The following is a 57,671-nucleotide window of genomic DNA, read 5'->3' on the forward strand; positions in this document are numbered from 1 at the left end:
CGGCCACATTGACTCATGGGATCACCTCTGCGTCGCGCATCGAAAACGCTTGAAGGCGCACCTCCAGATTCAACTGAAGCAACCGCCGACACCGGCAAGCCTCAAGAAGAAGCTTGAGCCGCTGACGATCGAGGCCAAGCGGAAAATTGCAAGCTTCCTGGCCCACCTGGCACAAGCAGATGGCGAGGTGACGCCACAGGAAGTTAAGCTCCTTGAGCGCGTATACAAGTTGCTCGCCCTCGATCCGCAGTTCGTCTACAGCGACCTCCACAGTGCAGCTGTTCGTCCCTCCCATGGAGTGGAGGCACTGACTGCGAATGCCGCGCTGGCCACTGCGACACAGACATCAGAAAGCACTGGCTCTGGCTTTGCACTGGACATGGACAAGGTCGCTCGCTTGCAACAAGAAACGGCGGAAGTGTCGGCGCTCCTGGCCAGCGTCTTCAATGAAGAATCGCTGACTGGGACGCCTAGCGCCTTGGAGCCCGAGGCGCCCCACCGGCAGGAAGAAAGTACCGCCGAACAGCTTGCTACCGTGCATGGTTTGGACGTCGAGCATTCAGCGTTCCTCCGACTGCTGGTTTCACGGCCTGAGTGGAGCCGTGCCGAATTGGAAGACGCGGCAAGTGATATGGAACTGATGTTGGATGGCGCCCTGGAGCGGATCAACGATACGGCGTTTGAGCTGTTCGACATGCCTGTGACCGAAGGCGATGATCCCATCGAAATCAACCCCGACATTCTGGATGAGTTAGCCCTATGAGTAAGATACGAGCCAAGGATCGCGATGCGGTCATTCAATCGCTGCGTGCGGGCGTTGTGCCCCGGGTTGGGCAGCATCTCATCCAGGTAGGTCGAGCCGGTGAACTTGATTCGCTGCTCAAAGATGTGGATCGTCTCGCGGATGGTGGCTCGGCATTCCGCGTTGTCGTTGGCGAATACGGCGCGGGGAAAACCTTCTTCCTGAACCTGGTGCGCGGCATCGCCATGGAGCGCAAGCTCGTCACCATGCACGCCGATTTGAATCCAGACCGCCGACTTCACGCTTCGGGTGGACAAGCGCGCTCACTTTACTCCGAGCTGGCCAAAAACATGGCCACTCGTACCAAGCCCGACGGCGGCGCACTCCAGGGTATCGTTGAGAAATTCATCTCCCAGGCTAAAACGGAAGCCAAGACCAAAGATGTCGAGAGCGAAGTGGTCATTCGTGAGTACCTGGCAGAGCTCACCGAGATGGTCAATGGGTATGATTTTGCCGACGTCATTGCCGCCTACTGCCGCGGCTTCGAGGAAGGTAACGAGCAGCTCAAGGCTGACGCCATTCGTTGGCTACGGGGGGAATTCTCCACCAAGACTGACGCCCGCGCTGCGCTGGGCGTGCGGACGATCGTCGATGATGTTTCTGTCTACGACCAGCTGAAATTGTTGTCACGATTCGTACGCCTGGCTGGTTTCGGCGGCTTGATGGTCTGCCTGGATGAACTGGTCAACCTGTACAAACTGGCAAACACCCAGGCCCGTAACGCCAATTACGAACAGATTCTGCGCATCCTCAACGATTCGTTGCAGGGTTCCGCTGAAGGCCTGGGTTTTGTATTGGGCGGCACACCAGAGTTTCTGATGGACACTCGTCGGGGGCTCTACAGCTACCCTGCCCTGCAATCCCGCCTCGCTGAAAACAGCTTTGCTAAGTCTGGCCTGGTCGACCTTTCTGGGCCTGTCATTCGACTCAGCAGCCTGACACCTGAAGACTTCTACGTGCTTCTGCAGAAGCTGCGTAGTGTCTACGCCTACGGTGAGCCTGAGAAGTTTTTGCTGCCAGATGAAGCCGTCCCCGCTTTCATGGCGCACTGCAACCAGCGCTTGGGCGAGGCATATTTCCGGACGCCGCGCACGACCATTACGGCTTTCATCAACTTGCTCGCGGTGATCGAGCAGAACCCTACCGCCGATTGGCGAACTTTGCTGGGCGCCGTGGAGCTGACCAAAGATGAGGCCGGGCAGCAAGATCTTGAAGTTGAGGCCGACGATGAGCTCGCCAGCTTCAAGCTCTGACTCTTCTTCGTTCGAGCGTTTACACCCGGAGGTTCAGCAATGGATCTGGTCACAGGGGTGGACGTCTCTGCGTGATGCGCAGGAGTGGGCGGTACCGGCATTGGTGGGCGCCGATCGCGATGTGATCATTGCAGCGTCCACTGCCGCAGGTAAAACAGAGGCCGCATTCCTGCCGATCCTGACCAACCTGCTCAACAACAGTGAGCCAGCCGGCGCGGTGCTGTATATCAGCCCGCTCAAGGCGTTGATCAACGATCAGTGGGACAGGCTTAGCCGGCTATGTGAGAAGCTCGAACTGCCCGTCGTTGCTTGGCATGGCGATGTGGCAGCAAGCAAGAAACAACGGTTTTTGAAAACGCCTGAGGGCATCTTGCTGATCACTCCGGAGTCCCTAGAAGCCCTGTTCGTAAACAGAGGCTCAGGCTTACCTGGGGCTTTTCAGAACCTTCGCTACATCGTCGTCGATGAGCTTCATGCCTTCATCGGAAGTGAGCGTGGAAAGCAGCTGCAATCGCTCATGCAACGGGTTGAAATCGTCGTGGGTAGAACGCTGCCCCGTGTAGGGCTTTCGGCGACGCTTGGGGAGATGTCGCTGGCCCGCAAGTTCCTGAGGCCAGCGTGCCCGGATGGCATCACGGTTATTGAGTCAAAGTCCTCTGGCCAAGAGCTCCAGGTACAGGTGCGGGGCTACATTGAGCAGCCCATGCAACAGCTGGTGGTGGAACACCCGGGGAATGCGTCAACAGATGAAGGCGCAGAGAAGGAAGACACCTCAGGTACCAAAGTGGCTATCGCAGGTCACCTGTACAAGGTGCTGAGGGGGCATAACAACCTGATCTTCCCCAACAGGCGCCAAGAGGTTGAATGGTTTGCCGACCGTCTGCGCTCACTGTGCGAGAACGATGGTGTTCCGAACGAGTTCTGGCCGCATCACGGTAGCTTGTCCAAGGAGCTACGCCAGGATGCCGAGCGGGCGTTGAAAGCGGGAGATCCTCCAGCTTCTGCCGTATGCACTACCACCCTGGAACTGGGTATAGACATCGGTAGCATCAGGACGGTCGCACAGATCGGCTGTCCACCCTCTGTGGCAAGTCTAAGGCAAAGGCTTGGCCGCTCGGGTCGCCGCGCCGGTGAGCCTGCGATGCTCAGGACGTACTGCCGGGAGCGCCCTATAACAGATAAGTCGGATCTCTCCGATCAGTTACGTGAGGGCCTTGTCCAAACGGTCGCCATGATCAGATTGCTAATCAGTGGATGGTTTGAGCCGCCTCGATCGGGAGGCCTACACGCCTCGACGCTGGTGCAACAGTGTCTATCCTCAATTGCTCAGCTCGGCGGTGCTTCTGCGGCGCAATTATGGGGAAATCTCATCGCAAGCGGCAGTTTTGCGAGCGTCACCCAGCCTGATTTCCTGGCTTTGCTCAAGGGTATGGGTGAGAAGGAATTGATCGTCCAGGACAGCTCAGGACTTCTGCTACCAGGCGAACTCGGGGAGCGGTTGATCAACCACTATGAGTTCTACACCGCCTTCACAAGCGATGAAGAGTTTCGTTTGCTCCGGGATGGGAAGCCACTTGGCTCGCTGCCCGTCAGCAAACCCCTGACCAAGGGACAGCGCATCATCTTCGGCGGAAGGCGTTGGCAGGTTCAGGATGTCGACCTCGAAGCAAAGGTGATCGTGGTCACACCGGCGCGGGGCGGCGAGCCCCCTCAGTTTGATGGGCTTGGTGCCCAGGTGGATGATCGTGTCAGGCTTGAAATGCGGAACGTGTTGATGGACACCACATCCTGCCCCTTCCTGGACAAACACGCTCAAGCGCTCCTAGACGAGGCTCGGAGTAACTTCCGCGCTCTCGGGTTGGGTGACGCGGCGATTATTGGCTCTGCCAGCGTAAGCCATGTGGCAACCTGGCGAGGGGATTACACCAACGATGCGCTGGCCTTGTTGCTCAGGCATGTGGGCATTCAGTGTGAAAACGCCGGGCTATTCCTGGAAGTTGCATTCGGCGCGGAGGACACATTGCGAGCGTTGCGCGTGGTCGGTAAAATGGACATCTCGAACGTAGAGCCGATCTTGGAAAATGTCGAAAACATGATCCGAGAGAAATGGGATTGGGCCCTTCCCCGCGCGCTCCTCATGAAGTCGTTCGCCTCAAGCCATCTTGATCTCCAAGCCGCGGTAACCACAGCTCAACTCCTTACACTGGAGTCGCAGGGAGAGGAATAGCAATAGCAATAGCACTACTCTCCTACATCCCGTCGCCCATTTTTCGAGACCGGCATCGACATCGGAAAGCTTCTGCATCAACTCAGCTTCCCTCTACTTCCTCGCGGCGACCTCGGACAGGGCATAACTAGCCTCTGCGTTGGCCTGCTCGGACAAGTTGGCATCACACGCAATTTCCGGCTTCGTGCTCCCCCGGTTGACTCCTTGGTCACCCCAAGTGAAGAGGTGTACTCCAAAGGCTGCTTTTTCACGAAGAACATGTGGAGTTTCAGGCGACCGCGGCCCAATCATGACTTTGCATGTGTGGTGTCGGTTTCATTCAGCGCGTTCGATCCATTTGATTCCCCGCCGAACCAGGATGACCCCAGCCAGGGGATGAGATATCGATATGTAGGCCTGAAGCACAGGGTGCTAGCCGCCGAGGGAGTGAATGTTTGTGGGCTAAAGATAGTGCGCGCTATCGTTGGCGTTCTGAGCAGTGTGGAGCGTACAGATGCGGCTCTTCAGCGAGCTCATCTTCAATCAGGAGTTTGGTATGGGACACCTCAGCCTGGAGGACGTCTACCCCGATGACGTTGATAAATATGGCCATATGCGTGTGGGGATGACCGACCTCTATGTCAAAGATAACCACGCCATCTATGGTGCGGTTACGCGTGGGGAATGTCGCGAGCTGACCAGCATGTTGCTGCGTGACGCAGCGGTGCAGATGATCATAAGCGCTAAGCTTTCAGCGTTGCCCGAGGATTACGATCCGTGGATCAGCAGGATTGAGCGCAATCGCGCCTTACGGGCAAGGTATGGGGACAAATTCGATCCTTGGGACGATGACTAACAGTCCCTTGTCCGATCACAAATGCAACGACTCAGTCGCCCCTTGCGGATACCGACCGTCAAACGAGTTGATGGTGAGATTCGATTGCAAGCGCTTAACCTCCTGGTCACTCAGTTTGCAGCCTTCAATACAGTGGGGGAATCAATGCTCTCGATTGTTGCAACTCGGCGGAGCGCAGATGGACGCTTCGCTGCAGATGCCGAACGCACGCAGGTACTATTAAGCCTGAAGGTAGAGGGTATGGCAGGCGCTGGTTCGCATGAGGACTACCTGGCTCGGATCGCGAGCTGCGAATTCTGGAAGGAGTACAAATGTACGCAGCGATGTGCTAATGGGTTCAAGGTTCTCTGAATTACGCCTGCGAGTCATCCGCCGCACTCGATACGCGCAAAGCCGTGAGCTCAGCCTCTGCGGTGGTGAGTTTGTGTGCCAGAGCCACCTCCCTTAGCTTCGCGGCTGCGAATTGCGACTGAGACTCACCAGCCTCTTTAGCCTTCGCTTCCAACTGTTGAGCTAGCAGTTCCTTCGCACCTTCCGCACGCGCAGTAATAGCATTGGCAATGCTCAAGTCGCCCCGCAGGGTTTCGACAGCCTCGCGATGTTGCGAGGCTTCCCTGGCATGCTGGCGATTTTCGGCAATGAAGCGCTCGTTATCCCGGATTAATCGGGAGATATCCTCCTGCTTGACCATGAGCGTCTGCTGAAGGACGGTCAGCTCCTGTTGCAATTGATAGACTTGGGACTCGTGGCGGTTTAGATCTTGGTCTCGCTGTTCCTTGATCGAAGCCCGGTAGTGTTCCAGGGCTTCCCGGGCATGGATATGCTTTTGCTCCAGGGACTGGATCTGCCCATCCTTCTCTTGAATCCGGACTTCGAGATCACTATTGCTCTGGGTGAGCCTTGCGGTGCGCGTGATCTCAGTCTGCAGTGTGCACTGAGTGGTCTTGAGCTCTTCAGTTTGAGCTGCCAAGACATCTTCTTGCGCCCTGAAATGGAGCTTGACTTCATCTAGCTCGCTCTCAAGTGCCTCGGCTCGAGAGACCAATAGCTTGCGCTCGTGCTCGAACTCCGCACGTGCCTCCAGAAAGGCCTGACTGCCCTCCTCCTGGACTTGATCCAACAAACTTTCGACGACTCCGCGCAGCGCGCCGCTCATGCGTTCACGAGGGTTCGCTTCTGATCCTGGTGATTCCAGTTGTTTTAGATACCGAGCGATCGTGGTCTTTGAACCTGTATTTCCAACCTCCACCCGGACTGCATCAATGCTGGGATACACACCACGCATCAGCAGGCTGTTCCGCGCCTTTTGCACTACCGCTAGGTTAACGCCGCCTCGCGCCATACACCCTCCAGACGATTTCGTGTCATGTTACATGTCATGCCATTACATGATACGAAAATGCCAAACCTTGCTGGAAAATTGCCGACAACTGGCAAGATATAATCGAGGGTTATGGCTTGCTAGCCTAAGTAGCGGGGGTAAAATGGCCTGAAAGGCGGTACTAATGGCCAGGGTGAGCCACCGAAGGTTGGGATGGGTAAATAAGGTGGTTGAATTGGTCAGCAAGGCAGACAGATACTTGGAGGCGAGCGTTCGTCAGAACACGTCGAAGAGCTACGCTGCCGCCCTCTCCCATTTCGAAGTCACCTGGGGCGGGTTCCTGCCCACCACCACTGAGTCCGTGGTGCGATACATCGCTGAATACGCCGACCAGCTGGCGCTGAGCACGCTGAAGCAACGCTTGGCTGCGCTCGCAAACTGGCATCAAAGCAACGGCTTCCCCGACCCCACTAAAGCGCCTAAGGTCAGGCAGTTGCTGAAAGGCATCCGGGCGGTATACCCCGTGCAGCAGAAGCAAGCAGCTCCTCTGGCGTTACTGCACCTCGAAAAAGCAGTGGCGCACCTGGAGGATGAGGTTGCTCAGGCAAGAGCAGCCGGCAACATGGCCGCCCTTCTCAAAGCGACCCGAGACATCGCCTTGCTCACCATTGGTTTTTGGAGGGGGTTCCGCGGAGACGAGCTGGCTAGGCTCACGATCGAGAACACCCATGCTGAGCGCTATGTGGGCATTACGTTCTATCTGGGTTCCAGTAAAGGGGATCGGCAGAACATTGGCCGCGAGTACAAGACTCCTTCGCTGAGCAAACTCTGCCCGGTCGAGGCGTATCTGAACTGGATTGAAGCAGCCGGCCTAACCCGCGGTGGTATCTTCAGGAGGATTGATCGCTGGGGCAACATCAGTGATCGCCCGATTGCGGCCCATAGTCTTATTCCCCTGCTTCGCGACACACTGGATAGGTGCGGCTTGCCGTCCGGAATCTACAGTGCTCATTCAATCCGACGCGGGTTTGCCACTTGGGCCGCGAGCTCTGGCTGGGACATAAAAACGCTCATGGAGTACGTTGGCTGGAGCGACATGAAGTCCGCGCTGCGCTATGTGGAGCCGGCTCAACAGTTTGGTGGGCTCATCAGAAAACTGGAGGGATGAGATTCTTGATCCTGCGCGTAGGTTGCCCCTGAAATTCCCATAGGGTTATGAGCGTACCTAAATGGAATCCTGCTTTACCGCAATGACTAATATAGATAATAGGAAAGCCTTATGATCGACCAAGATGGTTACCTCACTTTCCCCCTCTATCACGGGACGTCGACACTTTACCGAGATTCCATTGAAAAGCAGGGGCTTGGTGCGGTACGCGACCCCTCGTTGTTCGACTTCGAAATTCTGGAGCAGCTTGCAAAACTGCTTGATGCACAGAAGAGTAAGAGTACCTGGTGGCAAATGAATGATTTTATCGTCAAGGCGATGATTGATCAGAACGTAACAGGTGGTGGGTTCAACTTCAGGTATGGCGGAATTTACCTTTCTGCTTCTCGCCAGACGGCCCAAATGTACGCAAGAAGCCCTAAAGGCTCTGAGATAATCTCGCATATTTTTTGGGCATATGAAGAACTTAAATCGGTGGATCCTGATGCCGCAAGCCAATTGCTCCATTGCGCGCACCCGCTAACAAAACTTTTCGAAAAACCTTCAATGCCAATGCTAATCACAATAAGTAAAGTCAAGGCCAACTTACTCACAACTGAGCACGGCAAGGCTATCGACGAGCAGCTAGCAGAAATGAAAACCCTTCGAGAAGCGAGAGATCCTCATCTCATCGACGTTATCTGGCAGCAGCGAAATTTTACCTTCGATGGGACACTCGAACCGCATACATTGATGTTCGAGGAGCTGTGACCTAAGGCTAGCAATGGCTAACGTGCTGAAATGCGAGCTATCGGGCATGTGCTCTTAGGTGGTGACGTACGCAGCAGGGGCGATTCACAGCGCACTCATTTCCGTGACCATCGGCGTCTTCGCCCCCAACCCTGCAAAGCTGGCTCTGAGGTTAATTGGTTCAGGCTGCCAGGAACATAATTTCTTTCGACCCGGATGCCCGCTGCAGTACGCCTGGATGCCTAGACTCCAGCGCGATGACCTCGGCTTGATAGGCCAGCGCGGGCAGCATCTGTTTTCCGTGTTGCAAGAAGTTCGTCAGGCCAGCAAATTGCTCATGGGTGATCCGGGACGCAGTGGCACGATCACTGGACAGTCCCTCAACGCGTTGCGCGTTCAACACGCGGATGTCCGATTCAAGCTGGGCGAGGGACTCGTGAGCGTATTTCACCGCACCTGACTTTGCCTGAACATGTGATAACGCAAGGCCAAGGTTGATCAAGCGATCTTGCAGTAACTTGACGTCACTCATGCGTTGAGTGGCGCTTGCAGGTATAGCGGCATGACGCTCAAGCACGAGCTTCGTGAATTGATACTCCTTGTGGAAGTCAGGAATGAGCGCTTTGAGCTGCTGAACATCACCCTCCTCACAGAACTGCCGGGCAGAAAGCAGCAAGGATCGGAACTGCGCTTCATCCGTTAGCTGACCGCGCTCATGAGCCTCACTGACCAGCCTCCAAGTCTCTGCAATGGTCTGAGATTGAGCCTGGATTTGCGCGCTGATCTTGTTCAGCTTTTGACATACGATCACGAAACCCGCAGTGGTCACCGCGAGGTTCAGGCCGGTCATGACCAGATTGGCTGTCTGCAAGCTCTGCAGCACGTTCATGCTTTGCTGAAGGTGCTCCATGCCCGTCTGGAGCGAACCCATGCCATTCGACAGGGCATCCTGGAGCTGTTGGAGCTGCGCATGCGTTTGTTGGCTATCCCCGGGAAAAAGGAGGTGCCCAACAATCTGCCCGCCCTTCTCGGTACCTTTGGCATGGCGAACTACACCCCCAAATAAATCGTACTCCCCGCTTTTGAGCTTGGCCAAGATATCAGGAAGGTTCGGAAGAGAGCGCAGCAGCTCCTCATTCATCACAGGCATGCGCGTAGTTTCCTTGTGTAATCAGCAAAATCGGCTTCATATCGGGTGCGGCGGATCTTGGCCACCTGGAGCACCGCGGGAGTGGTAATGCGAAATGCAGGAGAGGTGGCTTGGTAGATTGCAGCCCCGGCAGCGCCAATCGCCAACGGAGGGGCTGCGAGCGAAAGCAGGCGCCCACCTATAGCCCCCGCCATGCCTGCAGCTCCACCGGTAGCCGCAATACCACCAATAGCGCCCGCTGCGGAGATCAACCCTCTAACAACCTGGGCGATGTATGCCGATAGTTTTGCGACATCCCGATAGTCCACGGACACCTCATTCCCGATGTATTTCTTGACCGCCAGGCCAATAATCTGCTCTTCGATGGCATAGATGTCATCGGAGGAGCCGGGTTTTCCATCAAGTTTCTTCGCCACATCTGTCGCGAGTTCCGTGTAGTCCACTCCACTAGATCTGAATAGTGTGGCGATGCTGTTGCTGCCGAACGAGCGGATTTCGGCCTCCATCACCTCTGGAATAGATTGGAGCTTGCCCTGGCTTTTTCGGCTGATGATGGTGGTTTTGACCTTGCTGTCGAGGGCCACCCTTCCCTTGCCGTTATCTGTTATCAGGTCGGCCAAGACGTCCAGGTCGGCGCTTGACGCATTCGACAATAGGTCGACCAGAGATCTGTTCCGCGGAACAACGAACTCCATGTTACCTCCGTAGGATTTTGATCCGGCCCCGCGATGATCGCGTTGAGCCACCATAAGTTATCCAGATTCTAGCGGGTCGCTCCTACGGTGTCTTCTCTGCAGCTCAACGGTAGGGATGGAGCGATTCTGATCTGAGGTCTATGATCGAGCGATCTCAAAATGCCTGCACGGGGTCATTTTTCATGGATGAGCAACTCGGACGTCAACACGCTGCAGCGTGGTTCCACTCCGCTTCGACTTTCAACGAGCCAACCCTTCGGACAAAAGCGTATGCGAACGCTGCGATTGAGGAGTTCGTGAAGCTGCAGCTCAAGCAGCCGGAGATTCTGAGCACGCTGTTAACGGGCGGTAATCAAGGCGCAAAGCTGCTCAACACCGACCCCTACCAAGGGCTGCGAGAGGTTATTCAGAATGCCGATGATCTCAAGGCAAGCTGCGTTCAATTTGGCGTACGCACCGTTGAGAACCGCAAACAGTTGGCCATCGTTCACAACGGCCTGCCGGTTGAGCTCACCCATGTTGTACCAATGATTTACCCCTTCTACTCAACGAAACAGAAATCAGCTGAGCTCAAGGGACGGTTCGGCATCGGACTTAAAACACTGACGCAGCTGGGTGAACACCTATCTGTGCACAGTGCCCCGTTTCATTTTGGATCGCGAGATGATCATGTGGCACGAGTGGAGGAAGCCAGCCCCATAGAAGGCTTCTACGATCCACTCGACGACCAGACGCTGATTACGGTTGATCTCTACCAGGACTACAGTCTTGCCTCGCTGACGCATTGGTTTGACGACTGGGAACCCAGCGACCTGATCTTCTTGGATCACGTACGAACCATAAGCCTGGTCGATCTGGACGAGCACACTGTGCTTAAGAAGCTAGCAATACAGGTCGCCGAACAACCGCGGCAATTCTCTGTGACGCTAGGAAAGCAGCCAAGCAAGGTCACCCACTTCACATTCGTGATTGATGACGCTAGGTGGGAGCGCTTCGTTTGCAGGGTAAAAGTACCCCCTGGGAAGGAGCGGGCTGCAAAAGCTACGGGTGATTTTACCCCTATCGGTATTGCCTTACCGCTAGATGGTAATGCTCGTGGCCGCCTGCACGTAGCCCTTCCCACGAAAATCCACACCAATACTTCATTCTCTGTGGATGCTCAATTCGATCCCTCTACATCGCGAGAGGATATGATCCAAGGGCCATGGAACCACTGGCTTACGGAGGCCTCTGGCCAAATCATAGGCGCATTGGCAATCCACTTGGCACAGCAGCGTAATACTCTTGCGTGGCATGTGGTGCCTCTCGGGGCTAAGACAGATAGCAGTTCTGACTGGCTCAATAAGCTGTTCAGCGAAGAGTGGGTCAAGGCCATTGAGGCGTTCAAGACATGCCCAACACTGATTGATGGGCGCTATTCGCTGAGCCAGATTTCGTACTGCGATGCTTCGATAGATGAACTGTTAACCGATGCCGACCACGTGGAAATCTGCGAGGCGCCAATACTGCCCGTCGGGATGAGAGACCCACTGGGCCGTTGGCGAGAGGTACTAGACAACCTTTCGGTTTCGCACTCAGTGAGTCTGCAGGACGTTTTCACTCACTGCGACGCGGATGGCTTCTCCCAAAAACCTGCGCAGTGGTTTATGGAGATGGCTCTGCGCTGCTTGGAGAGCTATGACGAAGATCCGATGCTAGGCACCAAGTGGGTACCTCTGGCTAACGGCGCTCGAGCGAAAGCCATTTGGGACTCGGAGGCAGATAGCTGGCTGGTCAGCCACCTTCCAGAGAACGACCTTGCATTGCGCCACATGCTGACAGAGATCGTCCACCCATTGCTCCTCACCCCACCCTATGCGGCATTAGTTGATTGGTTATCGGAGAATGCGAACTACAAGAACGAGCTATCTGCGCAGCACACGCTGGAGGCTTTCGCCAGACGATATGCGGACGCGCCATGGGCTGCACAGCAGAATGATCTTCTAGACCTGCGCGACCTTTTCGAGCATGTCGACACTAAGTCCAGCACTCTGGGCTATGAGGTCGGCGGAGCCTTACTCATCGAATCCTTCAGCTTTGAGTCCGGCGGCCAGGTCAAACAGCAGAAATCGCTGAGGTCGCCAGTCGAGATTTATCTGCCGGCGTCTATCGCCGACTCTCAGGATGCCTGGTCAAAAGCAGCTGCATCGACTCCTGGCATCTTCTGGGCATCCGCCAGTTATTCGGAATTGTTCAAGACCAAGCGTACAAAAAACGAGGGCAACTCAGCCGATCACCTGACCACAAGCAGAAAACGTGGTGTGAAACGGTTCCTAAGTCTACTGGGGGCAGAGACCTCGCCTCGGCTCGTTGCCGCAGTTACCGGTACTCCACCCTCAATGCTGCCCTCACACAAGTCCGCGCGAACCTATCTTGGCAGAGCAAAAGGGGGCCTGAGGCGCGATTTTACTTCTCCTGATCTGGATGCTGTCTTGCAGGACATTCTGCAAAGCGCTATCCCGTCGACGGAACTGCAAAAGAGTAAGAAAAGGCGAGCGGTGAGTACGCCTCGAACCCTTCTAACTGCCGCGGATCGAGCTATTGCACTCTTCCGCTGCCTTGACGCGAGCTGGCCATCTCTGGAGTCGCAAAGTCGAACCTACGCCTACCGTGAGAACGGAAGAACCGACAGTTCTCCGGTACCCACCACCTGGCTTGCCAGACTGATTGACAGCCCATGGTTTCCCAACCTTGCGGGCTCGCTTTGCATACCCAGAACCTTGGTCGTCGAAACCAAAGTCACGTTCGCCATGTACGAAGACCATACGAACTTCGCCGATGGCTTGCATGAAGCTGACGCCAACAGTGAGTTCGCTCGCGCGCTTTACATGGAAGTCAATCCGCCCGTCTCCGGTCTGGTGGCAGCTCTAGAACGCGAGCGCCATGGCAACAGTCCTGATGAAGCGAATCTAATGCGCCTTTACAAAGCCTTGGCAGGGCACTGCCCTCAGAGCGTTGCGGCCCTGTCCCAAGCGTCAATGATTGGGGACATACCGATCGCGAGCTTGAGGGGAAAATTTGGATTATCCCGGGCACGGGGACTGATAGCGCCGTGCGTTACGACCCAGCGTGACAGCAAGCAATGGTTCAGCCCCAGAGGAGTTTTTGCAGGCAAAGACGTCTTCCATGCCAGACAACCCTTTGTGCTCCATGATCGTCAACTCATGCCACTCTGGAACGCATTGGGCATCCGCAGCCCTGATTTGGCGAGCTGCGTTCGCGAGCTGGAATCTTTGGCAAAAATGGAGTATCAGCCCCAGTTGGATGCCTTGTTGATCGACATCTACAGGCACATGGATGGGTTATTGGAGAAGGCAACCGCGGCAGATCGCCGAAGCCTCAATACCGTGCCTCTTCGCTCAAACGATACATGGTCAACCAAACGGCCTATGTATTACTGCAACTACCAAGGTGTCGACTCCACGAAGATCACATTGTGGGAGCCACCCTGCGCGCCGGACAGCATTCCTAATTTCCTACGGGCTGCAAGCGTGGAACGACTGCCATTCGCCCCATTACCTAGCTCAAACAGCACTCTGGCCGGCGATGAAATTCGTTCACGCTTTCAGTGCGCACTACGCATCTTAAAAACTGACCTCGCCCGCGAAGATGAACGTTCGTACACAGCCATGTCGCCTTGGGATCGATTTGACAATGCTGATGTGCACTTGCACCCAACAGGACAACTTATTGTGAACGCCACCCCCACAGGCATGCGCTCCGTCCCTCTGTCCGTTCACGCTCACGCGGACACCCATCGTTGTGCAGTACATTTTGACGATGTGAGGTTGATCGGAAGAGTCGATTTCGGGGGAGCAGCGATCGCCAGTTTCGGAAGTGGCGACCGGGTGCGCGCCATCGCGCTTGCGTGGGGTGCAGCCTGGTCAGCTAGCGAAGACTGCATTTTCACACCAGACATAACACTGGCAACCGAAGCGCAGGATACTGACTTGGATACCTTGATCAAAGAGCGCGAGCGGCTTGGAAGTTCAGGCAAGCGGAAGATCATCAAGCGCGACTCAGGTGCCACAGGTGGCAGCAACGGTCAACTCAATACATCCCCTACCCGTCGACTGAAACCTTTACCGGAAGAGTTTACCTTTACCACCGTGATCAAGGATGCGGATGAGTCAGTTGGTAGTGGCCCCCAGCAACGCAGTACGAAGCCTTTATTGCCCCCTCCGACGACTGGGCCGCGCCCCAATTCCAAACCGGTACCAGAGAGCGCCCATCGGCAGTATTCCTCGGCAGAGTTGCAAGCAAAGGCGTGGGCTCACATCGAGGTAGTGCTCCAGCGGGAAGACGCTGTCCTGGCTGACCTGCAGGCGTATCGCGGCATCGGGGCAGACGGTGCCTTAGACAAATCGACATTCGTTGAAATGAAATCTTTTGCCCGCGGCTCCCCCTCAGAGATCATGCTTACCGAGGCAGAATTTCGTCGTGCGCACGAGAGTACATCGACATTCTATCTGGTCATCGTGTCGGGACTGGAGGAAGGATACGAAACTGAGATTCGGATCTACATAAATCCAACGAGACACTTTCCTTGGACGCCGAAAGGTTCAGTCTCGATCGGCGGGCTGGCAAGGGGCGCAGCATTAGTTCTGAGGCAGTCGATGGATTGATTTTCCGGGGTAGTACAAGGGGGTGACCACCGTTGGCGACCAGGCGTAGAGAGTGGGCTGTAGTGGCGATGAGAGGTTCGGGTCAGTGAGGGTTGCACTGGCAGTCGCCACCAGTTGAAAAGCACTCTTGCCCTTATCTCAGTAACGTGCCGTGCGGAAGCTGGAGACGCCCTCCTACCCTAGGTGTTCGGTGAGCCAACAGGTGGAATAGAGTCCATTGATGTTGCTCACGACCGGATGATCTTCTATTTGACCTAATTGACGCACTCCGCGGCGAAATTGAGGGTTTGAAAGTGGACAAAAATATTCAAGTAAGGGTGAGCCCAACCCGATCGGGGGCCACCCTGCGGCCGCTCAGGCAATGGGCATTCTAAAGGACGCTGATACCACCTATGCGCCGCAAAATAGCTCTGATAGATGGCCTGATCGGGGTTCATCACTTCACTTCACATCCCGCACCGAGCGCTAAGGCATCCACCCCGGGAGTCATGGAATTCGCAGTCGGAGGCTTCGGCTGGGCTGAGCTACCGCGCCACCTGGTCGCAAGGTTCGGCCGAGACCTGATAGAACTCAAGGCACCTGGTTATCCGCGGGGCGTGGAGATTGGTGTTGTCTGGTCGCGCGATCGTCCACTTGGGCCCGCAGGCCAGTGGCTTATTGAGCAACTGAAAAACAAGCTTTCTTGATCCCACTTGGCAGCGCATAACCTCGGGCCGAAGATCATTGCTGCATGAAAATACGGGCGAAGCCGTGCTGAGACTATCCCGCTGTGAGACTAGAACTCTCTCACTGGTCGAGGCCTGTTGTATCGGTCATCACGTGCGCGAACCGTAGTAGATTACCAAAGCGCCCTGCCCCAGCCCTATCGAGATGAAAGCCCTCGATGCCAATCTGACGCGGGCCGTTCTGGTCGCATTTCCGAGAGTCTCCGATCATCACTACCCGCTCAGGGCTGGCACCCAAGAACTGATCAGAAGCCAAGCCAAGCATGTGACAAATGCTGAGGTAGATCCCAGCATCTGGCTTCATCAGGCCCACTTCGGAGCTAAAGCAATACGCATCCAGTCCAGGAATAAGCAACCTTACGGATTCGCAGTATGGGGCTGCTAAATTGGAGCAAATGCCGACTTTCACCCCGTGGCTGCGCAGTTGCTCAATCGCCGGCTCAGCATCCTGAAAAAGATTAAGTGATTCAAGCTCTTGATCCAGCGCATCCTTGATAGATGAAAGCTGAGCGGGTGTGAGTCGAATTCCAAAATGATCGGCAGCCTCTGCAACCTCACAGTCATTGGTCATGATCCACCGCATGTCTTCTCGCGCAGCAACTCGGCCCTGCTGGGAGCCCAAGCGCAGGAGCTGTCGGTATGGATGCTGCCGATTCCGAATCTCCACAAGCGTACCGAAGGCATCGAAAATCACCGCATTCATCATCTTGCACCTCCCCATAGATAGGTGGCTGCCGAAACAATGCTGGCCCTGAACGCTAGCGAACCACGATACCGTGGCTGGCCAGATCGCTGATCAGCGTCTTGCGTCGCAGCATTCCTGGAATTTTAAACAGACTCCGATACCCATAAAACAGGCCCACCGGGATAACTAAGAGGCCGAGACCGTACGTGGCCGTTGCGGCGATCAATCCTGCGGGAATCGCTGCGAAAGTGAATACGATACCTTTCAGTACACTCGATTTAGCGACGAGCTTCATGTGGTCAAGGTCGTACTCAACCTTCCCATTCTGCTTCTCGAAAGCAACAAGAACGATTGAGTTCTTCGCAAGATGCTTGTAGTACCAGGTTGTGGGGCTATCCGTAACTATTGCACCGTGCTTCCGCAAATAGGCGAGCATCACAACTTCTTTAAAGTGGAATGTATTCCCTTCGACGTCTTCGCATCGTACCTGACTGTATAGGGCATCCAGCTCGCCACTAGCTTTTAGATCGTAGTTTTTAACAGTAAGTACCATCTTCTTCAGATCAGACATGCTTCTTCCTTAGTACATTTAATCTTGAGGCTGCCGGTAGCTCGAGGTCATCTGAGCAAGCGGGCACGCGAAGTCATCCAGCGCTTTGTTTCAGCAGGATATATAGGGTGGCGAATCGGAGGTGCTCTGCCCCTGGCCAAGTACTACTGCTTGCAAGCGCCTTCAGCCTGGCTGGTGAGCCAGCCTGATTGGGAGGCTCAACTCGGGTCTCTTAGCTCGCTAGCAATGACGAAGTGGTCTTGGCCATTGAGGCTGCGCATTAATTTGAAGCCCTCCCTGGACTCAACCAAGACCAGTGGAGGGGTAGCAACCGTCATTCCATTCGAGCTCACGTTTGACTGATCGTTGTAAACGAGGGCCGCATAGCTCTGCCCTATCCTTGCAGCGTTGACAAGGTAAGCGTCGACCACCACTCCCCAGGAAATGCCCTGTGCCTGAATGACTTCTGCGGGAAGATCCCGCTCGAGCTCTATCGGCTCGACGGCGTGGTCAAAAAAGTGCTTCTTCGCCGAAGTGGCCATTAGATTTGGATCTCAAAGTAAGGGTCAAAACCGGTGTTCTCTGAAGGGTAGCCACGGGGGTTTGAGATCACCCGGCAGCCAGCCAGCTCAACATCTGTAGCCTCATGCGTGTGACCGAACACCCACACATCGGCCTCCTCGATTAGGTGCTGCCAGTCGTTGGTGTACGCCGCAGTAAGATGCCCTTCATGCTGCTCACCAATCACCACGGGAGATGGTGAGTGATGGGTTACCACTACCGTTTTGCCGTCAAACGGTTGAGCAAGCTCTTGGGTGAGCCAGTCCTTGGTGATGTGGTTCCGGGTAACCAGGTCATCCGGTCTCAATCTTCTGTAGTTCGAGTCTGCCCTGATGTACTTGAAGTCGTTCATGCCTTGCCTGGCAGCGTTGCTGGCCGCGACCTGGTTCCCTGTTGACGTGAAGTCAGTCCATGCTGTGCTGCCGAGGATTCTGACATCCCCCAAAATCAGCGATTCGTTGTCCAGAACATGCACGTGGCCGGCCGCGGCGTCCTTAATCTTCTGCAAGGTGCGATCAAGGTGCCCGTCGTAATATTCGTGATTCCCTGTGACGTACACGACCTGGCAGCCGAACGTCTCGTTGGCCCATTGGACGCCCCTGACCTTTTTGTTGATGTCGCCGGCGAGGATTACCAGGTCAACTCCACCATCAAGGGGCGGCGGGTCGAAACGGTGGAACTCGGCATGGAGATCTGAGTAAATTCTGATTCGCAAACGCTGGCTCTTGAGGATTTAGCTGTAAATTGAAGCGCACCGGATCTGTCAGCGCGGCGAGCGCGTGGGTATGCCGATGCGATGGATTGAGGGCTTCCCAGCGCTCCCATAAAAATCCAGGCACGGCGCCTTTATATCCACTCCACGCACTATATTGCATGGAGCGGAAGCGCGCAATATGGCTTTATCCTCAGCTTTGGATGCTCCAAATGTCGCTGAGAGAACCACTCGCCGCCGTCCTGAGGCTGTCGCGCGCAGCCCAGAATCTCTCCCAAGAGGACTTCCATGGTCGAGTAGAGCCTCGCCAACTCAGCAATATCGAACACGGCAAAAGCAGTCCTACCCTTTCCACCCTCGAGGACATATCTGCAATCCTCGACATCGACCTAGTCGCCCTCCTCGCCGCGGCCTCCTCCCATGGTCGCCGTCAGACACCCAAGGAGTTTTTGAAAGACCTGGCCGGCGAGCTTGCCAAGCTGGAAAAGCTAGGTGTCCTGGACAACCTCGACGGCGAGTTCAGTGATGGGAAGCTCCACTCGGTGCATCCCCGTATTCGATCAAAAGAGATCAACCGGGCGGCAGTACTTAAGTGCAAGGCTGAGGGGAAGACGCAGGTAGAGACCGCGGCGACGCTGGGGCTTGGCCAGTCGACGGTTAGCAGGCTGTGGAAAGACGACCACTAAGCGCTGTGCACGCTTGGTTTACGTACACGTGATCAGTTGGCCGGCATCCCGTGGGGATTCCCAAATTGCATACCTGGCGCTTAAGAAGACCGCCCGCTCCCTGACCTGCAATCTCTTCACTGGAGGGCTGATATGCAGCGACTGGGCCGCCAAGCGCAACTGCATGATATTTGATCATGCTTTGTGGGTAAGATTGAGTGTGGTAAACAGGCTGGGCTTGAATCAGCCTATTGCGCTCCAGCTATTTTCATCATTCGCCCCAGTAGTCATGGTAGGGCTCAAGGTTTTAAGAACCGGTCTCGAGCTTAAATCTCTCGCCAAGATGTGACAACGTCTGTGCCGTATTGCTCTTTCCATGCCTTTAGACGATTGTGGTTTGACCCACGAGTTTCAACGACTTCACCCGTATGTGGATTCCGATACCGTCGCATCGACTTGGCAGTTGATTTTACAGCAGGCGCATCTTTAGCAATCGACTGTAGAGCTTCGTGAACGCACTCTGCAGATGAAATGGCGGTGAAGGCGCGGCCTGGCTTGATCAAACGTACAACATCGCTCGCGCTGAAATTATAGCGATCTTTCAGCCTTATAAATTCTTCCGTAAACGCAAGGTCTTTAGCGAGACCAGGCTTTTCTTCAAGCTTGGTCAACTTACTTTTAAGGGAGAGATAGTCATTAAGGTTCGTCATTTTATAGCCCTCACCCCGGAAACAATGCGTTTGTATTGACGAGACCTAGATTCACCTGACAAGTGAATCATGCTGGTTCGGTTTTAGTGCTGCCGGTAACACTCAAATCCTCGCGACACTCACTTTTTTCGCCGATCAGTTTGCGCAGCTCCGAACCTTCTTCGGACTCGTAAAAACTCACTATCTCTATCAGCCGCAAAGCCTCATCATCACTGTAACCATAACGCTGAATCAGCTGATCAAGCTCCTTGCTGAATTCCAGATCGAGCTGATAGTTCGAGTCGCTGGCTTCGAGACGACGGGCCTCGTCAGCAAGCCTCGTCAGCAAGAACTGAAGCTCTCGAATCTCAACGTAGGTATGAGGTCGGCTCATGATTCCGCACCTGGCTTAGGACGCAATTTGAGTGTAGTCCAAGTCTTAAGGGTGTTAAAGGGGTTCAAAGGGCCTTTGGCAGGAATCGCAAAGCGCTCCGCCACGCCACTTTGCGTGATTCAGGCCAGTCCTGAGGGCTGAGGCTCTTCCGCACGCCGGGCAAGCATGGTGATTTGGGCGGACTTCATCGTTTTCGATGCATTAAATTCATTTTCTTATATTTCAATAACTTAACTCATTGATTCAGCTCCTGTAACAATGATAGAGGCCATGTTCGTTTACGAAAACCGGTGCCATCATGCGCTCATGAACCATGCCCAAAGCGACATATGTCAATTTACCTTAAACCTTCCATATCAGTTTAGAGGAGCGGCCACGAGGCTCTGAGAGCAGGGACAATATACTGATAAAACCTTGCTTGGCCTCGGCGCTCCGCGATTCCGAATTTTGAAGCAATTTTCTGCCTGGAAGGCTCTATCTCAAGCATTACAAGGCGCCACAATTTAAGCGTAAATTGGCATCGAAGGCCGTTTCGCCCACACATAATCTCCGGTGCATATTGCTGGTGACGGTGATAGCAAATGACTGATGCGCTGAAGCCGCTTCGCTCACCTCTGACGCGCGGCTTAACCTCATGCGCCATGCGCCATGCGTCATGCGTCATGCGTCAGAGCGCGGGAGGCGCACAGAGGTGTCAGCCGTCCCCGGAGGCTTTTAGGTTCAATCCAGCAATACCCTCTCTCTATAACCTCGTTCACTACAAGACGTCGCCTAAGAAATACGAGGCGAGCGATTCTGACTGCGGGATGCGCCTCCACTCGAACAAAAAATCGGCCAGTGCTTTGCGGCCACTATTTTTTTAGCAACCATTCCACATGCGCCAAATCTTCGGCAGAAAGATTACGTCGGACGCTCTCCCATACTGCAGCAATGTGATAGTTCTGGAAGCACTGCGCCAGGGCTTTTATCTCGCCACGATCACTGGGGAAGACACTATCGGTAAACGTAAGCGCTCCCTGGAGAAAGTCATGCTCAGCAGGCCTAATCAAATTAAAAGCACATCCGATAAGCAAATACGCCACTGCTATAGCCTTTGGAGGCGCCGTTTCAATGTTTGCCACCAGTTGCCGAACTGTTGGCCTATCGAACAATTTAGCATTCAGCCTTGAACCTTTATCTAATCTTATGAACCATCGCGCGATACCGCCATCACTAATTAAAGTAGGTTGGTATAGGAAAAAACCCAGTAAGAAATAGAGTGCATACTTAGAGGGCTGGCTCATTGTAGGTTTGGCCGGCGCATTGTCTACCCAGACCTGTAAGCGGCCGACAATTCCGCAGATCCTGCATTCAGATGCAATCTCCTGAAAACCACGCGCACTTCGGCTGATCAACCCGGTGCCGTGGTCAAAGGTTTCGCGCTGAGTATGCTGGGAGTAAGCAAGCCAGGATCCGGTCAGCTCACTGAGGCTGCTCCTATCAAGGCGCTGCAGCAAAACCGGGTGACGATGATAGGTGCACACAGCGGCCCCACGTTTGCGCCACGCCCTGCGCAGTGCTGGGGCTCTCATCGCTGTCACATCGTCTGCAATGCACTGAGCACAGTACTTACGGTTCTCCCGAGGATGCGTGGCATCACCTGGAAGCGAAAATTGGACGTGCATGCGATTCTGTAAGCGCGCTGGAAACACGTTGAGGAACGCCTGAGATCGATAAAGCGTGTCGTGTTCAAGGATGTCTCTTCCCAGCGCCACGCTATAGCCAGCGGAGCCAAGGAGCACGGCCGGATCCCAAGGAATCTGATCCGCATTCCCTTCATTTGACGGAGCTGTCGCCACCTCACTGGCCAACCTCGCCGGAATTGGCAGACCGTTGGAGTCTGCTACGCCGCGTGCACGTGTGAGCATTTGGCGCTTATAGGAGTCATAGGACTGCTGACAACCCTGAGTCAGCCCTGTACACCACTGCAGAAAATCATCATGAATGATCGTGATTGATGGGGAACATGCATTTCTGGACAGCCAGGAGCCCAAGGTCTCGTCAGCGACCGGTTTGAGGTACGTTTCGAATCCTCGCTCGAATACCGCCTTGAGTTTCGGTTTAGGTGTGTGAATACTCAGCACTTCAGCAGGCTGGGAGTCTTGCTGTTTTACAGAGTGAGCGGGTACCAGGCTATGGAAACTGAGTGCTTGTGCAGCTCCAGCGACCTCTGCAACCCTGGCAACCTCAGCATGGGGAAGAGCCACTTTATCCAGCGCTCCCGCCCTCCCTGCCATTGACTCGGCGTCCAGCACCATTGACGCCTTGAGTGCCCTGAGAGCGGACACGGTTTTGCCAACAAGCCCCTTTGTGTGCTTATGAAGCTCGTATAGATCGATACCGTGAGACGTCACGAATTCGGGAAATAGGAGCGGGATGGTCTTAGGCACCAGCATTCTGACGAGGTCGTTTTCGGCGTCAATCGCTCCTTGCTGGAGCGGGTCGAATACGGCCGGCGGACTTTCCAACGGAACTAGGTAAGTTGGGATTTTCGACAATGCCAGTGCTTCCATTGTCCCGGCAACGAAGTGTTGATAGGCCTCGTCGCACTCCATAGCCTTCAGATCGACGTACACGACCTCGACCCCCATACCGAGTGCGCGCAACCCCAGCTCCGTTAGCCCGTCGTACGTACCACAGAAGACAATGTCATAGCCGAACGGCGGCGATAGCAGATAGGACAGCACTTTATAAGTCAAATGGATCTTCTGCTGGTGCTTGCTGAAGAAGTCGTGCCCATCGTCAAATATGATCGTCTGATACCGCCTCAAATGAAGCGCAGAAATGTAAGGGAGGCTAATCCTGCGTGGTGGGTGGATACCAGCGGAGTAGATGGGCAGGCCTAGCGACCTGAGGAGATGGGTCATGAACACGAAATCAGCATTCATGGCCATCCTTGGCACCAATTCCGAACGCATGCCTTCGCGAGCTAGCAGCTGATGAAGACGGGAGGCGAAAGCGCTTGCTCCAGCGCCCGCCTCACCCCTCACGACAATCAACCTTCCTTCTGCCTTATGGCGGTCGCGTAGGAGAGCCAGAGCACGCTGCAAAGGCGGTTCATTGGCTGAACTGCATACCCATCCACGCCACACAGATTCAGTCATCCCCGAACGTGGGCAGCAGCATGCTACGACTCAGGCTAATCAGCTCTTGATCAATCCGCTCCTCTCCGGACTGAATCGCGAGTTTCGCAGAGGCGACCAGCACCTTCACGATCTCTCGCGTGCTCCCATTACATTCATTTACCAGATCGGCCTGAATTTCCCGGGTATCCAGAACAGAGGCTTTCCTGAGTGGCATGAATTTGACGAAAGTTTTGAGGAAGCGCGAGAACTCTAAGCTGTCAGACTCCCACGAGGGCACCTCCCACAGTCCGAAGCGCGATCGGCACTGTGAATCTACAGCTAGGTGGGATTTGAATTCCTCAGTGCCCACGACAATCACACTCAACCCCATGTCACTGTTAGCCAAGGCGCGCAGATAGGTGTAGTTGGACTGAACGAGCATGTGCTTTGCACCGATCAGCGCGTTTGCTTCGTCAAGGATGCAAACCGCTGCTTGCATTTGCTCCAGCCTTTCCTTCGTGCGCTTAACACCATTGGGATTGCTCATCGTCTTCGCATTCTCCGTGAAGCCGATTTGGCTCAGAAAGATTTCCTGGAGGTCGATGTGCCTTCCACAAGTGGCCAAGTCGATCCGGATGACACGAGTGGCGTCAGGCGTTTTAAACAGAGCCTCTGCACGCTCAACCATCGTCGATTTGCCGATGCCGCTAACGCCGATGAGTCCAATACACGATCGACTGCCGATGCGCTGAAGCTCGATCAGGCGTGCGACCGCATCAAAGAAAGACTTGGTGCTGCCGGTCTTGATCCAAACCGGCATGTCGCAGTACGCGATGCGAGCCTCGTTGTCCATGAGAGCGATCTGCTGGACTTTCGGGGCCAAATGAGACAAATCCATGGCTATTCCCCCTCGAACTCTTCGACGGTTTCCGCGAAGTTACGCTGCTGATAGGTGACTTTCTTGGCTTTCTTGGCGGGGTGCTTGAGCAGCGGATCGAACTTATCTGCAGCATTGATCTCACGCTGCTTGCGCATCGCAGGACTGGGAAGCGCGAGCGCCTTGCTGATCATTTTGGTGCGAGCGAGGAACGCCCTGACAGCCCGCTCCCCCAGCTTCCCTGCCCTTTTCCCTGCTTTGGCCAGCGACTTGAGCAGAAGATCACGGGCGGCAAGGGTTCCAGTGGTCTGCTCACGCGCAGGCACCTGAATCCACTCACCCTCTATAAGGACGAGGATGGAAGACAAGTTGACTGGGTCATACTTTACGCGTAGCCGCTTGCCGACAAAGGGTCGCAGAACGTTGCTCGAGTAACGGAAGCCGTTGACCTTGAGCCCCGTCCTGGACAGGATAGGATTCTTCTCCGGCATGACCTCGATGATGAAGTTTTTGACGTTGTGGACTTGCCGGGGAATGGTGGGCGCCCCATTCTTGTCCGTCATGGCCTCGAGCCAACGCTGACGCGGCGTCTTCCCGTCTGTTGCTATGGTGTCGTGATACTCGCAAACGGAAAGCGTGAAGTACCTGATGAACTCGTCAAGCGTCATCGCATGATCTTTCGACGGATCATAGTCCCTTTCCTTCCGAGTCCTGGAGGCCGTCCCCCCGGGCAGCATCTGGACGGCGCCGATGTTCAAAGTGCCCAAAACTCGCTCGCAGATTCCTCCATCCTGTTTTTGGCTACGGTGCCGAAGCTTGATCCCTTCCAGCGCGCACGCACCGGCTAGATTCCCCGACCTAAACTCGCGAGCGTTGTCAGTCAGCAGCTCGTCAAAGAGGCCATAAAACTCGTAATCGTGATCTTCAAGATCCAGCTTCTTCATAAACCCGTCTTTAGGCATTACTGCGTGCTTGAGCGCATGAGCAACGCTGCAGAGGCAGGGATAACGAATGGCGATATAGAAGCCGAGGATCACCTTGGTCTTGGCGCAGATCGCCAGGGTGATCCAAGGCCGGCCAATGCTCTTGTCAGGCTCTTCAGTGCTGGAAATGAAGACATCCGCAACGGTGTGATCCATCTGGACTTGCTCAAGCGCACGACTGAACCCACGGAAACCGTCCCTAAGCTGGAAATTGTCACCAGCAAAGTCTTTGCCACGCACGGGAACCGCTTTTTCGTACTCGGACAGCTTGTTCATGCGGTCGCAGATTGTTTCGTAGGAAGGCACCTCGGTGATTTTCAGCTCATGGCAGATCGCTTGAACCCCCTTCCATACCGTGCGGTAAGATGCACCTTGCCCACGATACAGCCAGAACTGGTCAGCAATGATTTTCTCAATCTCGGGTGAGAGGGTCGTTTTGCCTTGCTTACGCCCACGCTTCTTCGTAAGCAAACTGATAGGGCCAATCTCGGGATTGTAGTTGCGGCGCACCTCGTAGTAACGAGGCCGACTGAGCCCGCATTCCTTGGCGGCTTGCTCAGCGGAGATCTCTTTTTTGAGCTCTCGCTCTATGATCTTGAAACGATCGTGCGCTTGCTCCATTTGCTTCGTAGTGAAGCCATCAATCAATATGAGCGAGCGCGCCGATTCGATTTCTGCGATCTTGGTAGCAGCGGCCTCATTGAGGGTCTGGTGATCGACAGGGATCGCCTTAGCGGCTTCCACCGCACATACTTTGAGAGTGCGTAGATTCTTTAGGTATACTTTCCTGGTGGCCTCGTCGATGCCCTCGACCAACCAGAGATCATTGTCATACCTAACAATTTTACTACTACTATCTAGCGCTGAAAAAGAATTCATAACGGATACCTCTGCTCAGTGGCCATGGGCGGAACCTTCAGCAGCGCTTCTCAACGCTTACTTATCAACCTTCATGAAGATCCTTCTTTTAGGCACTAAGCTGTAGCCGTGACGAGGCACGTTCGGTGAAACCAGCGTTAGGCGCCGCCCGATTGTTTTTAGCATTGGACTAAAAGTCCTGTTATGTTGGACATAGATATCCCAAGGGTTTGAAACCCTAAGACGGTTTGTTTGCCCTGCCCGGCCATGCCTTGTTTGCGATCAGTTGGTCGGCTACTGGCCAGCCGGTTTCTGGTTGGCGGTGGGAGTCGTTCGGTCGTGGATTAGATCAGTAGCGGACTTTTCGCAGACCAAGCAGTATTGGCTTTCGAATATCTCAACTACAGCGCCAGGCCTTGCACCTCCTGACTAAGCACGACACCCCATATCAGCCCCTGCTTCTTGGCCTCCAAACTTGCGAGACTAAGCTCGTGGGTGTTCCTACGGCGGGCTTTGTAGTATCAGAAGTTGCTAGGGTCGCATTCATTCGCAGCTTCCTGAACGGTAAAATTCCCACTGAGCGTCCTGACGATAATGGTGCACCTACCCTGTGCGTCCATTATTTGCTCCGGGGTAAAACCGTTGACCAGGATCAGCGATCTCCACACCGTTTTCGCTGCGACCTTGGCGACTGCAGACTGAATTAGAGCGTGATGATCCACCGCCTTCACACTGTCAATACAAACTGAACACACCTCGTCGCTACGTGCATTCCTGAGGAGCACCTGCCTGGCCGTCGCGTTCAAACCCTCTACAACCCAGATATCACTGTTGAATTGCACGACCATGGGGTTCTCACCCGAAGCGTCGTCGAAGCTCATGATGAATCCTCCGATTAGTGGCTACTAGTGGTGTCGGACGGTACCTACTGAAAGTACCGTCCGACTTGCTTCAGCGCTGGACTATTCCAGCACTATTCTCTTAAGGCATCTTGGGTGAAGGCTTTTAGTGGTACCGAAGAACCTCTTGGGAGAACAGAACATCCAGGCGTTCGGCAGTGGCGCTATAGGATGGCGGCTTGATCTTCAAGAAAGAACACTCTTGGCAAACTACACGCCACGTGTTCTTCTTGGTCGAGGAGGCTGTTAGGAACTCGCGCCTGAACACGCCAGCGATAACACTTTCAACTTCCGCACTCAGCCGAGACTTTCGCTTTGCGCATTCTGTAATTTGAATTCGCATCTGAGGAGTGATTGCGTCAAATTTCACCTCGTGGGGCCATGGCTCCCTCAATTCAGAAACTTCCTGACTGAGTTTGCTTTGGTCGAACTCCTCAAAAGAACAAGAATCAGATCTTACGAACAGTCTCGTACGGGAGGCAGTATCATCGCTTTTTTGCTCGGTCGTGATCTTTCGAGTGGCGATACCAGTAACAAGGAAGCCAACGACCAGATCAGTAGCGCTGTCCAACATCATGACCACCGATGGGTAAGTCCTTGGAGGACTACCCGAGATCGGTTCCTTGCTCACGCGGCGTTCTGCTTTGGCGGTCTTATTTGAAGATATGTCGCGCGAAGATAGCCCTGGCGGGCGGGGTGTGTTGGGGACGACCAGTGTAGCCGGCTTTATACAGATGGGATTATGTTGGGCTGCGTCCGATTCAGGCGAACCAGGCTTGGTTGGCTTGCGCATCATTTACCTCCAATCCCGCTTTTAAAACGGTTGGGGAAATGGATAGGCTACGGGGGGCTAGCGGGATCGTCCCCATCACCACCTGCTGCAAGTCAGTCGATGAGACTCAAATTTTAACGCTCAAATTTGCCGTGCAGCTTTTGAGGTTTAGCACCGCAAATTCGTAGCGCAAGCTTGATTTTTCTTCTTTATTATTTTACCTATATAAATCAGCAAGTTGAGATGGAAAAAATTTTGTGTCATGGAATTGAAACGAAGAAAAAGCAGGTGGTTTTTTCTTCTTTCTAGCTATGCGCGGCTAGGAGGCAGGGTTTGCGGGGGCTTTTGGGGTGAAGGTTTTTAAAGGCTGGTGACAGATCCCGCTTACCCGCTTAACGTCCTCCCTCTCAACGGCCCACGCCTCGTATTCAGATAAGTCATTGTCTGAACGCCATCCCGTCCATGCTCGACCAGACCACACTCGTTACCAGAGCCTGCTTCAATTCCAGATCGCTCGTGCACTGATTCACCCGGGTACTGCGCAAAATCTGTTTGATCCGCATCAGGCGTGATCTCTTCCTTTACCTGCGGATCTCATCCTCGCGAACTAGGCCTCGCTCTAAGGGATTCAACCGTTGTCCCTGAGAGTCCCGTTTATGTCCGTAAATACCCCATCCCTCTGAACCGGACTGTTCTAGTTTCTACCAGCCTCTGACCAGCAGCCTGGTCGTCAGTGCAGGCTCGCTTCCGACGAGCCTGGCAACGCGGGGTTCTCTTTTGCACACAAAACAATAAACAGGGAGATTCAAATGAGTATCCGACTGTATCGTTCTGTTCTCGTTGTCATCACCTGCTTGTTATGTTCAACCGGCTTTGCTGGCGAACAACCTTATCGATTTGGCTTGGGCAAAGCCGATGTTACCGGCGAGGCAGCGGAAGTCGGGATGATGGGGTACTCCTCCACCGACCAGAAGACCGCCGGCATTCATACACGGCAATGGTCGAGGGCGTTCATCATTGAAGATGCGGCCACGGGCAAGCGGCTGGTGTACGTCAACACCGACCTGGGCATGATTTTCCAAGCGGTGCAGCAAGGTGTCTTGCGCAAGTTGGAGAAGAAATACCCGGGGGTCTATAACGAAAACAATGTGATGCTGGCGGCCACTCACACTCACTCAGGTCCTGGTGGCTTTTCTCATTACACGATCTACGACTTGTCGGTACTGGGCTTTCAGGAAAAGACCTTTAACGTGATTGTCGATGGCATCGTGCGTTCAATTGATCAGGCCCATCGACAGATGCAACCTGGTCGATTGTTTTATGCCAAGGGTGATCTCACCAATGCCAGCAAGAACAGGTCGCTGCTCTCTCACCAGCGCAATCCGGATGTCGCCGGCTACATAGACGGTATCGACCCGGAAATGACGGTGTTGAAGTTCGTCGACCAACAGGGCGAGCTTGCCGGAGTCATCAGCTGGTTCCCTGTGCACGGCACATCCATGACCAATAACAACCATCTGATTTCTTCTGATAACAAAGGCTATGCGTCTTACCACTGGGAACACGACATCAGTAAAAAACCAGGGTTTATCGCCGCCTTTGCCCAGACCAATGCCGGCAACTTGTCGCCCAACTTGAACTTGCGTCCAGGCTCCGGGCCGACTGAGGACGAATTCGCCAACACCAAGGAAATCGGCTTGAGGCAGTTCAACAAAGCCTATGAACTGGTGACCGGGCCGACCGAGGAAGTGACCGGTGGGCTCGACAACCGCTTTCAGTTTGTCGACTTCCACGGCCTGACCGTACGCCCTGACTACACGGATGGCACGCCGAAGACGCTGTGTATTGCCGCCTTGGGCAGCAGTCTGGCAGCCGGCAGCACGGAAGATGGCCCTGGTCCGCTGGGCATCAGTGAAAGCAATAATCCGCTGCTGTCTTTCCTCGGCGGCTTGCTGACCGGTGCGCCGTCCAAGGAGCTGAAGAAGTGCCAGGCTGAAAAACAGATACTGGCCGACACTGGCAACAAGAAACCCTTCCCCTGGACTCCCAATGTGCTGCCGATCCAGATGTTCCGCATCGGCCAGCTCGCCGTACTGGGCGCTCCGGCCGAGTTTACGGTGATGTCCGGTGTACGCATTCGCCGGGCGGTACAAGCCATAGTCGCACCCATGGGCATCAACCATGTGATCTTCAATGGTTATGCCAACGCCTACTCCAGTTATGTCACTACCCGCGAAGAATACGGTGCCCAAGAGTATGAAGGCGGCTCGACGATCTTCGGCCCCTGGACCCAGGCCGCCTATCAACAGCTGTTCACCGACATGGCCAGCGCCATGCGTGACCATCAGCCGGTCGCCAGTACCGCCCAGCCACCTGACCTGTCCTGCTGCCTGTTGAACTTCCAGACCGGTGTCGTCACCGATGCCCCGTACATCGGCACCTCGTTTGGCGATGTGCTGCAGCAACCGGAAAAGATCTACCACCGGGGGCAAACCGTGACGGTGGCCTTCGTCACCGGGCACCCGAAGAACAACCTGCATACCGAAGACACCTTCCTGAGCGTGTACTACACCTCAGCCGACCCCGCCCGTGAGAAAGCGGCCATACGTGTGGCGACCGACAACGACTGGGAAACCAAATACCGCTGGGAACGGGTCGGAGTTTCTGCATCGAAGGCGACTATTTCTTGGGATATTCCGCAGGATGCCAAACCCGGCTACTACTACATCAGCCATGGCGGTGATCAGAAAAATGTCTGGGGAACGATCAGCGCCTTTACAGGAACTACTCGAAAATTTGAAGTAGTGGCTGATTGACCCTCGGTTGGTGACAAGTTACTTCTGGCAGGGTTCGTTCTTGCTCATCAGGGATACTTCAAGTGCTGGTCGCCTGGCCTGCACTTGATATTCGCGTCGTATTTACTATCAGTAAACGTCGCTTTCAAGATGGCCCTCTGTAATATCGCCACCCAAGATAACTCCACCTTACTTGCTGGCCTCTCTTGATTCGTTGTTATTCTGACCCGGCAGTCATTATTGGTTGGTGACGGCCTTGCCCAGGAGCCTGGGTATTGATGAGTTGTTTTGTAATATTTGTACCCTACTCTACCGGCCACTGCGTATAGGGGCTTTTGGCTCAAGTTCGACAACACACGCGCTCTTTCTTCAGGGACCGACCATGATTGACATCAAAGTGCTCGTTGCCAACATCACCAGGTTTTCTCAATCTGCCAGCACGCTATCGGAGGCGGAGCGCAAGCAACGTGCGGAAAACTTGATAGAGCAAATAAAAAGCGCCGTCGCCAAAGGGGCGAACCTGAACCAGGCCTACGCCCACGTTCAGGAACTGACGCCGTACATCGAGCCTCAGCCCAACCCCCTGGAGGCCTTGAACTACAAGCTCTGGATCGAGCTCAAGGACCGCCATACCCCGCCGCTGCTGCCCTCCTCCCTTCAGCGCGAGCAGATCGGCCTCTACGCGAAAGCCTCTGAACAGGTGATTGATGAGGTGCTCGATAGCGTTGAAGACGAAGAGCAACAGCACAGCCTTATCGAAGAAAAGCTCAGCGCCCTGCGCAAGCAGATCTTTGGCATGGAAGAACCTCAGTTCCTGCTGCAATAAAGGGGCGCTAGTGGGACGTCGACTATTTAAAAATCAAATCTGTGTCTTTCAAAGTCCGCTTTTTGTCCTTTAATGCCCTGGTGGTATTTGCGGCGCAGCCCTCAGATTAGAAACGATAGGAGCCTCTTGAAAGAAAGCGCTTATTGAGCAAAAAAATAGCCATGCCCCATAAAAGTGCATCTTATCCTTTGCTGGGTCTTATGCCTTGAATAGCTGCCTGGGTGTCGTCTTTGCTATGAGTGACTGTCGCATTTGAAATATCAGGGCTTAACTTTGCAGCAGGGCATAGCCTGGCACTTGCGACTAGAGCTTCGAGAAAATAGCGCTCTATTTAATAAAAACATCAAGAAAGAACAATAAGGTCGACCTTTTATGAGGGCGTTTCCCCAACGCACCTTACAGGAAGCTTATCGATGACAGACGCCCCAAAGTTTCATCGTCGTACTTTTTTGAAAGGCAGTGCACAGGCTGCAGCGCTGGCCGGAATGTCCGGACTTTTTCCCGAAACCATACGACGCGCACTGGCCATTGAGCCGGATGTACGCAGCGGCACCCTGCAGGATGTCGACCACGTGGTCATCCTGATGCAGGAAAACCGTTCGTTTGATCATTACTTCGGCCACCTCAACGGCGTTCGTGGATTCAACGACCCCCGGGTCCTCAAGCGCGCCGATGGCAAGTCGGTGATGCATCAAACCTACAAAACCACCGAATACCTGCCCTATCACTTCGATACAAAGAACGTGCACGCCCAATGGTTAGGCTCGCAGAACCACGAGTGGTCGGCGTTTCACGGGACCTGGAACGAAGGCCGCAACGACCAATGGACGGCGATCCAGGACTACACCGCCATGGGCCATTTCAAGCGGGATGACATCCCGTACTACTATGCCCTGGCAGACGCCTTCACCCTGGGCGAGGCCTATCACCAATCGATCATGGGCCCCACCAACCCCAATCGCCTGTATCACATGACCGGGCGCACCGCGCCTACCGGCGATGGCAAAAATGTCCAATACACCAACAGCATGGGCGACGGCACCATTGGTGTAAGTGGTTCTGTGGACTGGACCACCTACCCCGAACGCCTGAGCGAAGCCAATATCAATTGGCGTATTTACCAGGAAGGCGGCTACCAGTCGTCTTCACTCTGGTGGCTCTACCTCGATCTCAAATGGAAGTGGCTCATACAGGAGGACAACAATTACGACTGCAATGCCCTGGCCTGGTTTAAACGCTTCAAGGAATCAAAACCCGACTCCGATTTGTGGCAACGAGCCATGGTCGCTCGCGGAGTGACCAAGTTGCGCGAAGACGTGCAAAACAACACCTTGCCACAAGTATCTTGGATCGTGCCGCCGTACTGTTATTCGGAACACCCTTGGTGGGGTCCCTCCTTCGGTGAATACTACGTGTCGAAGATTCTCGAAGCCCTGACCAGTAACCCCAAGGTCTGGGCCAGGACCGTATTCATCATCAACTACGATGAAGGCGACGGTTATTTCGACCACGTGTCCGCTGCCGTACCACCATGGAAACCGGGCACCGGCCTTTCGGCCGTCGACACCCAAGGCGAAATCGAAAGCGCCACCCAGTTGCCCATTGGCTTGGGCCCGCGCGTGCCGGTACTGGCGATATCGCCGTGGTCCCGGGGCGGAAAGGTCAGTGCCGAAGTCTTCGATCACACCTCTGTGCTCAGATTCCTCGAAAAACGCTTCGGCGCCACCGCAGACAATATTTCCCCCTGGCGCCGGGCGGTTTGCGGTGACTTGACCTCGCTTTTCGACTTCACCGGGAAAACCGATAGCAGCGTGCCCGCCAACCTGACCAACCTGACTGAAACCAAAGCCCGTCAGGATGACGCCTACTACAAGCAGTACTATCGCTCCTACCCTTATTACACCAACCCTACGACCTTGCCGGGCCAGGAAACCGGCCAGCGCGACGCCCTGGCAGTGCCCTACCAGCTACATGCCGAGGTCAGCGTCGCCGCCAGCGATGGCAGCCTGCTGCTCAACTTGAGAAACGAGGGCATGGTCCTGCCGGAAAACCCGTACGCACGTTCGGCTGCGGTCTTCCAGGTGCACTCCAACGAACGGGGCGCCCCGGCGTTCTATACGGTGACCAGCTACGATATCCATGCGGCAACGAACCTTAGAAGCCGCGGCCAGACGCTCATTGAAAACCTCAAGGACCGTATCGACGCGAACGGTCGCTACGGCTTTGAAGTGCGTGCACCGAATGGCTTCTATCGGGAATTTACCGGCAATAACCAGTTGGCCAAGACCCTCGCCCGGCCTGAGGTTTCAGTCAGCTACCAGGGGGCGCAGATTGTCCTGACGATCAAAAATACCGGGGTACTGGCCTGTACGGTGACGGTGAAATCCAACCCCGCGTACAAGGGCGATACGGTGCACACCCTTGAGCTCAAGCCGGGTGAAAGCCTGAGCGATTCTTGGTTGCTGCGCAGCAGTTCCGGCTGGTATGACCTGACCCTCACAGCCACCAACACCGAAAGCAACTTCTCTCGACGGCTCGCTGGGCATGTTGAAACCGGTTTGCCAAGCCGCACCGATCCACTCTTGGACATCATGCCGTCCTGATGAAAGGAACCTTCAAGATGAAAGCCATTCTTTTAGCGGTGTGTGCGGCGCTGATTGCCTACCTGGTGCTGTTTCGCCAGCCGGTGGACACCGTCGTGGAACAAGCGCCCGGGGTCGCCTCGCGCCCAGTGAGCAATACCCAGTCGGCCGTGCCTGCGCCAGCCGCTGACAGCCAAGCGCCAGCGTCGCTGGAACAGCGAATCACCGCGTTTTCGCAAACCGCCAACACCTTGTCGGCCACTGAGCGCCGGCAGACCGCCGAGCGCTTGATCAACGAGCTGAAAACCTCGGTCAGCAACGGCGAGGACTTGAAGACCGCCTATGCCCAGGTCGAACGACTGACGCCAAACATCGAGTCCGACCCCAAGTCACTGGAGCGCCTGAACTACAGCATCTGGATGGACATGAAAGACCGCTCCACACCACCGGCCCTCCCCTCGCCTGCCCAGCGCCAGCAACTGGAGACCTACCAGCAGGCCGCGAACCAGGCGATTGACGAAGTACTCAAGACCGTCGATGGCGACGAGGCACGGCGCGCCGCCATCGAGGAAAAACTCAAGGCGCTGCGCCTGGAGATCTTCGGCAGCAGTGCCCCACAGCCGCTGAGCCATTAAGGCACCTTGTCACCCCATGACGCACGGCAGTCATGGGGTGACAAGGTCTGCTCACCCACGGAATCCGCTGATGGCCATAGCCGACTCACCCACACTGACCACGCAAGCTATCGACTGGCTGGTAACACAGGGGCACTTGAAAGGGGCCGAAGTGGCACAAGCCAGGCAGCTAGAGGGCGACGCGCAACAACACGAGCTGCCCGAGCTGCTAATTCGACTCGGCCGCCTCTCGGAACAAGACCTGGCAACGGCCTGGTCGACCCTGCTCGACATTCCCTTGTTGCATGGCAGCGACGCGCCGCCGCTGGAAGGTGGTCTGCCACAGGTATCGCCACGGTTTCTGAAACACTACGGGGTGGTGCCTTTGCCGCCCTTCGACCAGCAACTGCACATACTGGTGAGCAACCCGGCCCAGCGTTATCCGATCCTGGCTCTGGAATATGCCAGCCAGCTCACGGCGCGCCTGTCGATTGGCCTGCGCAGTGAGATTGAACAATTGATCGAACGCTATTACGGCCAGGGCCGCTCGGCCATGGGCACGCTGATCGAAAACCTCGGCGAGAGCGTCGACAAGACCGACGATATCGAACACCTCAAGGACCTGGCTTCCGAAGCCCCGGTGATCCGGATCGTCAACCTGCTGTTGCAACGAGCGGTCGAGTTGGGCGTCTCGGACATTCATATCGAACCCTTCGAAAACCAGCTCAAGGTGCGTTACCGCATCGATGGAACCTTGCAGGAAGGCGAGGCGCCTCCGGTCAGTTCGTCGGCAGCGGTGATTTCCCGGATCAAGATCATGGCGCACCTGGACATTGCCGAACGACGCCTGCCCCAAGACGGACGCATGATGTTGAGGATTCAAGGCAAGGAGCTGGACCTGCGGGTCTCGACGGTACCGACCCGTCACGGCGAATCGGTGGTCATGCGGCTGCTGGACCGCGAGCAGGTGACCTTCGACTTTCCCAGCCTGGGCTTCGATGGCCAGCGGCTCCGGCAGCTCCTCGACTTGCTCGAACGCCCCCATGGCATTCTGCTGGTGACCGGCCCCACCGGCTCGGGCAAGACCACCACGCTGTACACCGCACTGACCCGGCTCAATACCAGCGAACGGAAAATCATCACCGTCGAGGACCCTGTCGAATACCAATTGCCCGGGATCAATCAGATTCAGGTAAAGCCGGCCATAGGCCTGGACTTCGCCGGCGCACTGCGCTCGATCGTCCGCCAGGACCCGGACGTGATCATGATCGGTGAAATACGCGACCTGGAAACCTGCCGGATCGCCATTCAATCGTCATTGACCGGCCACCTGGTGTTGTCGACCTTGCACACCAACAGCGCTGCGGCCAGCATTACCCGCTTGCTGGACATGGGTGTGGAGAGCTACCTGATCGCCTCGACCGTCACCGGGATCCTTGCTCAACGCCTGGTGCGACGGCTAGACCCGCAATGGCGCGAAGCCTTTGAGGCGCCGGCGCAACTAATCGCCGAGCACCAGCTGGATCGCTACACCGATGAGCGTCCGATCCGGCTGTACCGGCCCAGGGCCGATGCACCGGGAACCGGTTACAGCGGACGCAGTGCCGTCACCGAATTGTTGGTGATGAATGAAGAAATCCGCTCGCTGCTGATGCGCCACGCCGACGCTGCTACCCTGGAGCAGGCCGCTCGCGCTGCCGGTTTGCGCACCTTGCATGAAGAAGGCCTGCGCCAGGCCCTGGCGGGTATCACCTCACTGGAAGAGGTATTGCGCATCACGCGCAATGACTGACCATGGAACAGTATCAATACAAGGCATTGGACGCCGACCACAACACCGTGAACGGCCATCTTGAAGCCAGCGACCCGCAGGCCGCCGCGAGCCAGTTGCAAGAGCGTGGCCTGCTGGTCCTGCGGGTACAACGCGCCAGCGGCGCCTCGGGTTTGCCTCGCCCCTCCTGGTTGCGCCCGTCCCATTTGAGTCGCGAGGAACTCGGCCGTTTTACCCAGCAACTCGCGACGTTGCTCGGGGCTGACCAGCCGCTGGAACGGGCGCTGGGTATCCTGATCCGACAACCCGGCAAACCAGCGGCTCGGCAATTGATCGAACGCATTCGCGACCGGGTCAAGGCCGGACAGACGCTGTCAGCGGCCATGGCCGTCGAACGGCAATCCTTTACCCCGCTGTACTTGAGCCTGGTTCACGCCGGTGAAGCCGCCGGGGTGCTGGATCAAAGCCTCGGGCAACTGGCGAGCTACCTGGAACGGATGCAGGCCATCCGCACCGAAGTCATCAACGCCTTGATTTACCCGGCCTTCCTGGTGGTGGGTGTGCTCGGCTCGCTGGTGTTGCTGCTGGCCTATGTGGTCCCGCAGTTCGTGCCGATTTTCGACGGCCTGGGGGTGCCTGTCCCGCTGCTGACCCAACTGATCCTCGATCTCGGGCAGTTTCTTTCCAGCTATGGCCTGCATGCATTGGCGCTGCTTCTCGGGCTGGCTTGGGCAGCGCTGAGCTACATGGGCCGGCCCGGAAATCGCTTGAAATGGCATCGATACCTGCTGCGATCACGCCTGGCCGGCGGCTTGTTGAAACGCCTGGAAAGCGCACGGTTCGCCCGTACCCTGGGCACCTTGGTGACCCAGGGCGTACCCCTGATCAATGCCCTCGACATCAGCCGGCAAGTCGCCAATAACCTGGCGATGAACGCCGCTGTGGCAAACGCCACGGTCAAGGTCAAGGACGGTCAGCGGTTGTCGACGGCATTGGAGGCGGAACAACTGTTGCCAGACCTCGCGATCCAGATGATCGAGGTGGGTGAAGAGTCCGGGAAACTCGATGGCATGTTGTTGAAAGTGGCGAGCATTTTCGATGTAGAAGCCAAGCGCAGCATCGACCGCCTGTTGGCCGCGCTGGTCCCGAGCCTGACTGTGGTCATGGCGGCGTTGGTGGCGGTGATCATGCTGGCCATCATGCTGCCGCTGATGAGCCTGACCAGTAACCTTTGACCGGAGACGTTAATGAAAACAGCTCGTTCACTGCCCAAGCGCCAACGCGGCTTCACTTTGCTGGAGATGCTGGCGGTCATTGTCTTGCTCGGCGTTGTCGCGACCATCGTCGTTCGCCAGGTGGGCGGCAATGTCGACAAGGGCAAGTACGGTGCCGGCAAGGCGCAATTGGCCAGCCTGTCGATGAAAATCGAAAGCTATGCGCTGGACGTCGGGTCACCGCCGCGCACCCTCGATGCGCTGCTTGCCCGCCCCGCCAATGCCGCCAGTTGGAGTGGTCCGTATGCTAAGGCCAGTGATCTCAAGGACCCGTTCGGCCATGCATTCGGCTATCGCGCACCCGGCCAGCACGGTTCGTTCGACCTGATTTTCTACGGTCAGGACGGCCAGCCCGGCGGTGACGGCTACAGCAAGGACCTGGGCAGTTGGGAATAGCCATGCCTGCCATGCGGCCGGTTCAACAGGGCTTCACCCTCCTGGAAATGCTGGTGGTGCTGCTCATGGTTGCCGTGGGTTTCGGCCTGTTGGCCTCGGGTATCTCCCAAGGGCTCAAGAGCGCCCAGGAGCGTCAGGTCAAGCGTGACCTGAGCCTGGCGTTGCGCCAGGTCCGAAGCCAAGCCATCAGCGCAGGACAACCAGCCTCCCTGCGCCTGGATGTGCTGCGCAACAGCTATCAGCTGCCCGGCAAGACACCGCGCCAATTGCCGGATGGCATGACCCTGCGCCTGACGACGGCGGCCACTGCCGATAGCGATGAAGGGTCAGTCGGGCTGATCACCTTCTACCCCAACGGCGGCTCCACTGGCGGGCACCTGTACCTGGCGCGCGGCAGCCAAGCGACGCGTATCGATATCGACTGGCTCACCGGACGGGTCGACTGGCGGGATGGGCAACAGCCATGACGCCTTTGCCTCCCCGCCAGCAGCGTGGCTTTACCCTGGTCGAATTACTCGCGGCGATCGTCGTCCTGGGCATTGGGTTTGCAGTCGTACTCAACACCCTGGGTTACGCCACCCAGGCACTGGCGCGGGATGGGCAGACAACCCGAATGGCCCTGATGGCCACTTCGCTGATGGCCGAGTATGGAGAAGGCCTGGGCAGTGGCGCCCACCTGGAAGGTACCCGCGACGGTATCCAATGGCGCCTGAGCGCCACCCCGCTTCGGGATGAGGGGGCCATTGTGCTCTCCCAGCTAGAACTCATGCTGGTCAAGGGCAGCCGGCATGAACGCTTCGTCACGCTCAAGGCCATCAAGCATCCAGCGGGGACCCTGCCATGAGGCAAGGCCAGCGCGGGTTTACGCTGCTGGAAGTGCTGCTCGCCCTGAGCTTCCTCGGCTTGCTGATGGTGCTGATCGGTTCCGCCTTGGGCTCCGGTAACCACTTGCTGCTGCTCAGCGAAAGACACACCGATCGCCTGACCCAAGTGAGGACCGCGCAGAACTTTCTGCGCAGCGCACTCCAACAGGCGCTGGCCGAGGATTTTGGCCACGCGGCGGATCAGGAACGGGTGTTCGAAGGAGAACGACAACGCATGCGTTTCGCTTCTCCAATGCCCGGGCAACTCGCCGCTGGTGTCCAGGTGCATACCCTTGAAGCGGTGGCCGGCCCGGCTGGCGTCAATCGCCTGCAAATCAGTTTCAGCCACGACCGCCCGGATGGGCTACACCCCTGGGGCAATCCCCAGATACTGGTGCAGGAGGTTCAGGACTTGCGCTTGAGCTACAGAGGCCTGGACCCCAACCGCCAGCCGACCGACTGGCTGGAGCGTTGGCCCTGGCCGGACCGGCTGCCCCAGGCCGTGCGTATCGACGTCGATACTCGCGAAGCCGACCTGTGGCCCACGCAAATCGTGGCCTTGCGCCTGGATTCCGAGGTGACCCCATGAGCCGCCAGCGCGGCGCTGCATTGATCATGGTCTTGTGGGCCATCGCTCTGCTGGGACTGATGATGGGCAGCCTGGTCGAGATCCTGCGCCTGGAAAACCGCCAGAGCGCTTTTGAACTGCAACACAGCCGCGCCCTGCTGGCCGCGCAAGCGGGCCTGGCGTTGGCGGTCGAAGGGCTGTTTGCCTACCCGGCGCGCACGGTGGCTGACGGGCGTGTTTACTCATTGCCCTTTGAGCAGGCCACGCTGAGCCTCCAAGTCAGCAGCGAGCGCGGCAAGCTGGATCTGAATTTTGCCGCGCTGGACAGTTTCGCGCGCCTGGCCCATGGCCTCGGCGCAACCTCCGGGCAGGCTCGGCAATGGAGTGAAAGCCTGGGCCAACAGCGCAGTGCCGGTCCCCTCAAAGCGCTCGAACAGTTGCAGCAGTTACCCGGCATGCAGCCGCGCCTGTACGAGCGCTTGCTACCGCACCTCACGCTCTGGTCCGGCCTCACGGTGCCGGATGTGGATGCAGCCAGCCCCGAACTGCTGGCCTTGCTCAAACTGTCACGGCCAAAAGTCGCGCTGCAGCGGGGCCCCGAATCGGTGGTCAACGTGCGAGTCCTGGCGACGCTGGAGAATCAGGTTTCGGCTTCCCTGGAGGCCGTGGTTTTTCTTTCACCACAAGGAAGCGGTCAACGACCGTATCGGGTGCTGCGCTGGAAAGAATGAATCTGCTGATCCAGCCCCTGGCTGACCGGCTACAGCCGCTGATCCGCTGGCTACTGCTGCGCTGGCGAGGGTCGCCGCTGCCTGGATTCCTTGCCTGGTGGCGGGCAGAGCTCCTGGCCTGCCTGCCCGCCTCCTGGCGAGCCAGGATCAACCCCGAGAAAAAACAACCGTTGCTGTTTTCCCGGGACGACCATTTCTGGACCGGGGACGTTGAGCAACTGCAACCAGCCCTCGCGCCATCGACATCTGCTGCAGCAGTCCTGGTCCTGCTGCAGCACCAGCGCTTGCTCCATGAAGTGTCCCTGCCGGCGGCGGTGGCCCAGGACCTCAGCTCCATGCTGTCGTACGAGATGGACAAGTACACCCCGTTCAAGGCCAGTCAGGTCTATTTCGACTGTGTCCGCCTGCCCTCTGCCCACGACTCGCTGATCCGCATTCGCCTGGCCGTGGTCAGCCGTGAGCGGCTGGATACGCTGCTCGATCAGGCGCAACAGGCCGGTCATTCGATCATGGCGGTTGATGTGCTGGATGAGCACGGCACACGTTTGCACGTCGACTTGCTGGCACCCCATCGCCGCACCCGCAGACGCCGCTCGCTGATGCGGCCTGCTCCGGCCCTTGCGCTGGTCGCCCTGGTTCTGGCGCTGGCCGGCCTGCAGCTGTGGCTGCACAACCGTCAGCAGGCCCTTGAAGACATGCGGCAGCAGGTCAAGGCCCTGCAACGGCAAACGCAACAGGTCCAGGCGCTCAATCAGCAGATCGACGACACCCTCAACGCTCAACGCTATGTCGTGGAACGCCGGGCACAAACCACCTCGATGGCGGCGCTGCTCGATGAGTTGAGCCAATGCATCCCGCTGAATACCACCCTGGAGTCCCTGAATATCAATCCGGACGGCCAGGTCAGCCTGACCGGCCAAAGCAGCCAGGCCAGCGCCCTGATCAGTGCCATGAAAGCCTGCCGCAGCCTGGAAGGCATCAACTTCCAGGGCGCCATCCAGCCAGACCTTGTCACCGGCCTGGACCGCTTCAGCATGCTCGCCACCCTACGCAAAGCGGAGGCCAGCCATGCGCCTGCGACCAACCCCCGCTAGCCAGCGCGCCCTGGCCCTGGCCTTGGCCGCTTTGAGCCTGGTCGGGGGGTATTTTCTGACCTTGCATGTTTGGTTCAGCCAGCCTTTGTTGGCCATTGCCGATGAGATGGCGCTGCTACGCCACAACCAGCAACGCTACGTGGCATTGTCCGGCCAACGGCCTGCGCTGGAGAACTCGCTGGCTCAGATCAGGCACTCATCCGTGGGCAATGAAAACCTGCTGGCCGATTCCGACATGGGCACGGCCACCGCACAACTGATGCAGTTGATCGCCGCCGATTTGCAGGTATTCGCCACGGTGGGCGGTGGCTGCACACTGGCCAATCGAATTCCGGTGCCGGTCACCCAGCAAGGGCCTTATCGGCAAGTCAGTGTGCGGATCAACCTCGAATGCGCCATCGAGCCATTGGCCGGCCTGCTGCACCGCCTGGAAAACGGCAAAGTCTCGCTGTTCATCGAGTCCTTCCGGATCGAGAAAAGCCGGGGCCAGCTTGCCAGCGCAAATCGCTTGGCCGCGCAACTGCTGATCAGCGCTTATCTGCAAAACCCAACGCCAAAAGGAGCGACGCCATGACGCGCTTCCCGTCCTCGCTTCGTTGGCTGAGTGCAGCCGTACTGGGCCTGCTGGGGTTACTTCTAATCTTGCTCAACGGCTTTGGCACCGAGGTTCAGTGGCTCCCTCCACTCGATCCATCGGCTGCCCCGGTGAAAGCGGCCGGCACTGCCGAGCCCATGCCCGTAGCGTTGTCAGCGCATGAATACACCTGGAAAAAACCACTGTTCAACGCCCATAGGCAGCCTGACCCGCCACCCTCCCCAGCCACCGAGACGGCGCCGGCGTCGCTCAATGGCCTGAGCCTGACCGGCGTCATCGCTTCCGGAGCCCTGCGCAAGGCCTTCTTCAAGACGAGCGACGGGCAACAGCTGGCGGCCCTCGAACAGCAACAACTGCCCAATGGCTGGCGAGTCGAGCGGATCGAACCGACACACGTCTCGTTGACCCAGGGCGCCAACACCCAAACGTTGAAGCTGCTGCTATTGAAAGTGCCGCAGAACACACCGGCTCCCCCCTCTTTGCCTGACACTCCCAAGGACAGCGATCTGTGAGAAAACGATTCATCTACACTGGCTTGGCCGGCGCGATGGCGCTCTGTGGTTGCACAACACCGGCCACCGACAGCGCACGGGACGACAGGTTGATCAAAGAAGCCTTGTCCGGCACCGGTACTGATCGCGCGCCGCTGCCGATCCCGGCGCCGAAAGCACCGCCACTGGCCATCATCACACCGCCGACCACGACCCGGGTTGTCCAGGGCAACCAGCACTTCATCAATAAGAAACCGTCAGCGCTGCCCCAAGCCGCTACGGCATCCCAAGAGCCAGGCGTCACCTTCAACTTCGCCAATGTCTCGATCCAGGCCGTGGCCAACACCATCCTCGGTGATGTGCTGAAGGAGAACTACAGCATCGCCCCGGGTGTGGTGGGCGACGTCACCTTCTCGACCTCCAGGCCCGTCGACAAGAGCCAGGCCTTCTCGATCCTGGAAACCCTGTTGGCACTGACCAAGAACGCCATCATCCGGCAGAACGACAGCTACGTTGTGCTGCCGGCGAACACGGCGCTCGCCGGCCGGCTCGCGCCGCAGCTGGCATTGCCACAACCTGGCAGCGGCATGACGGCGCGGTTCTTTCTGCTCAACTATATTTCCGCACCGCAAATGCAAAAGCTCTTGCAACCCATGGCCCGGGAAAATGCCTTCGTGCAGGTCGACGCCGCCCGCAACCTGCTGATCATGGCGGGCACTCCCGATGAGCTGAACAACTATCAGCAGACCATCGACACCTTCGATGTCAACTGGCTCAAGGGCATGTCCGTCAGCGTCTTCGGGCTCAAGCACGCCAACGTCAGCAAGTTGATGCCCGAGCTTGAGCATTTGTTCGGAGCGCAAAGCGCGACACCGCTGGCCGGGATGTTGCGTTTCCTGCCGATCGAGCGCACCAACTCCATCGTGGTGATCTCTTCTCAGCCGCAGTACCTCAGTGATGTCGGGCGCTGGATCGAAGCCATTGACCAGGGCGGCGGCAATGAACCGCAAATGTATGTGTACGACGTGCGCAACATGAAGGCCACCGACCTTGCCAAGTACCTGCGACAGATTTACGGCAATGCGAAAATCACCGACGAGCCGGCCGCCCAGGTAGCACCCGGCCTGCGTACGGTCACCTTGTCGAGCAATGGTTATGGCACTGGCAATGACGGCAGCGGCAATGTTTCAGGCCTGCCATCGGGCATCAATGGGATCGGTGGTAACGGCAACGCTGAAGGCACCAACGCGGCACAGCCGGAAGAAGAGTTCGAGGCCAGCAGCGAGGACCAGGAGCAGGCCGAAAACGCCACGAGCAACGAGACATTCGACAATTCAGTGCGCATCACGGCCCAGAAAAGCAGCAACCAACTGTTGGTGCGCAGCCGGCCGGCGCAATGGGCTGAAATCGAGTCGGCGATACAGCGTCTGGACAATCCCCCCCTGCAAGTGCAGATCGAAACACGCATTCTCGAAGTCAGCCTGACCGGCTCTCTGGAGCAAGGCGTGCAATGGTACCTGGGGAACCTGGCGGGCAACTCGACCACTCCTGGCGTGCAGAACACCACGGGCAGCCAGGGTGCATTGGGCGGAGGCGGCGTCGAGGTGAGATCGGCTTCGCTGTTCTACTCCTTTGTCAGCAACAACTTCCAGGTGGCCTTGCGAGCGCTGGAAACCAACGGCAACACCAAGGTGCTGTCGGCGCCATCGCTGGTGGTGATGAACAACCAGCAAGCGCGGATCCAGGTGGGCAACAACATCCCGATCAGCCAGACCACCATCAATACCGGGGTCGGCGCCATCCAGACCAGCTCCGTGCAGTACGTGCAGACCGGGGTGATCCTCAATGTGGTGCCACGCATCAACCCCGGCGGCTTGGTGTACATGGACATTCAGCAACAGGTCAGCGACGCCACGACTCCCGCCAGCGGCGGAACCGGGACCACGGCGACGCCACCGGCCAACCCCACCATCTCGACCCGCGCGGTGTCTACCCAAGTCGCCGTGCAAAGCGGCCAGACTGTCCTGCTGGGAGGCCTGATCAAGCAAAACCAGGCAGAAGCCGATCGCAGCGTGCCGTATCTGGGCAAGGTGCCGGGGCTGAAGTGGTTGTTCGGTACGACCATCCGCAATGACGACCGGTCGGAACTGATCGTGCTCATCACCCCTCGCGTGATCACCGGCAACAGCGAGGCGCGCCAGGTGACGGATGAGTATCGTCAGCGCTTCCAGCTTATCCAGCCACTGCAAAAACTTTGAAAGATCATGACGCTGAAAAGCCTGTACAGCGGCTGTCCAGGCTCAATTGCAGTGGTCAACTCATCCCGGTACTGCGTTGAGTTTTTCTCGGCCTGAGCTGGGGGCATCCATCAGTGCGTGAACGATAGACAGGGCGCGCAATCTTTCAAGGAAACCGCAGCAAAAGTGGCGGCCAGAGGTTACTTACAGTCCTGGTTCAGTACTTGCAGTCTTGCCAAGGCGTGTCGGAGTGGCCGACATGATCGCCGTGATGGATGCGGTCGCAGGCAGTGAGCCGGCCATAACGCTTGTTTCACTGCTAGGCTTAGACCCGGCCGCACTCCCAGCCCGGGCATTGGGCGTCGCTCGATCCACAAGTACAGATCATGAAGGAACTCGGAATATGAGCACTGTCACGACCAAAGATGGCGTTGAGATCTACTACAAGGACTGGGGCCCGCGGGACGGCAAGGTCATCCATTTCCACCACGGTTGGCCACTCAGTTCAGACGACTGGGATGCGCAGATGTTGTTCTTTGTGAACAAGGGATTTCGCGTGGTAGCGCACGATCGACGTGGCCATGGCCGCTCCAGCCAGGTTTGGGACGGCCATGATATGGACCACTACGCGGACGATGTCGCGGCGGTCGTCGAGAAGCTCGGGACCCAAGGTGCAATGCATGTGGGGCATTCGACGGGTGGCGGGCAAGTGGTGCGCTACATCGCTCGACATGGACAGGACAAGGTGTCAAAAGCCGTGCTGATCAGCGCGGTTCCACCACTGATGGTCAAGACGGCAAGCAACCCGGGTGGAACGCCCAAAGACGTGTTTGACGGCTTCCAAGCCGCGCTCGCGGCTAACCGCGCCCAGTTCTACTACGATGTTCCCGCAGGTCCCTTCTATGGCTATAACCGCCCAGGCGCCAAGCCATCGGAAGCGGTGATCTGGAACTGGTGGCGCCAGGGAATGATGGGGAGCGCAAAAGCGCATTACGATGGCATCGTCGCGTTCTCACAAACCGATTTCACCGAGGACCTGAAGGCTATTTCCATCCCCGTCCTGGTGATTCATGGCGACGACGATCAGGTCGTGCCTTACGCGGATTCCGGCGTGCTCTCTGCCAAGTTGGTGAAGAACGGCACGCTCCACACCTACAAGGGAGCGCCGCACGGCATTCCGACTACCCACGCGGACCAGGTCAATGCCGACCTGCTGGCATTCATAAACGCCTGACGCAATAGAACGTACACCAGCCACTGCCGGCCTGCAGGATGCGGGTCGGTCGTTGCGCACGCGCAGTTTAAAGCATGGAAAGTGCGACCTCGTCCTTTGCCTGACAAACACTGAGCTGAAGGCACAATTACAGGTGGAAATCGCCAGCGGCCTCCGGTTGATAAAGCACTTTCCTGATTTCGATCCGGCGGGTCCGATCAGAAATACGCCAGTCGATGGCATCGCCCTCCTGATAGCCCAGGATGGCGGCGCCGATGTCGGAACACACGGAATGCTTGCCGGCGCTGCTGTCCGCGTCGTCTGGGTAGACCAGGGCCACTTCGATTTCTTCGTCGTCCAGGTGCAACAAGGCCCTGGAGTTCATCGTGACGACATTGCGCGCCACATGCTGCGGCTTGACGACAATGGCCCGCTCAAGCTCATGTTCGAGTTCAACCACGGCCGGGCCCTGCTCGAAGATGATCAGGCTCTCGAGCCTGGCCTTGTCGATTTCGGTGATGTAGATCCCCGTAGAGTCGCCAGCGGCCCCCTCGCGCAAGAACTGCAGATAGCGCTCCGCCGTCATGGAAAACGACTTCAATGCCGGCGTTTCGTTCTCAAGCACAAAGCCGCTGCGCACGAAGGCTTTCAGTGAGCGCGAGTTGTCCGGGTGGATCTTGGCGATGAGCTTTTCGGCTCGCATATCGAGAAAGGCCAGTTTCATGCCCTCGCGGATGGTCCGGGCGCCAAGGTTTCGGCCCCATTTGTCGCTGTCTCCGATGACCAGGACTATCTCGCAATTGGAGCCGGTCTTGACGAGTCGGACAAAACCCACCGGGGCGTCATGGCGGTCATAGGCCATGAAGAACCGGCCGTCCCGGTTGAATAGATGGGTCAGGATCGGCAGTTGGGTCCGATCGATGACGTGTTCGATGGAACGGGAAACATCACGTGAATCGCTCAGGTAACAGGTAACGCGCTCATCTTCCAACCAATCTTTCAACGTCAGCGCATGTGCCCGAGTGATTTCAGGGCACAGCGAAATGAAAGGCTTGTTCATCTTCACCACACTTGTTCGTAAAGGATGAAAGCCCTTCATGGCGGTTATGGCCATGACGGTTCTTTCGGCAACCGGGCATCTTAAGGCATAAGGCGAGCAATGCCGAAAAGATCACAACCTGCTCCCTGCCCTACCCGCCATCGATGCCCAAGCGAGTTGGCCGTCGTTACGGCTGCTGCGTCGACATCACAGTCGGCCTGACCGGAAGCTGGGAGTATTGCGGGTGCTGCTTGACGAAGGTTCGAACGGCCTGTTCCTGCCTGTCCGTTACACATATGGCAATGCTGGGACGGTCCACCGTACAGGTTCCCAGCGCAAGGAAACCGCAGCTCTTGACCCCATAGACGGCAGCTGGGTGGGCCGCGACCGGGCAGCCGTACGCCATCTCGCCCAGGTAATTGAGTTGGCCGTTGGCCACGGTAAAACGCAGGGGTTTCGAATAGGGTCCCATGAGCCCGCGGCGTGAACCCAGGTCATTCACTTCATAGGTACCTGCAGGCAGCCATGCCGAGTAATAGTCCTTGGGAGCCCAGCCGTAGGTCTTGCCGCTATTCACATTACGAAAACTGATCCAGGTGCCGTAGGGCCCGCCCTCGATCAGCGAACCGAGGACGAGGCCTGCGTTTTCGCTGGAATAGACTTTGGAATCCAGGGCCATTTCAGGCGGTAATGCCGAACAGGCACTCATCAAGGCTGTAACTCCAACTACCAACAACTGACTTGTCTTGCGCATTCGATACTCGATCCATTGAAACAAAATGTGGCTTTCCCATTATGATGCTGCCCCTTTCAAATCAAGCGTTAAGGATGACACCCCACTATGAGTAGTATTTTCACCGGCCGTGTATCGGGTGCCATGGCCTTCGCCTTGATCTTGAGCGGCTGCAGTTTATCGGGCACTTATCCAGATGCAACCGAAGCAGACGCCGCCAAGCTTCGTTTTATCAGCGACATGAGCAGCGCCACGCTGGGTGTGTTCGATGAGCAGAACTGTGACGGGCAAACCACGGGGATTCTCAATAACTTGTTCCTCGCCGATTCTCGCCGGCGAGCGAACATGTCGATCCCTCCTGTCTCCCAGAAGACGCCCTACCTGGAAATCCGCTTGGCCCCGAACAAAGAGCGAATGCTGCACCTCAATACCCAAGGCACCGGCTCGGTATGTGGCATGGCCTTCACCTTCACGCCGCAAAGTGGCGCTGAATACGAACTCACCTTCAGTCGTGCCGGCAGTCAGTGCGTGACATCGCTCAAGCGCCTGCACCAAGCGCAGGGCCAAGTGGTGCGCTCTCCTGTCCCTCTGGTGAACAAAGGCCTGGCAAGCTGCCTGGGCGCCAACGCCCTCTTCCCTGAGCCCGTAAAGGGCCTGCCGGCCACCGTCGAGCGTGACGAAATGATCGAGCAGATTGTCTCGCAGAGCATCATCAGCGAGATGAAGCCCGGGCCGGCCTTGAGCGAGAGCAGCCAGAACGAAGCCGCCGACCTGGTGGTCGACAAGCGCAAGCGGCAGATGAACCTGGACCTGCCGGATGCTTATTGGACCCAATTTCGGCAGAACGTAGCGACTTACCTGAAGCAGGCTCAAGGGGTAAAGGCCAGCGCGCTCGAACACTACAAGGCCGAGTACCGCACACGCCTCTCGCGCTTGGATACACCAGCCATCAAGGCACTGGTGCCGGACACCCAGGCAACCGATGTCACCCAGGCGCTGGCTACCAACAACGCGATGTTGCAGTACTACCATCGGCTCGATGAGCAATTGCAAAAAGAAAGGATGGCCGATCACTGGACCCGGATGGCCGACCTGGACAAGCGCTACGGGGTGTGTGAGCGCTACGCGCAGTGCTGGCAGAACTAACCTGGGCAAACCCGCTGCGCCCTTGCCTTGCTCCACCTGGCCATGGGGTTGGCCAGCGTAATCATGCAGGGGCGCCACTCTCTACATCCCCCTGGCCTCCACCGCCCTCCTCCGGCATCACCTGGTCAGCGCCTGGTAACTCACCCGGTGCGCCTCGGTCGGCAGCGGCACCTCCCATTTGAATAGCATGCGGCGGATATCCGCGTTGCGCAGCGAGGTGTCGCGCTGCTGGTTGCGCCGCATGATCTCGCTCTCCGGGCTTTCCAGGTAGACGATCTCCACCTCTGCACCGTAGCCATACAGCAAGTCCAGGGTGCGATTGCGCATCTGCGCCGACAGGTGCGTCGAGTTCCATATGAATGGCCGCTGCTCTCGCAACAAGGCCTTGGCCCGGTCGATGGCGTAGTGCGCGGCGGCGCCTTCGTTCTGCCCGTGGCGCAGGCCCAGAGCCTGGCGCGCATCGTCGAACGAGACCACCGGCAGGTCCGGATGATGTCGCGCGGCCCAGGTGTCCTTGCCGCTGGCCGGCAAGCCGGAAAGCATCACCACTTGCGAGCCTTGCGGTGCATGCAGCGGATAGTCGGGGTGCACCCGGGCGCCACGCAGGTACTGGATGCGCGTGTAGTCGTCGGCGAAGGCGCGCGGCCCCTGCAGGCAGCCCTCCTCGGCCGCCAGTTCACGCCACAGTTCGATGGCGCTCAAGACATCGGCCTTGCCAACGTAATCACGACCCTGCATGTCGGCCTCGGCCACCGCGCAGAGCATCCACACCGGCAGTTCCCAGGACAGCTTGTGGAGCAGGAACTCCGTGCTGCGCCCGCTGCGATCGCCTTGCAGGGCAAAAAACGGCACCTGGTGCACGGCGATGATGCGGCAGATCTGCTCGCGCAGCTCGAACGGCACAGCGGCGCGCCACAACAGCAGCCGGGCATCCACCGCTCCCCGACGCGAGTGGCCGGGTTGGCCGATACGCCCAGTCTCGGGGTCGATCACTGTGGTATCGGGCTTGGCGATGTCATGCAGCAAGGCGGCGAAGAACAACACGAAGCGCTGCTCGGCACTGGCTTGCTGGTACGCCGGCTGGGCCAGTAGCGCCTCCACCACCATGCAGGTGTGAATCCACACATCACCCTCGGCGTGGTAGGTCGGGTCCTGCGGGGTGTCGGCCAGGCGCGCCAGGGCCGGGATGGCCGCCAGGCAGGCGGCACTGTCCATGGCGTGCCCAGGCTCGGGCACCAGGTGTTGCAGTGGATGAATATCCATTTCGAAAGGCTCCTTCAGTAGCCACGGCAGGAGCCGTGCCAGTCCATGGACAGGCGCGGCGCGTAGAGGTCGACGCCGACGGCCAGTTGATTGGGAATGAACGGTTGATTGGCATGGTGCTGGTCGGCATCGAGGATGGCCTGGACGAAATCCTGGCGCACCCACTTCAAGCGGCCGAGGGTTTGTTGTGCGTCCTCGAGCTTCAGGTACAAGCCTTCCATGCGACTGGAGCGGTCGCACTGGCGCCAGGCCCGGGCCAGGTCGAGCCCTTCACGGCGTACCACTTGCTCGAATGCCTCGCGCCAATGGGCAGTCTTGGCCAGCGAATCGCCAACCAGCGCCATCAGCTCGGCCTGCCGGCGTGGCACCGGGCCTTCGTACAGCACCGGTACCGACAGCACGGGGCCGTCCTGGAGCAGCTTGCGGCGTGCGGCCGTAGACAAGAACAACCCCGTGCTGCGGTCCCACACGTCGAACTCGCAAAAGTAATGGGGCAAGTGGTCGTAGAACACTGAGTGCTTCTTGTGCAGCCACTCGCCGTACAGTACGAAGCGATCTTCCAGGCGTTCCAGCAGCCAGTGTTCGTGGGCCGCGGCCCACTGCTTGAACAAATTGAACTGGCGCTCGCGTCCGCCACCAGTGAGGTAGTGGCCACGGGATTGCAGGCGCAGTTCGCCGCCCTCGGTGAAGCTGATGCCGGCGTTGGCACCGTCGAGTTTTTCTTCCACCACCAGCCATTGGCCGGTCAGTGAGGCATAACGGACCTGTCCGGCGTCAGTGTCGCCATCCTGCAGGCGTGAGCTTTCCAGGTGGGGGGTACGGGGGTACTTGAGCAGTTCTAGGGAGTGCGCGTCGGCACGAATATCCATGTTCATGGGTTTCTCCTTGGGAATAGGGAAAAACCGACGACAGGATCAGGCAGGCACAGCGATGAGGCGCCGCCGCGCAAAAGCGCGGGCAGCCATCAGGCACGATGGACCGTCGTCGGTATCAGGCGTGTTGGCTGGCGTAGGGCACTGGCTTCACCACTTGGGAGAAAGGTTGCAGGGGCTTGAAGGCGCGCATTCAACAGCAGACGGCGGCACCTGGTCAAGCCCTGCGATACGTTGAGCTGGGCCAGGTCAGCGAGTTTTCGCGATCACCCCAGTCATGTACTGGTGCAAATCACGAAAGTCCTGGACCTTCCAGGCATAGGGCGCAATCTTCACGCCGTTCTCGCGCAAGGTTCTTGGGATCAGGTCGCCGTTTGGTCGCAGTATCACCGAGGAAACGATAACGCCCGGGTAATCGTTCAGGCGTTTCTTGAAGGTGGATGTCGTAAGGTCCGGGGTAGGCGGATTGCTTTTATTGGCCAATGGCCCCGTTCCCTTGATATCCGGGCCGTGGCACACGGCACATCGTTGCAGGTAGAGGTTTTTGCCGTTGGCATTATCGGCGAAGGATAACGGCACTTGGATCAACGCTAGAACAGCCAGTGAAGCGATGAATGATCTTTTCATTTTTATTTTGCATTTCCCTCGGTCAGGTATGAAGTCCTTTTCAGTTGCAGTAGCCACTTTGATTGGGGCCCCTGCAACCGCTATCGGGCAACTTGAAAAACGCTTTCGTTGACGATGAGCACGTCATCGTTCAACAGGTTCAAGACGACACAAAAGTTGTGCGTGGACTGAACGTAAACCAGGTCGCCTTCTTGCTTGATCGCCACGAATGGATTGGCTGTGGTCGAGAACAGGAACCACTCCAAATGATTGCTTGCATCGGTCCTGGCGATAAAACCTTCGTTGCCCATTTCGCCCTCGCCGCATAGAACGACCTGGCCGTTGCTCAAAGACAACTTATGGTTTACCTGGACTTGCGCCCATACATCGTCATCTTCAGCAAGCAACTCACCCGGCGCGGTCTTTGCTTCCCGAGAAAGGCTGTAGGCCCTGCCATAGGTATGGGGAAGTTCGGTGTTTTCAACCGAGTCGATCGCTATGGGCTCGATAACCCCGGGCTGGCGATAAATGATGTCCAGGCCGATCAACTGGCCGTCGCTCCATCGCTCTTGCAGTCCTTTCATATGTTCTAGTGCTCACGGCTATTTTTATCACTGCCCACCCAGGCCCGGCATGACCACGCTTTAGCGCGTCGCCTCAGTTTTTGGGCGCTCGATTTTCGCGGGGCTCGCACTTTTGGGCGCCGGATTCTACCATGCTCCGACGATATCAACTGGCCGATCCAGGGCCTCCGAGAGGGTAAAGCTCTATTTGCCCAGCCGGCAATTCGGCACCTTACCCACCACACTTTGAATGAGCTGCCTGTGCTGGATTTCTCATACTTGGCCGATAGCCAAGGCAACAAGCCCTCTTTGTCCATTCATGACCGGGACGTCAAGTTTCTGGAACCTGCCTTTCTGGACCTTGAGCAGAAAACCGGAATCTATATAGACCCCTACGGGACAACGCGGATCTACCCCGCCCATCAACAAATACTGGTTGATTATCTGCAAGGGCGCAGTGAAGACAAGATTGTCGAGTTTGTGCACTTGCTGAAGAACGCCATCAGGGAAGACGAGGTTCTAGTGGCCGATGGCGACTAAATACGATATTCACGGACGCGTGAATGACGAAGGTGACAGGGTGATTGGCCTGGATCTCGAGATAGTCCCTGGGAAGTCGATTGGCGGTATCTGTCTGGGAGACAATGCAGACGATATCGTCTGGAACATCCTGGATGAGTTCGATGTACAGGCCTTTGATTTCGATAACTTCGGAATGAAGTACACCTGCTACAGGATCGACGGCGGAGCCATCTCATTTTCCGCCAATGAGGCCGGCAATATCGTCTCCTTATGCTGCAAGCCTCCTTATACGGGTCGGTTTGATAAAAGGTTCTACCCCGGAATAACGGCAGGTGAAATCAAGGCACGATCCAAAAGACAGGAGCTTGTGGGCGGTTATCTGGTCCTGGATAGAAATTACCTTGTCTACTACGCAATGCCGGATGAGATCGACGACTTCGATCGTTTTTCCGATCTGGACGACGATGTGGTCTTCAATGAGCTGTATGTAGGGAACCTGGCTTGATGCCAGGACGATACCAAGCCCACCTATAAAGACGGGCTTGGTATGAAGCACAGGGCCTAGTTGTCCAGGAAGGCGACGGCACGGGCCGGCGCGGCGCTGGTTCCCACCAGCTTCATCGGGAAGAAACCGACCATGAACCCTGACGCCGGCAGCGCGGCCAGGTTGTGCATCTGCTGCACGATGAAGGCTTCCTTCTCCTGGATCGCGAAGTGTCCATCCCAGATGGTGCTGCCCTCGCCCGTTTCCTCGAACCGCTTGCGCATCACCGGGAATGGCCGGTCCCAGCCTGGCGCATCGGTGCCGAGCACCTTGGCCCCGGCCCGCGCCAGGAACAGCGTGCCCTCGCGGGACATGCCCGGATAGGCGAACCATTCGGCGGACAACGACTCGAAGCGCTCCTGCCCGGTACGCAGCAGCACAGCGTCTCCGGCCTGGATCGGCCGGCCCACCGCATCGATGGCAGCCTGCAGCTCTTCGATGGTGTAGGCATCGTTGCGGCGCTCGAAGGGACGCATGTCGAGCACCATCCCCGGGCAGAACAACTCCTGCAGGTCGATTTCGTGGATCTTGCGTGCGGGTTTGCCCTCGATCAGGTTCCCGCTGTGATAAGGCGCGTCCACGTGCGTGCCACAGTGGGAGCTCATGTCCGAGAGTATTTCCTCGCCCCAACCCTCGCCATGGGGCAGGTCGTGGGCTTCGCAGCAGAAGATCCCCATCATGCGTTCGCGGCCCTTGGCCTCCGGGCGGTGATAGTCGACAAGTGGAGCGATGACGCTGGCCATCGATGCCATGGCTGGCGGGATCTTCGAACGCAGCTCCGGGTCGATGGGGCGAGTCAGGCAGACCAGGCGTGTCATGTGATGCCTCCCAAGCAAGTGAGAAAGTGAAAGCGACGGTGGTGACCTCAGGTCATGACCAGGCCGCCGTCGTACAAGATCGATTGGCCGGTCATGCCGGCCGCACCCGGTGACAGCAGATAGGCCGCCAGCTCGCCGATCTCTTTGGGGCGAATCGCCCGGCGCAGGGGAATCCGCTCCTCCAGCGAAGCTTGCAAGCTGTCCTTGTCCGTACCCATTGCCTGGGCCTGGCGAGCCAGCAGTTCATGCATCATGTCGGTGGCCACCAGGCCCGGACAGATCGCATTCACCGTGACGCCGTGGGCGGCCGTCTCCAACGCCACGCAACGGGTCAGCCCGACCAGCGCGTGCTTGCTCACGTTGTAGGCGCTCTGGTTCATGGAGCCCCATTTGCCCGCGGTGGAAGCGATGTTGACGATGCGCCCTGCCCTTTGCGTGAGCAAATGCGGGAGCACCGCCTGCATCAGGTTCACGCAGCCCATCACATTGGTCTGGAACAGGTTCTCGAAGTCTTCGGCGGCGAAGTCAAGGAAGGCCGCTGATTTGTATACCCCGGCGTTGTTGACCAGACCGTCGATGCGGCCCCAGCTCGCTAGCAGCTCGGCGACGGCCGAGAATACCGCCGGGCGATCGGTGACATCGAAACTGCGTACCTCCACATCGATCCCATCACGACCCAGTTCCGCCTGGAGAGCCCGCAATTTATCCGCGCTGCGCCCGGTGACACAGACCCGGGCGCCCTTGGCCAGCAGGTTCCTGGCGATGGCCAGCCCGATGCCACTGGCCCCGCCACTGACGATGATGTTCATTCCTGCGAGTGCGTTCATTTCATACCCTCCGCTCGGCGCCGAGCCAGAACCGGTTTCTGATTTCGCGCTTGAGCACCTTGCCCGTAGCGCTGCGTGGCAGGTCGTCCCAGATCTCCACCGACTTGGGCGTCTTCACCCCGCCCAACTGCTCGCGGCAGGTGCGCAGCAGCACTTCCTGGTCGATGGACCGGCCTTTCTTCAATTGCACCACCAGCTTGACCGCCTCGCCCCATTTTTCATCGGGGACGCCAATGACCGCGCAATCCTCGACCTCGCCCAGGGAGCACACCACCGCTTCGATTTCAGAAGGATAGATGTTGAAGCCCCCGGAAATGATCATGTCCTTGCTGCGATCGACGATGTACAGATAACCGTCCTGGTCGAGGTAGCCGACATCGCCGGTACGCAGCCACTCGCCGTTCTTCGCCTCTTGGGTGGCGGCGGGATTGTTGTAGTAGCCCACCATCACCAAGGCACCGCGTACTTCTATCTCACCGGCCTGCATGGGCTCGGCCTCCTGGCCATCGCTGGTGATGATCCGCACCTGTGTCAGGATGCCCGGGCGTCCGCAACTGCGCATGCGCTGGCTGAGGCGCGGGTCATCGGGGCGGTGATCGTCCGGCGCCAGGAAGGTGCAAGCCGTGGGAGCCTCGGTCTGGCCGTAACCCTGGGTCATGACCGGCCCGAACACGCCGATGGCTTCCTCGATCTTCGCCTGGGCCGCGGGCGCGGCGCCGTACAGGAAGTATTGCAACGAGCTGTAGTCGTAGCGGCGCACATCGGGATGGGCCAGCAGCGCATACAGTGCCGTGGGCGGCAGGAACAGGTGCGTAACCCCATGTTGCTCGATACTGCGCATGACCTTCTCGGCATCGAAGCAATCGAGGATCACATGGGTGGCGCCCTGTGCAGTCAGGATCGCGGCAATGGCGCCGGCGCCGTGGGTCAGCGGCGCGACCACCAGGTGTACCACCGGGCCCTTGGGCGGCAGCGCGGTGCTCACATTGGCGACTTGGGCGATCCAGTTCAGATTGTTGTGCATCACGCCCTTGGGCTTGCCGGTGGTGCCCCCTGTGGGAATGATCGACACCACATGTTCCGGACCCGGGATCAGGTTCGGGGCCCGGGTCGCAACCTGTTGGCACAGGCTCCTGAGGGAATCACCCTCCGGGCCGTCGATGGCCACGAAGCGGATCGTCCGCCGGACCTGCTGCATGTATTGCGCGACCATCTCGGCCAGCCGCGTATCGTAGAGCACGATGTCCACCTCGAAGGACTCGAGGATATACAGGTTTTCTTCCAGTCCATTGCGGGCGTTCAGCGGCACCCAGGTGGCGCCCATGCGGTTCATGCCATAGATGCACTCCAGGACCGCGCCGCAGTTGGGGGCATAGATCGAAACCTTGCTCCCCTCGCCTGCCCCCAGTGCCAGCAAGACATTGGCGATCCGGTGGCTGCTGTCGTGGGCCTGCGCATAGCTCAGCTGGCCCTGGGCGTCGATGCAGAAAATGCGCTCCGGGTGGGTCCGGTAGCCTTTGTCCAGAAAATCAACAATTCGCACGATGCTGCCCCTTGCTCAATCGCCTACGCGTTCCAGGATGGAGACAACCGCAACACCTTCCTCGATGCCCAGGAATCCGCCGCCGTTCTCCTGCAGCGCCAGGCGTGCCCCGGCTACTTGCCGGGGACCGCACTGCCCGCGCAGTTGCTGGGTCAGCTCGAAAACCTGGGCCAGGCCGGTGGCACCGATCGGATGGCCACGGCTTTCCAGGCCGCCTGAGGGGTTGATCGGAATGCTTCCGCCAAGGGTGGTGGCACCGGACTCCGCCAGGATGCCGCCTTCACCGAATGCGCAAAAACCCAGTTGCTCGGCCACATAGAGTTCGCCAAAAGCCGTGGCGTCATGCACTTCGGCTACATCGATATCGTCTGGCCCGACCCCTGCCACCTCGTAGGCCCGGCGAGCCGCCCGGGCGCCACCGCTATTCTGGAAGTCTTCCCAGGCGCGCTCCTTGCCGGACACCAGTTCATAGGCACGTACCTTGACCCGCGACCTGCCCAGCCCCAGCCGCGCCGCGCCACGCTCGGTACAGAGGATGGCCGCCGCCGCACCATCGGCGAAGGGCGAGCACATCGGCACTGTCAGCGGATAGCTCAGGGGGCGCCCGGCCAGCACCTCCTCCACCGTGAAGGCCTTGCGGAACTGCGCTCTTGGGTTGTGTACCGAGTGGCCATGGTTCTTCGCGGCGATCACCGCCATCTGCCGCTGGGTCGAGCCGAAGCGCTTCATGTGCGCGCGGCACATGGTGGCGTACAGGTCCATGAACGCGGTCCGATGCCCTAGCTCCACTCCCACAGGTGGTGGAGCGCCCAGTTGATCCATGCGCTGCAGGGTGGCCTCTACCTCGTGCACGTCCATGCCCCCGCGAAAGGCCTCCATCATGCGCTGGTCGAGGGACTCCTGGCCGTAGGTCATCTTCTCGACGCCGATGGCCAAGGCGACATCGCCCGCGCCAGAGCGCAGGTACTGCAGGGCCAGCCAGACCGCCGTCGACGCCGAAGCGCAGGCGTTCTCCACATTGACGATGGGAATCGAGTCCAGCCCCGCCGCGCGCAGTGCGATCTGCCCGGCGATGTTGGTTTGCCCTTCCACCACGTCCTGGCAGCCATTGGAAAAGAACGCCGCTTCGATCTGCCGCAGATCGGCGCCGGCATCGGCCAGTACGTCCTGCAGCGCCTCGATCGTCATCTGCTTGATTGAGGCTGCCGGCCTCCTGGCGAAGGCGGTTTGGGCAACACCCGCGATGTAGATGGGTTCCATGTCAGACCTTTCTTGTTGTTTGCGTTCATGGGGTCCTGAGGCAGGCATGGATGGCATGCCAAGGACCTCATCCGGAGACTGCCTGTTTCGATTGATTGGCCATCTTGGTACCAAATTATCGAATACAGTTCCATTTAACGGCGCCAAAGGTACCATGTCAACATAATTGGTACCGATCCGAGCCAACGAACATCTCGACAAGCCAACCCTCGTCCGTCCTGGTCCGGCGTGGGCGCTGCTCGCTCCTATGCCCAAAGGCATGGGGGAATGTGCAAGTCTGTGCTCGACCGGTTCACCGCTATCCATGGACAGCGACGCGTTCCCACAACCCTGTTGTGTGCTAACAGCCACCTGGGGTTGTGGTACCGTCGCCACCTCGATGCACCTTCCGTCAATTAGGCGCCAACGCTGATGAAGAAAATTTTTGATGACGATGAGTTCCAGGCCGAACTCACCAGCCTGTTCCTCAGTGAGGGCATGAGCGCGCTCAGCGTGGGCGAAATCGCCGCGCGCATGCGCTGCTCGAGGCGGCGTCTCTACGAACTGGCCGGAACCAAGGAAGAACTG

51 protein-coding genes and 1 pseudogene (2 of these 52 running past the window's edge) are annotated in these 57,671 nt (G+C 57.5%); 29 read left to right on the top strand and 23 right to left on the bottom strand.

Annotated features, from left to right (window positions below):
- From GDH07_RS13095 to GDH07_RS13110, 4 genes are all read left to right on the top strand, one after another.
- Positions 1-763, top strand: the 3' end of a protein-coding gene (locus tag GDH07_RS13095; RefSeq protein WP_152897798.1) for a tellurite resistance TerB family protein. It extends 1,658 nt beyond the left edge of the window; the window shows 763 of its 2,421 coding nt (coding positions 1,659-2,421); its start codon lies off the left edge, out of view; the stop codon is at positions 761-763.
- Entirely contained in the window at positions 760-2,055 is a 1,296-nt protein-coding gene (locus GDH07_RS13100) for an ATP-binding protein (protein WP_152897799.1), read from the top strand. Before GDH07_RS13095 ends, GDH07_RS13100 begins: the two co-directional genes overlap by 4 nt.
- 43 nt (positions 2,056-2,098) lie before the next feature.
- Positions 2,099-4,282: a DEAD/DEAH box helicase gene (locus GDH07_RS13105; protein WP_343038268.1), complete on the top strand. Its 2,184-nt coding sequence runs from the start codon at positions 2,099-2,101 to the stop codon at positions 4,280-4,282.
- 493 nt (positions 4,283-4,775) lie between these two features.
- On the top strand, positions 4,776-5,117 hold the full coding sequence (locus GDH07_RS13110) for a hypothetical protein (RefSeq protein WP_236171797.1): 342 nt from the start codon (positions 4,776-4,778) through the stop codon (positions 5,115-5,117).
- Between the two features lie 352 nt (positions 5,118-5,469).
- Here GDH07_RS13110 and GDH07_RS13120 read toward each other — a convergent pair whose 3' ends face one another.
- Positions 5,470-6,459 carry a DNA-binding protein gene (locus GDH07_RS13120; protein ID WP_152897801.1) on the bottom strand — a complete coding sequence of 330 codons (990 nt, stop codon included), beginning with the start codon at positions 6,457-6,459 and terminating at the stop codon, positions 5,470-5,472.
- 205 nt (positions 6,460-6,664) lie between these two features.
- On the opposite strand from GDH07_RS13120, the gene GDH07_RS13125 reads away from it, so the two are divergent.
- The gene (locus GDH07_RS13125; RefSeq protein WP_178124052.1) at positions 6,665-7,606 is read left to right on the top strand and encodes a tyrosine-type recombinase/integrase; all 942 of its coding nucleotides are present in this window, start codon (positions 6,665-6,667) and stop codon (positions 7,604-7,606) included.
- 111 nt (positions 7,607-7,717) lie between these two features.
- Positions 7,718-8,356, top strand: a complete 639-nt coding sequence (locus tag GDH07_RS13130) for a hypothetical protein (RefSeq protein WP_152897803.1) — start codon at positions 7,718-7,720, stop codon at positions 8,354-8,356.
- A 160-nt stretch (positions 8,357-8,516) separates the two neighbouring features.
- Here GDH07_RS13130 and GDH07_RS13135 read toward each other — a convergent pair whose 3' ends face one another.
- Positions 8,517-9,485 carry a hypothetical protein gene (locus tag GDH07_RS13135; protein ID WP_152897804.1) on the bottom strand — a complete coding sequence of 323 codons (969 nt, stop codon included), beginning with the start codon at positions 9,483-9,485 and terminating at the stop codon, positions 8,517-8,519.
- The gene (locus tag GDH07_RS13140; protein WP_152897805.1) at positions 9,476-10,180 is read right to left on the bottom strand and encodes a YaaW family protein; all 705 of its coding nucleotides are present in this window, start codon (positions 10,178-10,180) and stop codon (positions 9,476-9,478) included. The genes GDH07_RS13135 and GDH07_RS13140 overlap by 10 nt, the downstream gene beginning before the upstream one ends.
- A 182-nt stretch (positions 10,181-10,362) precedes the next feature.
- Between GDH07_RS13140 and GDH07_RS13145 the strand changes: the two genes are divergently transcribed.
- Positions 10,363-14,844: a sacsin N-terminal ATP-binding-like domain-containing protein gene (locus GDH07_RS13145; RefSeq protein ID WP_152897806.1), complete on the top strand. Its 4,482-nt coding sequence runs from the start codon at positions 10,363-10,365 to the stop codon at positions 14,842-14,844.
- A 485-nt stretch (positions 14,845-15,329) separates the two neighbouring features.
- Positions 15,330-15,530, top strand: a pseudogene (locus tag GDH07_RS13150) (LysR substrate-binding domain-containing protein); the annotation flags it as partial.
- Positions 15,531-15,630: 100 nt separating this feature from the next.
- On the opposite strand, the gene GDH07_RS13155 reads toward GDH07_RS13150, so the two are convergent.
- The 4 genes from GDH07_RS13155 to GDH07_RS13170 all read right to left on the bottom strand — a co-directional run bounded on the left by GDH07_RS13155 (position 15,631) and on the right by GDH07_RS13170 (position 18,080).
- The gene (locus GDH07_RS13155; protein ID WP_246195949.1) at positions 15,631-16,272 is read right to left on the bottom strand and encodes an HAD family hydrolase; all 642 of its coding nucleotides are present in this window, start codon (positions 16,270-16,272) and stop codon (positions 15,631-15,633) included.
- Between the two features lie 55 nt (positions 16,273-16,327).
- The gene (locus GDH07_RS13160) at positions 16,328-16,825 is read right to left on the bottom strand and encodes a hypothetical protein (protein ID WP_152897809.1); all 498 of its coding nucleotides are present in this window, start codon (positions 16,823-16,825) and stop codon (positions 16,328-16,330) included.
- A 197-nt stretch (positions 16,826-17,022) separates the two neighbouring features.
- Positions 17,023-17,346, bottom strand: a complete 324-nt coding sequence (locus tag GDH07_RS13165) for a hypothetical protein (RefSeq protein WP_152897810.1) — start codon at positions 17,344-17,346, stop codon at positions 17,023-17,025.
- On the bottom strand, positions 17,346-18,080 hold the full coding sequence (locus tag GDH07_RS13170) for a metallophosphoesterase (RefSeq protein WP_152897811.1): 735 nt from the start codon (positions 18,078-18,080) through the stop codon (positions 17,346-17,348). Before GDH07_RS13170 ends, GDH07_RS13165 begins: the two co-directional genes overlap by 1 nt.
- 209 nt (positions 18,081-18,289) lie before the next feature.
- Here GDH07_RS13170 and GDH07_RS13175 point away from each other — a divergent pair, with 209 nt between their 5' ends.
- Positions 18,290-18,763, top strand: a complete 474-nt coding sequence (locus GDH07_RS13175; protein WP_246195950.1) for a helix-turn-helix domain-containing protein — start codon at positions 18,290-18,292, stop codon at positions 18,761-18,763.
- Between the two features lie 305 nt (positions 18,764-19,068).
- On the opposite strand, the gene GDH07_RS32300 is transcribed toward GDH07_RS13175, so the two are convergent.
- The 6 genes from GDH07_RS32300 to GDH07_RS13205 form a co-directional block, all read right to left on the bottom strand.
- Entirely contained in the window at positions 19,069-19,452 is a 384-nt protein-coding gene (locus GDH07_RS32300; protein WP_178124053.1) for a histone-like nucleoid-structuring protein, MvaT/MvaU family, read from the bottom strand.
- Between the two features lie 67 nt (positions 19,453-19,519).
- Complete coding sequence (locus GDH07_RS13185; RefSeq protein WP_152897813.1) at positions 19,520-19,825, bottom strand: hypothetical protein; 306 nt, start codon at positions 19,823-19,825, stop codon at positions 19,520-19,522.
- A gap of 851 nt (positions 19,826-20,676) precedes the next feature.
- Complete coding sequence (locus GDH07_RS13190) at positions 20,677-22,752, bottom strand: TniQ family protein (RefSeq protein WP_178124054.1); 2,076 nt, start codon at positions 22,750-22,752, stop codon at positions 20,677-20,679.
- A 208-nt stretch (positions 22,753-22,960) separates the two neighbouring features.
- Complete coding sequence (locus tag GDH07_RS13195; protein ID WP_152897815.1) at positions 22,961-23,827, bottom strand: TniB family NTP-binding protein; 867 nt, start codon at positions 23,825-23,827, stop codon at positions 22,961-22,963.
- Between the two features lie 2 nt (positions 23,828-23,829).
- Positions 23,830-25,668, bottom strand: a complete 1,839-nt coding sequence (locus tag GDH07_RS13200; protein WP_152897816.1) for a Mu transposase C-terminal domain-containing protein — start codon at positions 25,666-25,668, stop codon at positions 23,830-23,832.
- 500 nt (positions 25,669-26,168) lie between these two features.
- Positions 26,169-26,528 (bottom strand): hypothetical protein, encoded by a 360-nt coding sequence (locus GDH07_RS13205; protein ID WP_152897817.1) that lies wholly within the window; start codon positions 26,526-26,528, stop codon positions 26,169-26,171.
- A gap of 1,599 nt (positions 26,529-28,127) precedes the next feature.
- Here GDH07_RS13205 and GDH07_RS13210 point away from each other — a divergent pair.
- From GDH07_RS13210 to GDH07_RS13285, 16 genes are all read left to right on the top strand, one after another.
- A complete protein-coding gene (locus tag GDH07_RS13210) occupies positions 28,128-30,134 on the top strand; it encodes a neutral/alkaline ceramidase (protein WP_152897818.1) in 2,007 nt (668 codons plus the stop codon).
- Between the two features lie 361 nt (positions 30,135-30,495).
- The gene (plcR, locus tag GDH07_RS13215) at positions 30,496-30,939 is read left to right on the top strand and encodes a phospholipase C accessory protein PlcR (protein ID WP_152897819.1); all 444 of its coding nucleotides are present in this window, start codon (positions 30,496-30,498) and stop codon (positions 30,937-30,939) included.
- Between the two features lie 413 nt (positions 30,940-31,352).
- Positions 31,353-33,542, top strand: a complete 2,190-nt coding sequence (locus GDH07_RS13220) for a phosphocholine-specific phospholipase C (RefSeq protein WP_152897820.1) — start codon at positions 31,353-31,355, stop codon at positions 33,540-33,542.
- Between the two features lie 17 nt (positions 33,543-33,559).
- A complete protein-coding gene (gene plcR / locus GDH07_RS13225) occupies positions 33,560-34,156 on the top strand; it encodes a phospholipase C accessory protein PlcR (protein ID WP_178124055.1) in 597 nt (198 codons plus the stop codon).
- A 70-nt stretch (positions 34,157-34,226) separates the two neighbouring features.
- Entirely contained in the window at positions 34,227-35,927 is a 1,701-nt protein-coding gene (gene gspE, locus GDH07_RS13230) for a type II secretion system ATPase GspE (RefSeq protein ID WP_152897822.1), read from the top strand.
- A gap of 2 nt (positions 35,928-35,929) precedes the next feature.
- The gene (gene gspF / locus GDH07_RS13235; RefSeq protein ID WP_152897823.1) at positions 35,930-37,141 is read left to right on the top strand and encodes a type II secretion system inner membrane protein GspF; all 1,212 of its coding nucleotides are present in this window, start codon (positions 35,930-35,932) and stop codon (positions 37,139-37,141) included.
- Positions 37,142-37,153: 12 nt separating this feature from the next.
- Complete coding sequence (gene gspG / locus GDH07_RS13240; protein ID WP_152897824.1) at positions 37,154-37,576, top strand: type II secretion system major pseudopilin GspG; 423 nt, start codon at positions 37,154-37,156, stop codon at positions 37,574-37,576.
- Between the two features lie 2 nt (positions 37,577-37,578).
- Positions 37,579-38,043, top strand: coding sequence for a GspH/FimT family protein (locus tag GDH07_RS13245; RefSeq protein ID WP_246195951.1), 465 nt, complete (start codon positions 37,579-37,581; stop codon positions 38,041-38,043).
- Positions 38,040-38,420, top strand: a complete 381-nt coding sequence (locus GDH07_RS13250; protein WP_152897825.1) for a type II secretion system protein — start codon at positions 38,040-38,042, stop codon at positions 38,418-38,420. Before GDH07_RS13245 ends, GDH07_RS13250 begins: the two co-directional genes overlap by 4 nt.
- Positions 38,417-39,028 (top strand): prepilin-type N-terminal cleavage/methylation domain-containing protein, encoded by a 612-nt coding sequence (locus GDH07_RS13255; RefSeq protein ID WP_152897826.1) that lies wholly within the window; start codon positions 38,417-38,419, stop codon positions 39,026-39,028. The genes GDH07_RS13250 and GDH07_RS13255 overlap by 4 nt, the downstream gene beginning before the upstream one ends.
- A complete protein-coding gene (locus GDH07_RS13260; RefSeq protein ID WP_022644488.1) occupies positions 39,025-39,738 on the top strand; it encodes a type II secretion system protein GspK in 714 nt (237 codons plus the stop codon). The genes GDH07_RS13255 and GDH07_RS13260 overlap by 4 nt, the downstream gene beginning before the upstream one ends.
- On the top strand, positions 39,735-40,832 hold the full coding sequence (locus GDH07_RS13265; RefSeq protein WP_152897827.1) for a PilN domain-containing protein: 1,098 nt from the start codon (positions 39,735-39,737) through the stop codon (positions 40,830-40,832). Before GDH07_RS13260 ends, GDH07_RS13265 begins: the two co-directional genes overlap by 4 nt.
- Positions 40,807-41,406 (top strand): type II secretion system protein GspM, encoded by a 600-nt coding sequence (gene gspM / locus GDH07_RS13270; protein WP_152897828.1) that lies wholly within the window; start codon positions 40,807-40,809, stop codon positions 41,404-41,406. The genes GDH07_RS13265 and gspM overlap by 26 nt, the downstream gene beginning before the upstream one ends.
- On the top strand, positions 41,403-41,939 hold the full coding sequence (locus tag GDH07_RS13275) for a DNA utilization family protein (protein WP_152897829.1): 537 nt from the start codon (positions 41,403-41,405) through the stop codon (positions 41,937-41,939). The genes gspM and GDH07_RS13275 overlap by 4 nt, the downstream gene beginning before the upstream one ends.
- A 35-nt stretch (positions 41,940-41,974) precedes the next feature.
- Positions 41,975-44,176, top strand: a complete 2,202-nt coding sequence (gspD, locus tag GDH07_RS13280) for a type II secretion system secretin GspD (RefSeq protein WP_152898290.1) — start codon at positions 41,975-41,977, stop codon at positions 44,174-44,176.
- A 382-nt stretch (positions 44,177-44,558) separates the two neighbouring features.
- Positions 44,559-45,389: an alpha/beta fold hydrolase gene (locus GDH07_RS13285; protein ID WP_022644483.1), complete on the top strand. Its 831-nt coding sequence runs from the start codon at positions 44,559-44,561 to the stop codon at positions 45,387-45,389.
- A 127-nt stretch (positions 45,390-45,516) separates the two neighbouring features.
- Here the strand turns inward: GDH07_RS13285 and GDH07_RS13290 are convergent, their stop codons facing one another.
- Together GDH07_RS13290 and GDH07_RS13295 are read right to left on the bottom strand one after the other, a co-directional pair.
- Entirely contained in the window at positions 45,517-46,482 is a 966-nt protein-coding gene (locus GDH07_RS13290; RefSeq protein WP_152897830.1) for a bifunctional GNAT family N-acetyltransferase/nucleoside diphosphate kinase regulator, read from the bottom strand.
- 112 nt (positions 46,483-46,594) lie between these two features.
- Positions 46,595-47,161 (bottom strand): hypothetical protein, encoded by a 567-nt coding sequence (locus GDH07_RS13295; protein WP_152897831.1) that lies wholly within the window; start codon positions 47,159-47,161, stop codon positions 46,595-46,597.
- 87 nt (positions 47,162-47,248) lie between these two features.
- Here GDH07_RS13295 and GDH07_RS13300 point away from each other — a divergent pair, with 87 nt between their 5' ends.
- Complete coding sequence (locus GDH07_RS13300; RefSeq protein ID WP_152897832.1) at positions 47,249-48,286, top strand: hypothetical protein; 1,038 nt, start codon at positions 47,249-47,251, stop codon at positions 48,284-48,286.
- 117 nt (positions 48,287-48,403) lie between these two features.
- Here GDH07_RS13300 and GDH07_RS13305 read toward each other — a convergent pair whose 3' ends face one another.
- From GDH07_RS13305 to GDH07_RS13320, 4 genes are all read right to left on the bottom strand, one after another.
- Positions 48,404-49,549 (bottom strand): AAA family ATPase, encoded by a 1,146-nt coding sequence (locus tag GDH07_RS13305; RefSeq protein ID WP_152897833.1) that lies wholly within the window; start codon positions 49,547-49,549, stop codon positions 48,404-48,406.
- A 14-nt stretch (positions 49,550-49,563) separates the two neighbouring features.
- Complete coding sequence (locus tag GDH07_RS13310; RefSeq protein WP_152897834.1) at positions 49,564-50,424, bottom strand: RNA ligase family protein; 861 nt, start codon at positions 50,422-50,424, stop codon at positions 49,564-49,566.
- A 246-nt stretch (positions 50,425-50,670) separates the two neighbouring features.
- On the bottom strand, positions 50,671-51,048 hold the full coding sequence (locus tag GDH07_RS13315) for a c-type cytochrome (protein ID WP_152897835.1): 378 nt from the start codon (positions 51,046-51,048) through the stop codon (positions 50,671-50,673).
- 80 nt (positions 51,049-51,128) lie between these two features.
- Complete coding sequence (locus GDH07_RS13320) at positions 51,129-51,611, bottom strand: hypothetical protein (RefSeq protein ID WP_152897836.1); 483 nt, start codon at positions 51,609-51,611, stop codon at positions 51,129-51,131.
- 258 nt (positions 51,612-51,869) lie between these two features.
- Here GDH07_RS13320 and GDH07_RS13325 point away from each other — a divergent pair, with 258 nt between their 5' ends.
- Both GDH07_RS13325 and GDH07_RS13330 read left to right on the top strand, forming a co-directional pair.
- Complete coding sequence (locus GDH07_RS13325; protein ID WP_246195952.1) at positions 51,870-52,130, top strand: hypothetical protein; 261 nt, start codon at positions 51,870-51,872, stop codon at positions 52,128-52,130.
- A complete protein-coding gene (locus tag GDH07_RS13330) occupies positions 52,120-52,617 on the top strand; it encodes a hypothetical protein (protein ID WP_152897837.1) in 498 nt (165 codons plus the stop codon). Before GDH07_RS13325 ends, GDH07_RS13330 begins: the two co-directional genes overlap by 11 nt.
- 56 nt (positions 52,618-52,673) lie before the next feature.
- Here GDH07_RS13330 and GDH07_RS13335 read toward each other — a convergent pair whose 3' ends face one another.
- Genes GDH07_RS13335 through GDH07_RS13350 form a run of 4 tightly spaced genes read right to left on the bottom strand, consistent with a single transcriptional unit; the run spans position 52,674 to position 57,104 of the window.
- The gene (locus GDH07_RS13335) at positions 52,674-53,474 is read right to left on the bottom strand and encodes a cyclase family protein (RefSeq protein WP_053129911.1); all 801 of its coding nucleotides are present in this window, start codon (positions 53,472-53,474) and stop codon (positions 52,674-52,676) included.
- Positions 53,475-53,521: 47 nt separating this feature from the next.
- On the bottom strand, positions 53,522-54,301 hold the full coding sequence (locus GDH07_RS13340) for an SDR family NAD(P)-dependent oxidoreductase (protein ID WP_152897838.1): 780 nt from the start codon (positions 54,299-54,301) through the stop codon (positions 53,522-53,524).
- A gap of 1 nt (position 54,302) precedes the next feature.
- The gene (locus tag GDH07_RS13345; protein ID WP_152897839.1) at positions 54,303-55,844 is read right to left on the bottom strand and encodes an AMP-binding protein; all 1,542 of its coding nucleotides are present in this window, start codon (positions 55,842-55,844) and stop codon (positions 54,303-54,305) included.
- Between the two features lie 15 nt (positions 55,845-55,859).
- Entirely contained in the window at positions 55,860-57,104 is a 1,245-nt protein-coding gene (locus GDH07_RS13350; RefSeq protein WP_152897840.1) for a thiolase C-terminal domain-containing protein, read from the bottom strand.
- Between the two features lie 411 nt (positions 57,105-57,515).
- On the opposite strand from GDH07_RS13350, the gene GDH07_RS13355 reads away from it, so the two are divergent.
- Positions 57,516-57,671 carry the 5' portion of a TetR/AcrR family transcriptional regulator gene (locus GDH07_RS13355; RefSeq protein WP_152897841.1) on the top strand. 474 nt of this gene lie beyond the right edge of the window, so only the first 156 of its 630 coding nucleotides appear in the window; it begins with the start codon at positions 57,516-57,518; its stop codon lies beyond the right edge, outside the window.

Origin of the sequence: Pseudomonas piscis (assembly GCF_009380155.1) — a bacterium.
Lineage (GTDB): Bacteria > Pseudomonadota > Gammaproteobacteria > Pseudomonadales > Pseudomonadaceae > Aquipseudomonas > Aquipseudomonas piscis.

What these genes read in the sequence shown, in the direction of transcription:
- GDH07_RS13100 (WP_152897799.1), top strand. Translation starts at nt 760, where the DNA reads ATGAGTAAGATACGAGCCAAGGATCGCGATGCGGTCATTCAATCGCTG.
- GDH07_RS13110 (WP_236171797.1), top strand. Translation starts at nt 4,776, where the DNA reads ATGCGGCTCTTCAGCGAGCTCATCTTCAATCAGGAGTTTGGTATGGGA.
- GDH07_RS13120 (WP_152897801.1), bottom strand. Translation starts at nt 6,459, where the DNA reads ATGGCGCGAGGCGGCGTTAACCTAGCGGTAGTGCAAAAGGCGCGGAAC.
- GDH07_RS13130 (WP_152897803.1), top strand. Translation starts at nt 7,718, where the DNA reads ATGATCGACCAAGATGGTTACCTCACTTTCCCCCTCTATCACGGGACG.
- GDH07_RS13135 (WP_152897804.1), bottom strand. Translation starts at nt 9,485, where the DNA reads ATGCCTGTGATGAATGAGGAGCTGCTGCGCTCTCTTCCGAACCTTCCT.
- GDH07_RS13140 (WP_152897805.1), bottom strand. Translation starts at nt 10,180, where the DNA reads ATGGAGTTCGTTGTTCCGCGGAACAGATCTCTGGTCGACCTATTGTCG.
- GDH07_RS13145 (WP_152897806.1), top strand. Translation starts at nt 10,363, where the DNA reads ATGGATGAGCAACTCGGACGTCAACACGCTGCAGCGTGGTTCCACTCC.
- GDH07_RS13155 (WP_246195949.1), bottom strand. Translation starts at nt 16,272, where the DNA reads ATGAATGCGGTGATTTTCGATGCCTTCGGTACGCTTGTGGAGATTCGG.
- GDH07_RS13160 (WP_152897809.1), bottom strand. Translation starts at nt 16,825, where the DNA reads ATGTCTGATCTGAAGAAGATGGTACTTACTGTTAAAAACTACGATCTA.
- GDH07_RS13165 (WP_152897810.1), bottom strand. Translation starts at nt 17,346, where the DNA reads ATGGCCACTTCGGCGAAGAAGCACTTTTTTGACCACGCCGTCGAGCCG.
- GDH07_RS13175 (WP_246195950.1), top strand. Translation starts at nt 18,290, where the DNA reads ATGTCGCTGAGAGAACCACTCGCCGCCGTCCTGAGGCTGTCGCGCGCA.
- GDH07_RS32300 (WP_178124053.1), bottom strand. Translation starts at nt 19,452, where the DNA reads ATGACGAACCTTAATGACTATCTCTCCCTTAAAAGTAAGTTGACCAAG.
- GDH07_RS13185 (WP_152897813.1), bottom strand. Translation starts at nt 19,825, where the DNA reads ATGAGCCGACCTCATACCTACGTTGAGATTCGAGAGCTTCAGTTCTTG.
- GDH07_RS13190 (WP_178124054.1), bottom strand. Translation starts at nt 22,752, where the DNA reads ATGAATGCTGATTTCGTGTTCATGACCCATCTCCTCAGGTCGCTAGGC.
- GDH07_RS13195 (WP_152897815.1), bottom strand. Translation starts at nt 23,827, where the DNA reads ATGGATTTGTCTCATTTGGCCCCGAAAGTCCAGCAGATCGCTCTCATG.
- GDH07_RS13200 (WP_152897816.1), bottom strand. Translation starts at nt 25,668, where the DNA reads ATGAATTCTTTTTCAGCGCTAGATAGTAGTAGTAAAATTGTTAGGTAT.
- GDH07_RS13205 (WP_152897817.1), bottom strand. Translation starts at nt 26,528, where the DNA reads ATGAGCTTCGACGACGCTTCGGGTGAGAACCCCATGGTCGTGCAATTC.
- GDH07_RS13210 (WP_152897818.1), top strand. Translation starts at nt 28,128, where the DNA reads ATGAGTATCCGACTGTATCGTTCTGTTCTCGTTGTCATCACCTGCTTG.
- plcR (WP_152897819.1), top strand. Translation starts at nt 30,496, where the DNA reads ATGATTGACATCAAAGTGCTCGTTGCCAACATCACCAGGTTTTCTCAA.
- GDH07_RS13220 (WP_152897820.1), top strand. Translation starts at nt 31,353, where the DNA reads ATGACAGACGCCCCAAAGTTTCATCGTCGTACTTTTTTGAAAGGCAGT.
- plcR (WP_178124055.1), top strand. Translation starts at nt 33,560, where the DNA reads ATGAAAGCCATTCTTTTAGCGGTGTGTGCGGCGCTGATTGCCTACCTG.
- gspE (WP_152897822.1), top strand. Translation starts at nt 34,227, where the DNA reads ATGGCCATAGCCGACTCACCCACACTGACCACGCAAGCTATCGACTGG.
- gspF (WP_152897823.1), top strand. Translation starts at nt 35,930, where the DNA reads ATGGAACAGTATCAATACAAGGCATTGGACGCCGACCACAACACCGTG.
- gspG (WP_152897824.1), top strand. Translation starts at nt 37,154, where the DNA reads ATGAAAACAGCTCGTTCACTGCCCAAGCGCCAACGCGGCTTCACTTTG.
- GDH07_RS13245 (WP_246195951.1), top strand. Translation starts at nt 37,579, where the DNA reads ATGCCTGCCATGCGGCCGGTTCAACAGGGCTTCACCCTCCTGGAAATG.
- GDH07_RS13250 (WP_152897825.1), top strand. Translation starts at nt 38,040, where the DNA reads ATGACGCCTTTGCCTCCCCGCCAGCAGCGTGGCTTTACCCTGGTCGAA.
- GDH07_RS13255 (WP_152897826.1), top strand. Translation starts at nt 38,417, where the DNA reads ATGAGGCAAGGCCAGCGCGGGTTTACGCTGCTGGAAGTGCTGCTCGCC.
- GDH07_RS13260 (WP_022644488.1), top strand. Translation starts at nt 39,025, where the DNA reads ATGAGCCGCCAGCGCGGCGCTGCATTGATCATGGTCTTGTGGGCCATC.
- GDH07_RS13265 (WP_152897827.1), top strand. Translation starts at nt 39,735, where the DNA reads ATGAATCTGCTGATCCAGCCCCTGGCTGACCGGCTACAGCCGCTGATC.
- gspM (WP_152897828.1), top strand. Translation starts at nt 40,807, where the DNA reads ATGCGCCTGCGACCAACCCCCGCTAGCCAGCGCGCCCTGGCCCTGGCC.
- GDH07_RS13275 (WP_152897829.1), top strand. Translation starts at nt 41,403, where the DNA reads ATGACGCGCTTCCCGTCCTCGCTTCGTTGGCTGAGTGCAGCCGTACTG.
- gspD (WP_152898290.1), top strand. Translation starts at nt 41,975, where the DNA reads ATGGCGCTCTGTGGTTGCACAACACCGGCCACCGACAGCGCACGGGAC.
- GDH07_RS13285 (WP_022644483.1), top strand. Translation starts at nt 44,559, where the DNA reads ATGAGCACTGTCACGACCAAAGATGGCGTTGAGATCTACTACAAGGAC.
- GDH07_RS13290 (WP_152897830.1), bottom strand. Translation starts at nt 46,482, where the DNA reads ATGGCCATAACCGCCATGAAGGGCTTTCATCCTTTACGAACAAGTGTG.
- GDH07_RS13295 (WP_152897831.1), bottom strand. Translation starts at nt 47,161, where the DNA reads ATGCGCAAGACAAGTCAGTTGTTGGTAGTTGGAGTTACAGCCTTGATG.
- GDH07_RS13300 (WP_152897832.1), top strand. Translation starts at nt 47,249, where the DNA reads ATGAGTAGTATTTTCACCGGCCGTGTATCGGGTGCCATGGCCTTCGCC.
- GDH07_RS13305 (WP_152897833.1), bottom strand. Translation starts at nt 49,549, where the DNA reads ATGGATATTCATCCACTGCAACACCTGGTGCCCGAGCCTGGGCACGCC.
- GDH07_RS13310 (WP_152897834.1), bottom strand. Translation starts at nt 50,424, where the DNA reads ATGAACATGGATATTCGTGCCGACGCGCACTCCCTAGAACTGCTCAAG.
- GDH07_RS13315 (WP_152897835.1), bottom strand. Translation starts at nt 51,048, where the DNA reads ATGAAAAGATCATTCATCGCTTCACTGGCTGTTCTAGCGTTGATCCAA.
- GDH07_RS13320 (WP_152897836.1), bottom strand. Translation starts at nt 51,611, where the DNA reads ATGAAAGGACTGCAAGAGCGATGGAGCGACGGCCAGTTGATCGGCCTG.
- GDH07_RS13330 (WP_152897837.1), top strand. Translation starts at nt 52,120, where the DNA reads ATGGCGACTAAATACGATATTCACGGACGCGTGAATGACGAAGGTGAC.
- GDH07_RS13335 (WP_053129911.1), bottom strand. Translation starts at nt 53,474, where the DNA reads ATGACACGCCTGGTCTGCCTGACTCGCCCCATCGACCCGGAGCTGCGT.
- GDH07_RS13340 (WP_152897838.1), bottom strand. Translation starts at nt 54,301, where the DNA reads ATGAACGCACTCGCAGGAATGAACATCATCGTCAGTGGCGGGGCCAGT.
- GDH07_RS13350 (WP_152897840.1), bottom strand. Translation starts at nt 57,104, where the DNA reads ATGGAACCCATCTACATCGCGGGTGTTGCCCAAACCGCCTTCGCCAGG.